The sequence below is a fragment of the Roseivivax marinus genome (assembly GCF_900109705.1).
Taxonomy (GTDB): domain Bacteria; phylum Pseudomonadota; class Alphaproteobacteria; order Rhodobacterales; family Rhodobacteraceae; genus Roseivivax; species Roseivivax marinus.
Map to the genome: position 1 here is coordinate 54,085 of NZ_FOAI01000014.1, position 45,243 is coordinate 99,327.

Sequence of the window (45,243 nt, forward strand, 5' to 3'; positions counted from 1 at the left end):
GCCGCAAGTGGCGCTCGCGCATCGAGGATCACGACGGCACCGACACCAACGAGGGCGGGATCCGCCGCTGGCTGCGACTGGCCGAAGCAGTCGGCCTCGATCCCGACTACGTCGCCTCGACCGAGGGCGTGCTGCCCGCAACGAAGTTCGCCGTGGATGCCTACGTCCGTTTCGTGCGGGAAAAGAGCCTGCTGGAGGCGGTCGCGGCGTCCCTGACCGAGCTGTTCGCTCCGAAGATCCACCAGAACCGTATCGAAGGGCTGCTGAAGAACTACGATTTCGCGGACGATTCCTCGCTCTCCTATTTCAAGAACCGGCTCAAGGAAGCGCCCAAGGACGTGGCGTTCGGCTTGGGCTGGGTGCTCGACCAAGCGGATACGCAGGAAAAGCAGGACGCCGCTGCAAAGGCGCTGATCTTCAAGACCGACGTGCTGTGGTCGCAGCTGGACGCGCTGCATTCGGCCTATGTCGAGCCGGGCCGGATCCCGCCGGGCGGCTGGCAGCCTGGGACCGGCCTTCTGGATGCGCGGGCCGCGTGATGGACGGCGACGAGGTTCCCTACTTGCCGCGAGGCGTGCGCCTGCACCACGACAAGGTGCGCGAATCGTGGGTGTTGCTGGCGCCCGAACGCGCCATCATGCTCGACCAGATCGGGCACGCGGTCCTGACCGAACTCGACGGCACGCGCAGCTTTGCCGAGATCACCGCCGCGCTGGCCGAAAAATACGACGCGCCTCAGGAGGAGATCGCCAAGGACTCGGCCGGGTTCCTCCGCGCGCTGCGCGACCGCAGATTCCTGGAGGTCCGAGAATGAACGCTCAGACGCCGACCGTCCGCCCGCCCATTGCCATGCTGGCGGAGCTGACCCACCGCTGCCCGCTGTCCTGCCCCTACTGCTCGAACCCTGTCGAGCTGGCGCGCATCGATCAGGAGATCGACACCGCCACCTGGAAAGACGTCTTCCGGCAGGCCGCCGACCTCGGCGTCCTGCAACTGCACCTGTCGGGCGGAGAGCCGGCGTCGCGCCGTGACCTCGAAGAGCTGGTGGCGACGGCGCGCGAGGCGGGCCTCTACACGAACCTCATTACCTCCGGCATCGGCCTGTCCGAACGGCGTCTGAAGGCGCTGGACGAGGCCGGCCTCGACCACATTCAGCTGTCGTTGCAAGGCACGACGCCCGAGATGGCCGACGAGATCGGTGGCTACAACGGCGGTTTCAAGCGCAAGATGCAGGTGGCCGAGTGGATCGGCGCCATCGGCTTTCCGCTGACGCTCAACGCGGTTCTGCACCGGCGCAACCTTCACCAACTGCCGCGTGCACTGGAGTTGGCTGTCGAGATGGGCGCGCGCCGGATCGAGGTCGCGACCGTGCAGTTCCACGGATGGGCGCTCAAGAACCGTGACACGCTCATGCCGACGATGGAGCAGGCGCGCGAGGCCGACCGGATCGTCACCGAGGCGCGGGCCCGCCTGAGGGGAACTCTGGTGATCGACTACGTGCCCGCCGACTACCATTCGGACTATCCCAAGCGCTGCATGGGCGGTTGGGGCTCCACCGGGCTGAACGTGACGCCCGACGGAAAGGTGCTGCCGTGCCACGCCGCGGAGTCGATTCCGCACCTGTCCTTCGACCGGGTGACGGAGCGGCCGCTGCGCGACATCTGGTACAAGGGCGCGGCGTTCAACGCCTATCGCGGCACGGACTGGATGCAGGAACCGTGCAAGTCATGCGAGCGAAAGACGGTCGATTTCGGCGGCTGCCGCTGCCAGGCGATGGCGATCGTCGGCGACCCGAACGCCACCGATCCGGTCTGCATCAAGTCGCCGCATCACGGTGCGTTGCAGGCACAGGCGGCGGCGCATTCTTCGTCTGAAGGCGCGGACCTCGTCTATCGGGTGTCGCCGAAGAAGACTGCCGAAACCATCAACTGATCGCGCCTGCGCGCAAGCGGTCGTGACTGGCCGCGCGTCCACCTCCGACCTAGTCTTTGACCCAAGGGAAGGTGGAGGAGGACAGGGATGTATCGGCTCTTGGTAGGCGCCGTGCTCGCGGCGCTGATGTCATGGCCCGCGGCGAGGGTCGCGGCGGACAGCAAGCAGGACGCGTTTCTCGATCTCGCCCGCCGCGGGTGGGTATATGAGCTGCGCACCACGATGGTCGGCCGCGATCTGTCCATCCCTGTGAGCATCAATGGCCGCGACCTTGCCGGGGCGTCGCTCTGCCTCGTGGGAGAGCGGCCGCGGGAGGCCACGCGCGAAGTTCTCACCGCGTTCCGCGCGCTGATGTACGAGGCGCACGGAAAGCCGGTGCCGATGCGCTTTGCCGGACCGACGGCGCGGCTGTGCGGGGCAGGGCGGGTCGTCGTGCTTCGACTCTTCTCGAACCGTCCGCCGAACGCTGCGCTGACCGACGACCTCACCTGGATGAACGCGGTGCATCAACTCGGCCTGCCGCAGGGCCGGGTCTACGCGGCGGCCTCCCCGGCGATGGCGCAGACATTCTTCGGTCGGCGCGGCTCCGGCACGCACATCATGGTCAAGCAGCCGGGATCGGACAGCCTCTCGCCGTTGGAGAGAGACTTTTACCGCTCGATCCTGATCGAGGAGCTTTACCAGTCGTTCACCTTCGGCATGGACATCCTGCATCTCGACCGCTCCGCGCCATACCTGTCGAAGCTCGAGGAGTTTCCCGTCGACCTGACGCGGATGCCGTGGGACAGCCGGGCGTTCATGCGCGGGCTGCTCGGCTCGAACCCTCGCGGCCTGTGCGAGTTCGACGTCTTCATGCTGCATGCCGTGGCCACCTCGGACGTGGCGCAGACCACCGAGGCCGCGTTTCTCGATGACATCCGCAGGCGCTGGCCCGAGCTGATCGAGCGCACCGCCGCCAGCATGGCCGACGCGCGCTTTGCCCCCATCCTCGACGCCGACTGCCGGGGAGAGACCCCGCCGGCGTCCGAAAAGGGATGACCGACGCACCTAGACCTTGTGAGGTGTTCCGGCAGCCCCGCGCCGCGCGCTAGGCTCGGACAGAGGAGCGCGCCGGGGAGGGTGCGTCGGAGGATACAGCATGAACGACGGAGCCCACGCGCCCCAGGGCGGCGTCGCGGACCTGGCCCGGCATCTGTCCCGGGGCCTTGTCGGGCACGAACGCCTGATCGACAGGCTGCTGATCGGGCTTCTGGCCGGGGGACATCTGCTGGTCGAAGGGGCGCCGGGCCTTGCCAAGACACGCGCGGTCAAGTGGCTCGCCGCCGCGGTCGCGGGCAGCTTCGCCCGCGTGCAGGCGACGCCCGACCTGATGCCCGCGGACCTGACCGGCACGCCTGTGTGGCGCCCCGCCGAGGGTCGGTTCGAGTTCGTGCCCGGTCCGGTCTTTCACAACCTCGTCCTCGTGGACGAGATCAACCGCGCCCCGCCCAAGGTGCAATCCGCGCTGCTCGAGGCGATGGCCGAGCGGCAGGTCACGGCCGGCGAAGCCACGCACGCGCTGCCGGATCCGTTTCTCGTGGTCGCGACCCAGAACCCGATCGAGCACGACGGAACCTTCCCGTTGCCCGAGGCGCAGCTCGACCGTTTCCTGATGCACGTCCTGCTCGACCTGCCCGACGCCGAGACTGAACGGCGCATCCTCGATCTCGTAGAGGCCGAAAGCCGCACGGCCGCGGTTCCCGTTCAGCCCCTGTCGCTGGAGGCGCTGGCGTCCGCGCGGGCCGAGGCGATGTCGGTGCACCTGTCGCCGCCGCTGCGGGACTACATCGTCCGTCTGGTGATGGCGACGCGCGTGCCGCCGACCGGCGACGAGGTGCAGCACGCCGTCAGCCCGCGCGGGTCGCTCGCGCTGGCCTCCGCCGCGAAGGCACGCGCCTACCTGCGAGGCCGTGACCACGCCCTGCCCGAGGACGTGGCGGAGGTGGCGCCCGACGCGCTCGCGCACCGGATCGTCCTGACATGGCGCGCGGTGTCCGAGGGACGCACCGCACGGGCGCTCATCGCGGACGTCCTCGACCGAGTCGAACCGTTGTGAGCGCGAGAGCCGCATCCCGGCCCGATGCGTCGGGCGGGCCGGCGGGTGCGCTCGCCGCGGCGGGCGTGGCCCTGCGTGCCGAGGACCTGATCACCCTGCGCCGTCTCGCGCTCAGCGCCGAGGCCGACCCGATCCTGGCGGCGCTGCCGGGCGGGTTCGTCACCCGGCGGCGGGGCCATGGCCAGGAGGTCGCGGACGTGCGCGACTACGTGGCCGGAGACGACATCCGCCATCTCGACCGGGGCGCGACCGCTCGGCGCGGCTCGCTCCATGTCCGCCAGTTCCAGGAGGATCGCGATCGGGTCACGCTGCTGGTCGCCGACATGCGCCCGGCGATGCTGTGGGGCACGCGGCGCGCGTTTCGCTCCGTCGCAGTAGCCGAGGCTCTGGCGCTGATCGGCTGGCGCGCGGTGGAGGAGGGGGGCCGCGTGGGCCTTCTGGCGATCGGCAGCGGTGCGCCCGAGGCGGTACCGCCGCGCGGACGGACGCGCGGGATGCTGGAGGTGATTGGTGGCCTCGTTCGGGCGCACGCGGCGGCCTTGCAGCGGGCCGCGGGCGGTGCCGAGACTGAACCGGAGCTCTCTCGGTCCTTGTCACGGATCGAACGGTTGGCCCCGCGGGGCGCCGAGGTGGTGATCGCATCGGGGTTCGATACGCCCGGGCCGGACCTCGGCGAATGCCTGGGCGACCTTGCACGGACCCGCGTGCCAAGGTTGGTGCGGATCGACGATGGCGGGCTCGCCGCCCTCCCGCGCGGGCGCTACCCGATCCGCCTTCCGGATGGCAGCCGGCGCGTGGTGACGGGCGGCGGCTCCACGACACCGGAGGCCGGGCCGATCGCTGGACGTCCCGTTCTGACCCTCGATGCGGGCGAGACGCCCGAGGCCACCTCCCGCCGAATCGTGGCGGCCTTCCCCCGGGACCGGGAGCCCTGAGCGCATGGAGGAGGGCCGCGCCCTGTCCGAAGCGGCGCTGCAGGCGGGCCTGCGCGCGCTCCACCTTCCGGCCCGCACCGGGTGGGAGGTCGTCGCCGACCTGCTGGCCGCGCTGGCGGTCGGTCTGTTCCTGGCCCTGCTGATCGGGGGCGCGCTGCGTCTGTTCAGCAGGCCAGCCACGCGACAGCCGGACCTTACGGCCAACGTGCTGGCCTTGCGTGCGCTGCCGGAGGACGATCGCCGCGTTGCGCTGCTTCACCTCCTGAAGACGCGCGCGCCCGACCGCTACGCGCGTCTGTCCGGCGCGATTTACCGACCTGGAGGACTGCCCGAAGCGGACGCACTCGAACGCGAGGTGCTGGCCGATGCCTGACTTCGCCGACCCGCTGGTGCTGCTCCTCCTGCCGCTGCCCCTGCTGGCGCGCTGGCTGCTGCCGCCGCGCCGGGACGCCGGCGCGGCGCTGTCCGTGCCGGACGGTATCGGGCGTCGACTGGGGTTCGGAGCTACAGCGGGAAGCGGCACGGCCCGGGCGTGGTGCTGGGCCCCGTGGGCTTTGTGGGTTCTGCTCGTCGTCGCCTTGGCCGGGCCGCGCACGCTGGCAACGATCCCGGCCTTGCAGGTGTCGGGACGGGACCTTGCCATCGCGCTCGATTTGTCGGGCAGCATGGTGCGCGACGATTTCATCCTCGACGGCGCGCCGATCACCCGTCTGGACGCGGTGCGCCGTGTGGGCGCGGACTTTGCCCGGCGGCGCGGCGGGGACCGCGTGGCGCTGATCGTGTTCGGCTCGGACGCCTACTACGCGGCGCCGTTCACGTTCGACACCGAGGCCGTGGCCCGCCGGATCGAGACCGCCGAGATCGGCATCTCGGGCCGGGCGACGAACGTGTCGGATGCGCTGGGCCTCGCGCTCAAGCGGCTGGCCGAGTCCGAGGCGGAGAGCCGCGTGGTGATCCTGCTGTCGGACGGCGTGAACAACGCTGGCGCGACGAACCCGCGTGGCGTGGCCGCGCTGGCCGCCGAGCAGGGGGTGCGCGTCCACACCATCGCCATGGGGCCGCGCGACCTGGAAACTGCGGAAGAGGGCGAACGCGGCGTGGTCGATGCGGCCACCCTGCGCGCGATCTCGGAGATCTCCGGCGGTGAAAGCTTCCGCGTCCGGACGATGGATGACCTCGTGGCGGTGGGCGAGGCGCTCGACCGGTTGGAGGCCACCGACGCCGATGGCCTTGCCGCCGAGGTCTGGACAGCCCTCTGGCTCTGGCCCGCGGCGGCGGCGGCGATGCTGGCGCTGGCGCTGGCGTGGCGGGAGGCCGCGTGATGCCGGATCCGACCCTGCTCCGGCCCCTGTGGCTGCTGACGTTGCCGCTGGTGGTGCTGGCCGCATGGCTTCTATCCCGGCGCGGAGCCGCGCTGGGCGACTGGGGCAGGGCCGTGGACCCGGGCCTTCTGGAGGCGATGCGGGCGCTCGGACGGGTCGAAGGGGCCGGTCGCCGTGGCGCGGGGTTGGTCCCGCTGGCGGTGGCGGCGCTCGTCGTGCTGGCGCTGACGGGTCCGGCGCTGGAACGGCGCGATCGCGCGGCGTGGCGTAACCTCGACGGAGTGATCTACGTGCTCGACGCGTCGCCGTCGGTGGCGCAAAGCCCGCGCTGGCCGCAATTGCAGACCATGGGGCGCTTCGCGATCTCGGCGATGGGCAGTCGTCCGGGCGGAATGGTGGTCTACGCGGGCGATGCCTACGTTGCCACGGACATGACCGCAGACCTGCGCGAACTGGGCCAGACCCTGTCGGTGATCGATGCCGAGACCGTTCCCGATCCCGGCTCGCGCCCCGAGCGCGGCCTGTCGCTGGCCCGGCGGATGCTGGAAGAGGCACGGGTGCTCTCCGCCGACGTGGTCCTGATGACGGACGGGGGCGGACTCGGCGCCGAGGCCCTGCGCGAGGCAGAGGCGTTGGCCTCCGGCGGCGCGCGCCTGTCGGTGGTGGGTCTGGACGGCACGACGCCCGAGATGGAGTCGATGGCCGGGGTCGGGGGCGGCCGTGTCTGGACGACCGACCAGACCGACGCACTTGCCGCCTATATCCGGGATGCCGGTCGCGACGTGCTCGAACGGCAGGACTATCCGCTTCTGTTCCTCGCCGATTACGGGCGCCTGCTGCTGGCGCTGGCGCTACTACCCGCGCTGCTGCTGTTCCGGAGGGCCGCACGATGAGGGCCAGGGCGCTTGCAGCTGTTGGCGTGGTCGCTGGTCTGGCCGCCGTCGCGATGGCCGGGGCCGCCCCGTTCGGACGGCTTCTGATGGCCGCGGGTGTGCCGGGCATGGCGGCGCCGTTCCTGTCCGATCCAGCCTGGCACGGCGCGGCGCGTTACCGGGCCGGGGACTGGGACGCGGCGGCGGAGGCGTTCCGCGCCGCGGGATCCGATTACAATCTGGGCCTCGCCCGGGCCCGCGGGCAGGACTACGCCGCTGCGCTCGAGGCCTTCGACCTCGCGCGGCTGACAGGCGACGGCGACGCGCGGGCGAATTTCGACCTGGTGACGGCCTATTACGCCGGGCTGCGGCTGGATCCCGGCACCATCGTGTCGTGGGCAACCGAGCGCGAGGCGGTGGGACCGACCGAGGAGGCACCCATCGGACGCGGCTCGGGCCGCGCTGCGGGCACCGGGACCGAGTCGACCAATGCCGGTGCGCTACTCGGCCTGCCGGAACTGGAAAGCCGCGGCATCACCGGTGTGCGCGGTGTCTTCGACGACCGCTTCATGATGGCCGATGACCGGTGGCTCGCGCAGCTCGAGGACGTGCCTGGCGCCTATCTCGACGAGCGCATCCGCTTCGAGGCCAAGCGCCGCGCCGATGCCGGTCTGACCCCGCCCGATCCGGAGGACCCGAGATGATCCGTCTCGTGCTGTTTTCGACCCTATTTCTGGCCTTCGCGGGAATTGCGGACGCGCAGACGCGCGAGGTCACGGACGGGCAACTCGACCTTGAGGTGTCGGTCGTGGGTGGCGCGACGGATGTCTACGCGCGCGAGATGGTGCTTATCACCATTCACGGCACCTATCGCCGGCACATCACCCGCGAAAAGCTGGAGCAACCAGAGCTCGAGGGCTTCAACTGGAGCCAGCTGGGCACCGACCGCTGGTACGAGACCATAGAGGCCGGCAAGCGGATCAAGAATTTCGAGCGGCGCATGGCGCTTTATCCGGATGGACCGGGTCGGCTGACGATTCCGCCCTTCGTGCATCACCTGACGCTCACCGACGAGGGCGACGACTGGTTCCCCCATGACATCCGGTCCGAACCGATTACCGTGGACGTGCAGCCGGTTCCGGAAACCGGCGGAGGCTGGTGGTTCCCGGTGCGCGGCCTGCGGGTCTCGGACGAATGGTCGAACGCGCCCGACCAGTTGACCGAGGGCGAGGGCGTGCTTCGCGTCATCCGGATCGAGGCCACCGGCGCCACGCCCGAGATGATCCCGCCGATGCCCGACCTGACCTCGCCCTCGGCGATGATCTTCGCCCACCCCGAGCGCCGCTTCGTGGAGCTGTCGCCGGAGGGACCGGTCACCTACGCGTTCTGGCGCTGGACGGTGCGGCCGACCAACGGCACATCGGCGATCCTGGAACCTCTCGAGATCGAGTATTTCGATACGAAGGCACGGGAACAGCGCCTGGTCGAGATCGGCGCGCAGCGGATCGCGTACGGCACGGTCACGGGCCTCGCGCGATCGGAGCAGCCAGCGGACAGGGCCACACCCACCCGCGGAAGCCTATCTCGGGCGCCGCTTCTCGGAATGACGGGATTGGGCGCGCTTCTGGGTCTGGGCGTGATGCTGGCAGGACGGCGGACCGGCGGGGCCGGCTGGAGGCGGCTTCCGGGCCTCGATCCGCGGCGCCGCGCGGTGGCAAGCGCGGCCCGTCGCGGCGATGCGGCCGGGCTGTGGCGCGCGGCGCGGGCGCTTATGGCGTCTGATCCCGGCGTCGCGGCGCGGCCCGAGGCACGCGGCGCGGTCGACATCCTGGGCCGGTCGATCTTCGGAGCCGGGACGGGACCCGCGCCCGACCTGAAGGCGCTGGCGCGTCCCCTGTTGCGGCGCAAACGGTCGTCGGGCGATACTTAAAGGGGAATTGCGCGGGCCGCGGCGTTTGGTCACGCTTGATCCCACCCATGTCCGGCCGCCGGACGGCGCCGGACAAGCGACAAGCCACAGGGAGGGCGAGATGGGACTTCTATCGAATCTGTTCGGCGGGGGGGACGGCAATGCGTCGTCGACCACCGGCGGCGGGGGAAATCAGCATTCGGACGTCAAGATCCACCCGCAGGTCGACAACGGCGTTAAGCCGGGCTCGTCCAACTTTCCGGGCGGCAAGCTGACCTGCCACTGCACCAGCGACCCGGTCGTGGTCGAGGTGTCGGCGCAGACCGCGCACAACCATGTCTGCGGCTGCACCAAGTGCTGGAAGCCCGACGGCGCCGTCTTCAGCCAGATCGCGGTGGTCGGGCGCGACCACGTGAAGGTGCTCGAGCACGAGGAGAAGCTCGAGGTGGTGGACCCGTCCGCGGCGATCCAGCGCCATGCCTGCAAGGCATGCGGCGTGCACATGTTCGGCCGGATCGAGGACACCAACCACCCGTTCCACGGGCTTGATTTCGTGCACACCGAGCTGAGCGACCAGTCCGGATGGTCGGGCGCCGAGTTCGCGGCGTTCTGCTCGTCGATCATCGAATCGGGTGTCGATCCGTCCCGCATGGACGGGATCCGGGCGCGCCTGAGCGAACTCGGGCTCACGCCCTACGATTGCCTGTCGCCGCCGCTCATGGACGCGATCGCGACCCATGTGGCCAAGCAGAAAGGCGTTTTGGCCTGACTCTGCCGCCGCCCGCGCCCTTTTCCAATTCACGCGAGGGGCGAAGCGGGCGGCGGTATGCTGCACCGCCGCGAGCAGCGGCGTTGCATGAAATTGCAGTCCTACGCTAGGCTTCGCCGCGGGAGGACTTGTCACATGAAACACGAAACGCTGGCGCCGCCATCGGGTCGCATCCGGTCGGTGGTGGTGGTCGACGACCATCCGCTCTACAGCGACGCATTGTCCGCAGCCCTGAACCTCGCCTTTCCGGGGTGCCACGTCGCTACGGCACAGACCCTGTCGGGTGCGCTGGCGCTGCTGGACGAGGGGGCCGACCCCGATCTCGTAATGTTCGACCTCAAGCTGCCCGACGTCACCGGGATCTCCGGATTCGAGGCGTTGCGCGCACGGATTCCGGGCACGCCCATCCTCGTGATCTCGTCCCTCACATCGCAGCCGGTCGTCTCGGCGCTGATGGAGGCGGGCGCCGCCGGCTTCCTGCCCAAGGACGCCTCGGCCGCGACCCTGAAAAGCGTGCTTTTCGATGTCAGCGCGGGCCGCAAGTCCCTGCCCAAGGAATACCGCGGCGCGTCACCCGATTCGTCGGGCGCGAGCGGGCGGACCCGCCTGGCCGACCTGACGCCGCAGCAATCCCGCATCATGAAGCTGATCTGCGCCGGCAAGCCCAACAAGCAGATCGCCTACGAGCTCGACCTCGCCGAGGCGACAGTGAAGGCGCACATCACCGCGCTCTTGCGGCGGCTCGGGGTCCAGAACCGGACCCAGGCCGCGGTGATGGTGGAGGCCGCACAGAGCGAGGCCGCCGCCGGCGACCCGGACGCGCGCGCCTTCCTCAGCAGCTGAGGGGCATCCGCCCATGAACGACGCCAGTCCACGTCCGTCAGTGGTCGGCGTGGCCGTGTCCTACGCCACCGATCCGGACCGGGCGGTGGCCGAAGCGGTGACGCAGATCGACCTGGCGGCGACATGCTTTCTGCTGGTCCTCGTGCCCGAGGGTCTGGCCCTCGGGCCGCTGTCTGCGGCGCTGTCCTCGCGCGCTCAGGGTGTCCCGGCCTTCGGCTGCACCACGGCCGGCCAGATCACGCCTTCGGGCTACGATTCGGGCGCGCTTCTGATCCTCGCCTTCCCGCGCCGCCATTTCCGCTGCGCCTCGCTGCCGTTCGAATCACTGTCGGGCATGTCGATCAAGTCGGTCGCCGACGAGGCCCGCCGACACGAGGCGCGCTTTCCTCACACGGCCGGGTGGAACCGTCTCGCTCTGGTGTTCGTGGACGGGCTGTCCAAGCGCGAGGACGTTCTGGTCTCGACCTTGCAGACGGCCCTCGATTCCGTGCCGGTCTTCGGCGGCTCCGCGGGCAACGGCCTGAGCTTCCGCGAGACCCACGTTCTCAGCGATGGCGTATTCCGCAGTGACGCGGCGCTGATGCTGTTGATCGAGACCGACCTCGACGTGGCGGGGATCGGTTTCGACCACTTCCTGCCTACAGACACCCAGATGGTCGTCACCGCCGCGATTCCCGAAGACCGGCTGGTGCTGGAGCTGAATGGAGCGCCTGCGGCGCAGGAGTACGCGCGTCTCGTGGGCTGTCCGGTGGACCGGCTCGGCCCGCGGGTCTTTGCCGAGAACCCCATGCTGGTGCGCCAGAACCACGCCTACCACGTGCGGGCGGTTCACGGTGCGCCGGGCGGCGCGGCGCTGTCGTTCCTGTCGGCCATCGACGACGGCCTGATCCTGACGCTGGGCCGTGGCCGCGACATCGTGGAGACGCTCGATGCCGGGCTCGACGTGCGCGGCGCGCAGGGCCGGGCGCCGGATGTCGTGCTGGGCTTCGACTGCGTGCTGCGCCGGCTCGAGATCGAGCACAAGCACCTGTCCGCCCCCGTTTCGGACGTGTTCCGCCGCCGGCGCGTGATCGGCTTCAACACCTATGGCGAGCAGCACCGCGGCGTGCACGTGAACCAGACCTTCGTGGGCGTCGCCTTCTTCGAGGCAGAGGGTCGGGGGCGCGAGCTGCAATGATCGACCCGTCCGAGCCGCCGCACGTCCAGATCGCCCGCCAGCAACGCATCATCGACGCGCTGATCCGCCGCGCGAACCGGCAGCACGAGGTCGGAGAGACCGCCTACAGCGCCTTCCAGTCGGCCATCGCCCTGCAGGGAGAGGTCTGGGCCAAGACCCGAGACCTTGAGAGGGCGGCGAGCGAGCTGGAAGAAGTTCGTCACGAACGCGAGCGCACGCGCCGGAACCTGAGCGATGCACTTTCGGCGATGGAGGGCGGCTTCGCGCTGTTCACCGCAGGCACGCTCGAGGTCTGCAACGACCTGTTCCGCTCGCTTCTGCCGGACCTGCGCGAACGGCTCGTGCCGGGGCTGCGGATCGAGGACTATTTCGACGCGCTCTCGAAGAGCGGGCACTTGGTGTCCTCGGACGGACGGATGCAGACCTCGCTTACCCGCGCGCGCCACGGGCCGGTGGGCGCCTCGGTCCTGTCGGTGGTGATCGAGCTGACCGGCGACCGCTGGTTCCAGATCAACCTGCAACGCACCTCGGACGAGAACGTGGTGATCCTGCAGACCGAGATCACCGCCATTGTCCGGCAGAACCGGTCGGAGCGCGAAAGCCTGATCGACCGACAGGCGCACTACCTCCAGGCCGCGCTCGAGAACATGTCCTCGGGCATCTGCACCTTTTCCAGCGCGGGCGAGGTGATCCTGCACAACACGCGGTTCCGCGACCTGCTGGGGTTGCCGTTCACGCTGTTGCAGAAGGGCACGCGGCTTGGGGCGATCCTCGAGTTCATCCGCGCCAACGCGCTGATCCGCGACGCCGACGGCATGGACTTCGCCCAATGGGAGGACCGGATCGCGCGGCAGGGCCGGATCCGGCGTCGGATGCGTCATGCCGGCGGGCGGGTGCTGGACCTCTTCGCGCACCGTCTGCCCGATGGCGGTTTCCTCGTGGATGTTAAGGACGTGACGCTGGAAAGCCGCGCGACAGAGATGCTCGAAAAGCGGGTGGACGAGCGCACGGCCGAGCTGACTCGGGCGAACCGCCGCCTGACTGCCCAGTCCGAGGCGCAGGCCCAGGTCGAGGAAGAACTGCGGCTTGCCAAGGAACGGGCCGAGGCCGCGGTGTCGTCCAAGACCCGCTTCCTCGCTGCGGCCAGCCACGATCTGCTGCAACCGGTGAACGCCGCGAAGCTTCTGATCTCGACGCTGGTGCAGCGGGCGGAGGACACCTCGCTCGCCACCTTGGTCGAGCGTCTCGACGGCTCCTTCGCGTCGATCGAGGAGATCCTGCACGCGCTTCTGGACATCTCGCGGCTCGATTCCACCGACGGGGCGCTGACGCCCGCTGACGTGAGCCTCGGCGCGATCATGCGCGGGGTGATCGAGGATCAGGCGCCACTGGCCGCCAAACGCGGCGTGCAGCTGGATATCGTGCCAAGCTCGGTCTGGGTGCGCTCGGATCAGCGCTACCTGATGCGGTCGGTGCAAAACCTCGTGGTGAACGCGCTCCAGTATACCGAACCGGGCGGACGGGTTCTGGTCGGGTGCCGCAATCGCGGGACGGACCGCGTCGTGCTCGAGGTCTGGGACACCGGCATGGGCATCTCCGCCCGCGACCAGAAGCGCATCTTCGACGAGTTCGCCCGCGCCGAGAACGTGCCGTTCGCCTCGGGGATGGGGCTTGGCCTCTCTATCGTCGAGCGCACGTGCCGCCATATGGGCCACAAGGTCCGGGTGCGTTCCAAGCCCGGGGTGGGTTCCGTGTTCTCGATCGAGATGCGGACGGTGCCAGGACGCCGAACCGAGCCGGACGATTCGGATGCGCCGGCATTGCGGCCCGAAGCCCTTGGCGAGGACATGGACGTGATCGCCCTTTTGGTCGAGAACGACCCCGACGTTCTTTTCGCCACGACCGAGCTTCTGGAGGGCTGGGGCGCGAGCGTGCTGCCCGCCGCCTCGACGGAGGCCGCGCTGACGCACGTCGCGGACATGGGCATGGCGCCGGACATCATCGTGGCGGACTTCCAGCTCGATGGTGACGACACCGGCGTCGCCGCGATCGAGGCCGTGCGCGCGGCGACCGGCGTGCGGGTGCCCGCGATCATGGTCACTGCCGACCGAAGCGAATCGCTGTTGCGGCAAGGGGTCGAGACCGGCTTCGCGATCCTGACGAAACCCGTTCAACCCGCCCGCCTGCGGCCCCTGATCGACTGGAAGGTGCGCTGGCAGGCTCCGGATGCCGCCGCCGCGCCGGACCCCGCGGATGCCGACAAAAGTCGGCCCTGACAGCACGTGCAGACCGGATACGGTCGCCTTGGGAGGATTTTCGACATGAGACGGACACTGGCCCTGATCGGCGCGGTGGCCTGCCTTGCGGCAGCCCCGGCGCTTGCCCAGAACGCGGCAACGGACACCACCGAGACCTACGACCTGCTGTTCAAGGACGGCACGCTCGACGAGGTCCCCGACGAGTCCACGCTGATCTACGACCGCACGGTCGCCAACCGCGCCAAGGCCGAGGCCGCCGAGCGCGACACCGGCCGGATCGCGCTGAGCTTCGAGCAGCGCGAGGACACCGAGATCGCCAACCTGATGTTCCTTCAGGACGGCAAGCATCGCAATCTCGGCAGCTTCCCGGCAAGCGTCGGCAACCCGATGATCATGTACTTCTACGAAGCCGTGGTCCGCGACATGGCCGAGACCGCCGGCGGCTCGCCTTTCTACATCCGCAACCGGATGAAGGACGCGCTGACCGTACCCGGTGAGGTGATCGACGGCACCGCGACCTGGCAGGGCGAGGATATCGAGACGCAGACCGTGACCCTGCGCCCGTTCGAGGGTGATCCGAACCGCGCGCAGATGTCTGGATTCGGTGATCTCGCCCTGACCGTCACCATGTCCGAGGAGGTGCCGGGCTGGTACCTGTCGCTCAGCGCCGAGGCCCCGCATCCCGATGGCGGCGATCCGATCTACCGCTCGGAGATGCGCCTCGACGGGATCGAGGACACCGCGGCGGAGGCTGCCCAATGATCTCCCGCGCACCGCTTGTCGCCGCCCTGCTCTCGGCCTTCTTGGCCGGGGGCGTACAGGCGCAGTCGGTCGCGGACCGGCTTAACGACTATCCCACCGCTGCACGCGCCGACTACGTCTTTGCCTGCATGCAGACCAACGGGCAGACCCAACAGGTCCTTCAGCAATGCGCCTGCTCGATAGACGAGATCGCGGCGATCCTGCCCTACGAGGACTACGTCTCGGCCGAGACGGTGCTGGCGCTCCGCCAGACCGGCGGCGAGCGCACCGCGATCTTCAAGAGTGCGGCAGTCTCGACCGAGCAGGTTGCCAAGCTGCGGCGCGCACAGGCCGAGGCCGAGATCGTCTGCTTCTGACCATCGGCTGATCCTCCAGCGCCTGGGACGGGCCGGCACGTCGCGCCCGTTCTCCTGATCCGGAAAACTTGATCTGCATCGGAGCGATTGTTCGCCCACGCGCCACAATCGCGCCTCCGCCCTTTCCCACCGCACCGGCATTCGTCTCGCCGTGGGAAAACTTGGGGTGAGTGCGGGCCATGCCGATCGAGGTGGGGTATGCCGGCACGGTGACCGGGGGCAGCTTCGCGCTGCCCGCCGGCCCGGTGTCGCTGACTGCGGTGCTGACGGGTGGTGTCCGTCGGATAGCCGTTTCCGATGAGGTATTTGCGGGCACCGAGATGCTGGGTGCGTCCGGCGCGGGTTTGTCCCGCACCGGTGATCCGGCCTGGCATGAGCCCGCGGCTCGGGTGGCGCTGACGGTCAACGGGGAGGCGCGCAGCCTGCCCGACGCGGTGATCGCCACCGCGCTGGGCCACCTCGCGCTGGGCGGCGGCAACGGCCAGTCGGTCTGGCTGTCCGAAGGCGGTCGGTCGGCCGACCGCGGCACCGTGGTGGCCGCTGACGTTGGTGGCGCCACGCAGCTCTTCGTGGCGGCGGCGACGGGGGCCGGCCTCACGGGCTACGTTCTCAACGGCACCGGAGCGCCAGGCACCGCGCGGCCGGTGCAGGACACCGACGGGCGCTACCTCGACCAGGTCGCCGACCTGGCCTTGATCGAGACCTCGGGTGGCACGTATCTCTATGCAGGGTCGTCCAGCGAGGCCGGGCTCACCGGCTTTCGCGTCGGCGCCGACGCCCGCCTGTCCGAGGTCGAGTCCCTCGGTCGCGAGGAAAGCCTGCCGGTGCAGACGGTCTCGGGCCTTGCCGCCGCGCACGTGGCGGGCCGCGACTTCCTCGTGGTGGCGGCTTCCGGCTCATCCAGTCTGACGGTCCTGCGGGTGCGGGCGGATGGGTCGCTAGGACACACGGATCACGTGTTCGACGGGCGCGACACGCGGTTTCAAGGCGTCGCGCAGATCGAGACGGTGCAGGTGGGCGGGCAGGCCTTCGTTATCGCCGCCGGTGCGGACGAGGGCATGACCGTCTTCCGCCTGAGCCCGGACGGCCGGCTGATACACGAGGATACGCTGGCCGAGACCGGCTCCGGCGCGCTGAACGACCCGGTGGACATCGCCGCGCTGGTCACCGGCGCCGAGGCCCGGATCGTCACGCGCGGAGAGGGTCAGACCGGCGCGGGGGTTTACACGCTGAACCTCGGGGCGGCGGGTGACGTGGCGCGCGTGACGTCCGGCACGCGCACCGGGACATCCGGATCGGATCTGCTGCAATTGACGACCGGTGCGGGCACCCTCGATGGGGGCGCCGGGGCAGACGTGCTGATCGACGGGCCCGGCTCGGACCGCCTGCGCGGGGGCGCGGGCCGCGACACCTTCGTGCTGATCGCGGACGGAGAGGCCGACACGATCCTCGACGCGACGCCGGGGCAGGACGTGATCGACCTGTCGGACTGGCCGTTCCTGTACAGCCTCGACGCCGTTGCCGTCACGCCGACCGACAGCGGCGCCACGCTGCGCTTCGGTGACGAGGTCCTCCATATCCGCAGCGCCGCGGGCGGTTCGCTGAGCGTCGCGCAGGTGGAGCGGCTGGTGCCGGCCTTTCTCAACCGCGCCGAGATCGTCCTCGGCCCGCTGCAACAGGCCGCGCCGGAGCCCGCGCCAGAGCCGTTTCCTGACACGGTGCCACCCCCGATCATCCCCGCAAACGGAGGTGGCACCGCGACCGATCCCGGCGATTTCGAAGACCTGCCCGGCACCATCGACGAGGCCGGGCCTGTAGGCAGCGCGTCTGGCGTGGTGGTCGATGGCACGGACGGGGCTGATACCCTGTCCGGTGGCGATGGCGACGACACCGTGCTCGGCCGTGGCGGAAACGACGTGCTGTCGGGCGGGGCAGGCGACGACACCATCGCGTCCGCGGACGGCGCGGACCGTGCCGATGGCGGTAGCGGCAACGACATGATCGGCGGCGGCACCGGAAACGACACGCTGTTCGGCGGAGCCGGCCGCGACACGCTGGGCGGCGGCCGGGGCGACGACTCGCTCGACGGCGGCGATGGAGCCGACGTGTTGGCCGGTGGGCCGGGCAACGATATCATCGAGGGTGGCGTCGGCAACGACACCATCGGTGCGAGCTACGGTAACGACCAAGTGCGCGGCGCCGGCGGGGACGACGACATCGGCGGCGGCACCGGGCGCGACATCCTCTCGGGCGGCAATGGTGACGACCGGCTGGGCGGGGGCGAAGGCGACGACACCGTGAAGGGTGGGGCCGGAGCCGATTTCGTCGCCGGGGGCGGTCGCAACGACCGGCTCGAAGGCGGTGCGGGCGCCGACACGCTGAACGGCGGCGTCGGGAACGACGTGTTCGAAGGCGGCGGCGGCGCGGACGTCTTCGTCTTCACCCGGTTCACCGACGGAGAACGTGACGTGATCGAGGATTTCACCCCCGGGGTCGACCTCATGCGGCTGTCCGGCATCCCGGGACGTGGCGCGGCGGGCAAGTACGCCGCGCTCACAATCGAGGCGGTCGAGGACGGGACCGGAATCTTCTTCGGCGGTCATACGATTATCGTGGAGGATATGACGCCGGATGCGTTCAACCCTGAGGACTTTTTGTTTCTGTAAAAATCCTCGGAAACGGCCGGGAGCGGCCCCGCGGCCAACACGAAATGGTCAGAAAATGCCGCGAAGGTTGCCCACAATGAACGAGCATACACGCGGCGCCGGGGAACGGTCGGCCCGCCTGACCCGATGTCGAGCGGAGTAGACAAGACCCATCATGTGCGTGATCTGTACGTCCCTTTCGTCCGTGCTGCGAAGCGCCGCGGACGGCCAAATGTCCTTCGCTGATCTTGCCGGTTCGACCACACTGGGCGCAGTCTCCCGCGCCATGGCCGCCGCGGACAATACCGAGGGTGTCGATGCCCCGGCGGGCGCAAGTTCGCCCTATAGCACCCCGCTCGGGGCGGTGTTCCAGGGGCAGCTCGGCTCGGGCGACACCGACTGGGTGGAGGTCACGCTCGAGGCGGGTGAGAGCTACGTGTTCCTGTCCTGGGGCACGGGCGGGCAGGCGGCGGGCATCGATGACACGGTGCTGACCCTTTACGCCGGCGACGGCCGCGAAATCGCGTCGAACGACGACATCCTTCCGACCTACGGCAACCTGTTCTCGGCCATCACCTACGAGGCCGAGGCGGAAGGAACCCACTGGCTGGGCGTGTCCGGCTTCGACGGCGAGGCGGGCGACTACCGCGTACTGGCCGCATCGGACACCTTCGACGCCGAACTGGCCGCCATCTACATGACCGAGGTGGACTGGGGCGCGCCCACCACGCTGCGCTTCGATCTGGATGCCACGCGCACGTTGACGGTGAACCTCACCGCGCTCACTGGCGAGGGGCAGCAACTGGCGCGCTGGGCGCTCGAGGCGTGGGAGGTGGCCGCGGGCATCACCTTCACCGAGGTTCGCGGCTCGGCCGATATTACGTTCGACGACGACCGCAGCGGCGCGTTCGCGGGTCCGTCCTCCTACCTCGTGAACTCGGGCCTGAACGCCTATTCCGACGTGAACGTCGGGACCGAATGGATCGAAAGATACGGCTCGGACTACGGCAGCTACGGCTACCAGACCTACCTGCACGAAATCGGTCACGCCCTGGGCCTCGGCCATGCCGGACCCTACGAGGGCGTCGCGACCTACGGCGTCGACAACCTCTTCGCCAACGACAGCACGCAGCTCACGGTCATGAGCTACTTCGACCCCGACGACAATCCGGAGGTCGCGGGCGAGGATGTGAACATTCTGACCCCGATGCCGGCGGACGTGCTGGCGATCCAGTCGCTCTACGGCACGGCGACCGCCTATTCCGGTGATACGACCTGGGGCGCGAATTCGAATGTCGGGGGGATGCTCGGGCAGGCCTTTGCCATTCTCTATGACGGCGCGAGCCCCGGTCAGATCGCCTGGGCGGATGAAGACGTGGCCTACACCGTCTTCGACAGCGGCGGAACCGACACGCTCGACTTCTCGACCGCGACCGAGCACCAGCGCATCGACATGCGTGCGGGCGCCGCGTCGGACGTGGGCGGTGTCGACGGCGGTCTCGTGATAGCGGTCGGCACCGTGATCGAAAATGCGCGCGGCGGATCAGGCGACGATACGATCGCCGGCAACGACGCCGACAACCGGCTCGAGGGTGGGCGCGGCAACGACCGGGTGCGCGGCGGGGCGGGGATCGACACCGCCGTTCTGGGCGTGGCTCTGTCCTCGGTCACCGCCACGTCGACGGAGGATGGCATCCGCATCGTGTCCTCCGAGGGCACCGACCTGTTCTCGAGCATCGAGCGGTTCGCCTTCTCCGACGGCGTGGTGACCGCAGCGGAACTTCTGTCAGGCTTCGGTGCAGGCGTCGAACCCGACGAGACACCGGTGACAACAGGCGATCCCGTGGTCGAGAACGACACGCCCGCCCCCACCGAAAGCTCCGACCCCGATACGACCGAGGATGAGCCGGTGCAGTTGGCAGATGACAGCGGTGCCGGGGCCTCTGGAAGCTCTGGGGGCGGAACACCTTCAGAACCGGGCGACGATGTCGATGAGGGCACAGACCCTTCGGGAACCGACGTTGTCGACAGCCCCTCCGAAACCGCCCCGGAACCGGATGCCACCGCGGGGGTCCTGCGGGCCGGCGGGGCCGGGGACGACACGCTGACCGGGACCGACTTTGATGACACCATCGCCGGGCAGCAGGGGGCCGACATGCTCTACGGCCTCGGCGGTGCGGATCGGATCTCGGCCTCCGACGGAGACGACACGGTCCTCGGCGGGAACGGTGACGACATGATCGGCGGGGGCCTCGGCAACGACAGCATAGATGCCGGGGACGGCGACGACACGGTCGGCGGCGGCTTCGGGAACGACACCGTGCTCGGTGGCCTCGGCGACGACGTGGTGAACGGCGGCGCGGGGGACGATCTGATCGAGGGCGGTTTCGGCAACGACACCTCCGGCGCCGGCTTCCACGACGACCGCGTCTTCGGCGGCGAGGGAGACGACAGCCTCGGCGGAGGGTCCGGTCGCGACAGCATCGTCGGCGGCAACGGCAACGACGCAATCGGCGCAGGGGCGGGCGACGATACCGTGGACGGCGGCGCCGGCCACGACTTCCTCGCCGGGGGCGACCGCCACGACCTGATCGATGGCGGTTCGGGCAACGACACGATCAACGGCGGCTCGGGCAACGACACGATGACCGGACGCGGCGGCGCGGACGTTTTCGTCTTCAACGAGATGGTCGCCGGAGACCGGGACGTCATCACGGATTTCGAGGTCGGCACCGACATGATCCGCCTGTCCGGGGTCGAGAACGCACCGGGCTCGGGGCTCGCGGGATACCTCGAGGCACTGGACCCGACGGACGTGGCGGGCGGCACGGTCCTGAGCTGGGCGGGCCACGAGATCCGGCTTGCCGGCGTCTCGGCGGCGGACCTGACGGCGGACGATTTCGTCTTCGTCTGATCGCGCGTCGTACGTTGTCCGCGCCCCGGCATGTGGCCCGGGCGCGGCGGTCGGGCCCGAATATGGCACCGGGCGGCGATGGCGTTTGACTTGCGCGTCCGCCGCTTCCTAGCCTTTCGGCAAAAGAGGGGCGCCACCGGCTGACGTTGGGACAGGACGGGCGCGAGGCAGAGCAGAGACCGACCATGACCGAGCAGACCGGCGCCCTCGTGCGCAACGCCACCATCGACGGCAATTCCGGGGCGGACACGATCGACGGGCCCGATCTGTCGGGCAACGTGCTCTCGGGGTTCGCGGGCGACGACCTTCTGCGCGGCAAAACCGGCGCGGACTTCCTGTTCGGCGGTCTTGGCGACGACACCCTGATCGGCAACGTGAACGAGCCCGACACCTTCGGCGACGACGGTGACTTCCTCCAGGGCGGAGCCGGCAGCGACTACTTCCCGCTGGGATCGGGCGACGACGTTATCCACGGCTTCGCGCCGGCCGGTTCGGGCGCGCAGGGCACGGACGCCGGCGCGACCGACACCATCGACGCCTCCGGCCTGCTCACTGTCGCGGCGGGGTCGGGCGGCATAACGGCGACCTTCACCGGCAGCGGCGCGGGCACGATTTCGTATGGCGGGTCCGGCACGCTTCCGGGCTTCGTCACCAGTTTCACCGGGATCGAAGAGATCATCGGCACCCTGCTCGACGACGTGCTGACCGGCTCGGGCGGGGACGAGACGCTGTCGGGCGGCGCGGGCAACGACCGCATCACGGCGGGCGACGGCGCGGGGCTTTTCGACGGCGGATCGGGCGACGACACGCTGTCCATCGGCGCGGGTGAGGCCGATGTGTTCGGCGGCACGGGCGACGATCTCCTGACCGGCGAGGCGCTGTCCGCAGGCGCGCGCTTCACCTTGTCGGCGTTCGGTCGCGGCACCTACGAGGTGTCGGGCCTCACCGGCAATTTCTCTGGCATCGAAATCGTCGCCGGATCGGACTTCGACGACACGGTGATCGGCAGCGCGTCCGACGACACGGTCGAGGGCGCGGGTGGCGACGACAGCCTCGTCGGCGGCGCGGGAACCGACACCGCTCTCTTCGAGGGGCGCGCGGTCGAGGCGCAGTTCTTCCTGTCCGAGGACGGGGACGTGCGCGTGGTCAGTTCCACCACCGGCGAGGACACCCTGAGCGGCTTCGAGCGCTACGTCTTCGCGGACACGACGCTGACCCCGGAAGACATCGCGCTGATCGCCGAGCCCGAGGTCGACGAGGACGATCCCGATGCCGGCACCGGCGGCGACGACGGCACCGAGCGTCCCGACACCGAGGATCCCGACGATGTCGGGAACTCGATCAACGGTCAGGCGCCGGTTGGCGACAACATCGACTCCACCGGCGATCCCAGCATTGCCAACGTGTTCTTTGGCAACACGCTCGATCCGCAGAGCATTTTCTTCACGGGTTCGGGCAACGCCATCGGCCTGCTGCCCACGGGATACCAGATCAGCGACGGCGAGACCGCGGTCTTCATCGAGAGCGGTCTCTTCCTGTCCACCGGCGGTGGACCGGGTACCGAGAACACCGAGAGCTCGTTCACCGTGACTCTCGGCGTGCCGGGCGACCAGCGCTTGACCGACGCCGCGCAGCTTGCCTTCCCGGACGCCGGCAACACCAACGACGCCTCGATCGTGACCTTTACCTTCGACAGCTCGCAGGTCGATGGCGACACGATCGAGATCGACCTGTTCTTCGGCTCGGACGAGTATCCCGAGTTTGCCGACAGCTCCTTCGTGGACATCGCCGCGGTGTTCATGAACGGCGTGAACTACGCGCTGTTCGACAATGACCCGCTGCAGCCTCTCAGCATCGTCGGCGACAGCATCAACACGCCCGGCAACTTCTACGACAACACCGACAACACGTTCGATACGGAGTACGACGGTTTCTCGGCGCTGCTGACGGTCCTGGTGCCCGTGCAGGAGGGTCTGAACGAACTGGTCATCGGCATCGCCGACACCGGCGACGCGGCCTACGATTCCGGCCTGTTCGTGGGCGACGCGGAGGTCTCGTCGCTACCCGGCACCGGCGCCTTCGCCAATGTCGCGGGGACCGGCCTCGATGACCTTCTCGAGCTGAACACCTCGCCGCAGATCGTCACGCTGAACGGCGGGGCCGATACCGTCTCCGGCACCGCCGCCGAGTTCGAGGACGACATCATCCGGGGATGGAGCGACAACGACCTGATCATCTTCGACGAGGAGCTGTCCGCCGAAACCTTCATCCTGACGCCCTTCGACGGCGGCGCCACCATCGGTATCGACGCCAACCTCAACGGCCTGCCCGAGCGCGTCTTCACGGTGTCGGGTGGCTTCGAGAATGCGTCGCTGGTGATTGCCGAAGGCGACGGACAGACCCTGGTTCGCACGGTCGGCGTGGCCATCGACCCGCCGGTGGTTCTGGTCGGCGAGAACCGCGGAGAGCGGCTCTTCGGCGGTACCGGGGCGGACCTGATCGACGGCGCGGGTGGCGCTGACACCATCGCCGGGGACGAGGGCAACGACACCATCCTCGGCGGCGACGGCAACGACAGCGTGATCGGCAGTTCGGGCGGCGATCGGCTCGAGGGCGGCGCGGGTGACGACTCGTTGCGCGGCAACGACGACGGCGACATCGTGCTGGGTGGCGACGGATCGGACGAGATCGACGGCGACGACGGCGAGGACAGCCTGTTCGGTGGCGCGGGCGAGGACCTGATCGATGGCGGCGCCGGTTCCGACACCATCGGCGGCGGCGCCGGCTCCGACACCATCTTCGGACGCCACGGCGACGATTTCATTGGCGGCGGCACGGGCGGCGACCGCGTCTTCGGCGGTATCGGGGCCGACACGATCGGTGCGGGCGACGGCAACGACTTCGTGGTCGGCGGCGCCGGGCGCGACGTGATTGCCGGCGGCGCCGGGAACGACGAGCTCGACGGCGAATTCGGCGACGACGTCGTCGCGGGCAGCTACGGCGACGACAAGGTCTGGGGCGGCCGAGGGCAGGACATGCTGGGCGGCGGCACCGGGCAGGACACCATCCTCGGCGGTCTGGGCGACGACACCATCGGCGCGGGCGAGGGCGACGACAGCGTTTCAGGCGGCGAGGGCAACGACTTCGTCGCCGGTGGCGGCCGGAACGACACCGTGTCCGGCGGCAATGGCGACGATACCCTGAACGGCGGCGCCGGATCGGACGTGCTGATTGGTGGCGAGGGCCGGGACCTGTTCATATGGAACGGCACCGAGGCCGGTGCCCGCGACATCATCCGGGACTTCGATGCGGCCGAGGACGAGCTGATTTTCGTCGGCGCTGGCACCGCCGCCGATGTCGTTCTGACCGACGTGCTGCTGCGCGGCCAGTCCTTCGCGGTGATGGAGATCGGTGGGCAGGAGATCCTCTTCGAAGGCTATTCCAGCGACGCGATCACGCCGGGCGACTTCCTCTTCCTCTGACGCGACACGTCGCGGGTTTCCCCAACGTAATAATGACGTTGACGCAATCGTGAGCCGGGCGATAGCGTCGGGATGCGCCGGCGCGGCGGGGCCCGACGCATTCGGTCCGCGCGACGACGGCGAGTCCTCCGCCCGGTTCAAGGGAGGAGCGGGCGGGCGATCGCAGAGGACACTGCGCTCAGGACACATGACCAAGCGGCTCGGCTTCGCGGGCCGCGACTGACGCGATGCGGCCGTCGAGGAGGGGAATTTCCGGACGTCCGCAGCATTTGAACGACGTAATTTTGAAAGGCACGACATGCTGTTCGACCTCGAAAACCTCGAGTCCGTGGACGACTTTCTGGCCTGGGCCAGCCTTGCCGGTATTGCCGCCGGCCTGACCGGCGACCCGGATGTGATCGCCCCGTTCCAGACCGACGTCACCTCGATCACCGTGGGTGAGTACCTCGCGCTTCTCGACACAGCCGAGGCGTCGATCGAGGCGACCGACTTCAGCTACCTCAATCAGGTCATCCCGCAGGTGGAGTCCACGCTGCGCGCCCAGCTGACCGACGACACACTGCCAGACGGCACCGACGTTGACACGGTGATCGACCTCGCGCTGCAATTCCTCAACGAGCTGGCGGCGAACGATACGTCGACGCTGACCGAGGCGTTCGACGCGATCCGCGCCGAGCTGTCCGGGCTCGATCCCGACACGCTCCTGTTCGAGGGCTTCGCAGCAGGTGGCGGCGGCGGGGGCACGGTCGATCCGGGAGATCCGACGCTGCCCGACGACCCGTTCGGCATCCTTGACCTGATATTGCCGCGCCTGCCCGACAGCGTGCTCGTGGCCTGGGCCTCCGGCGATCCGCACCTGCAGACGCTCGACGGGTTCGGCTACGACTTCCAGGCGGTGGGTGAATACGTCCTCTTGCGCGGCACCGACAACGACTTCGAGTTGCAGGCCAGGCTGGAGCAGGCTGGCGCCAACGCCTCGCTGATTTCGGCGGTGGCCACGCAGGTCGGCGACAGCTCGGTGCAGGTCGACGGCACCGACAGCTCGCCCCTGTCCGTGGACGGCGAAGTCGTCGCGCTGGCCGACGGGGAGGGCGTCGCGGTCGACGGCGGCGCGATCTACCGGCAGGGCGACGCGTACCGCATCGTCTATCCCGGCGCGAACGGCGTAGCCGACGACGGCGACAGCCAGGTCATCGTGCGGGTCTCCGACGGCCGGGTCGATGTCGACGTCCGGCTGAACGAAAGCCTGCTTGGCGATCTGGAGGGTCTGTTGGGCGACGGTGACGGCAATGCCGCGAACGACGTGGCGCTGGCGGATGGATCCGTTCTGGCCCGCCCGCTCGCTTTCGATGATGTCTATGGCGCCTATCGCGACGCGTGGCGGATCGACTCGACGGAGTCGCTGTTCACCTACGATGCGGGTGAAAGCAGCGTCGGTTTTTACGATCCCGACTTCCCCGCCGAGGCGGTGTCGCTCGAGTCGCTCGATCCGGCCGTCCGGGATGCCGCCGAGACCGCCGCAACCGATGCCGGTCTCGTCCCGGGGACCGAGGCGTTCGAGAACGCGGTCCTCGACTTCGCCCTGACCGGGGACGCTGGCTTCATCGAGTCCGCGACCGAGGTTCCGGTCATCCAGACCGGGACCGCTGCCGATGACGTCCTGACCGGTGGCGCGGGCAATGACGTCCTGGGCGGAGCCGGCGGAAACGATCGCCTCGACGGCGGCGCGGGCGACGACCAGCTCGACGGCGGTGACGGCGACGATGGCCTGATCGGCGGCCTTGGAGGAGATGTTCTGATCGGCGGCGCCGGCGACGACAACCTCGCTGCGGGAAGTGGCAACGATGTCGTCGAGGGCGGGGACGGCAACGACTTCATGGGCGGCGGCGAAGGCTCCGACGTGATGATCGGCGGTCTCGGAAACGACACGCTCGGCGGCGGCTTCGGCGACGACCGGATCTCTGGCGGCGTAGGTGACGACGTTGCTGCCGGCGGGGCCGGAGCGGACACGGTCGGCGGCGGTGCCGGGAATGACGTCATGGGCGCGTCCTTCGGTGACGACTCGGTCGACGGCGGTGACGGCAACGACGACCTCGGCGGCGGCACCGGGCGGGACACCATCGTGGCGGGTCTTGGCAACGACTCGGTCGGTGGCGGCGAAGGCGACGACAACGTCAGCGGCAATGGCGGTGCCGACTTCCTCGCCGGTGGTGGGCGCAACGACACGGTCTTTGGCGGCAACGGAAACGACACGATCAATGGCGGTGACGGCAGCGACGTTCTGAACGGCGGGGCCGGCGCGGACGTGTTCGTCTGGCTGGCTGGCGAAGCCGGGGCGGTGGACACGATCCTCGACTTCGAGGACGGCGTCGACGTTCTGCGCCTGTCCGGCGTCGAAGGCGCTGCGGGCGCGGGCCTGCAAGGCCGCGTTGACGCGCTGTCGATCACCGATATCACGCTGAACGGGGCGGCCGCGGCGGAGCTGAGCTACCAGGGTCAGACGATCCGCGTGGCCGGCGTCGAAGCCGCCGACCTCGGGGTGGACGACTTTCTCTTCATCTGAGGATCGACCTACCGCGGCAAGATTGGCGGGGCCTCTTGGGGCCCCGTCTTCTTGCGGATGCTCGAGCAGCGGGCGCTCGCTTGCGGGCTTATCTGCCGAGCAGGGCCTTCAGCCGGTCGCCCAATCCGGCCGGTTTCGGCGCCAGCGGTCCGCCGGGCCTGCGCGGGTCGGGATCGTAGCCGAACGCCTCGAAGTCGATGGCGTAGATCCGGGCGATCTGCTCGAGGTTCCGCGCGGACAGGAAATCCGCGTAGCCGAACGGGTATTCCGCCACCTCGCGGGCCGGCACCGCCCCGAGATAGCTGCCATGGCCGGACACCTCTGTGGGATTCTCGCGCTTCGGCTTCACCTTGAGACCAAGCGCGCGGCCCACCCCGCGCATGTCGCGGGCGAAGTGCTCGACCCGAACGATGTGGTCGTAGCCGAAGTCCGGATCCCGGATCAGCGCCTCGGGTGCCTGCGTGTCCCAGTGGCCGTTCACCGGATGACCGGGACGCGGCCGGTTGGCCATGAGCGCTTCGACCGTGTCGAGATAATCCTCGAACGTCATCGTGTTGGCCTGAGGGTCCGCGCCGGTCCGAGTGACATAGCGGTCGTGCAAATCCTGCGAGAAACTCTCGAGGTCGGCGCGGCGCTTCAGGGGCTTGCCGCGATAGATGACGAACTTGTTGAAGTAGGCACTGATCGCGCGCAGCGTCGGGTGCCGGACGAGGATCACCGCGCGGTAGCCTTCGTCGTCGATCTTCGGCCGGCAGCGCCAGTAAGGCACGCTCTCGGTGTGGAAGTGCTTCTTCTTCTCGGGCGGTTCGGCCATGTTGTCCGCCAGCACCCGGAACAGCGTGGTGCAGGCGGCCTTCTGCGACCAGAAGAACACCGCCTTGCGGTCGTCGTCGATATAGCCGCGCCAGCCCATGCGTTCGTCCGTCGATCAGATGTTCGTCATCTCGCGGTGATACCGGCGCAGGAGGATCAGTCCCACGGCAGTCGACACCAGCGCAACTGTCAGTACGTAAAGGTCCGATACGTAGGAGGCGTCATACGTCGAGAAGACCCCGTCGCGGGAACGCCCAACGACATGAACAATCGGGTTCCACCAAAGCCAGTCACGGTAGGGCATGGGTACGGCGTCATAGATAAAGATGACGCAAGAGATCAGCATGAGTGGCCGCGTCAGGATCGCCCAGATCCGTTCCCACACGGGATAGAGCGTGACGAAATAAGAGTTGAGAGTGCCGATCCCGATAGCCAAGAAGATCGCGAGCACGAAAGCCGTCGCGATCTTCGGTACGTCCAAAATCATGTCGAGATCATACAGTTGAATGATTCCGGTCAGAACCACGAACAGGATCAGGGCTTGTGTGAGTGTATTTAGTAAAACCCGCGCAATGATCGTGTCGAGGAACGTCACCCCTGGGTATTCGAGCAATTGCCTTGAAAAGCGCTGTGACTGGGTAACTTTGGCGTCGATATCTTTGAACGCCATGAAGGGAAGGATGCCCGAAGCGAAAAAGATCGCGAAGTTCGTACCAATCGGCGGACTTCTGAACCCCAGCGAGAAGATCGCGGTAAGCAGGAGAATGCCCGCGACCGGCTCGAGGATCGCCCAGATGTATCCCATGGCCGAGCGCCCGTAGGTCGTCGACATCTCGCGCAGCATCAGGGCCGCTACGACGCGTGCCGTGGCGAAGCGGCGGCGCGGCGGTCGCGCGGGGGTCTGCGGCAGGGGGGGAAGCGATGCGTCCGTCATGGCTGGTCTCTGGCATAGCTCGCCGGGCGGTGCTAGGGAAGAGACCAATCCGCGACCGGGGCTCCGGTCGCATCCCATACGGTATGGTGGGGGCACCCTTGGAACAGCCCAAACAGGCGCGCCGCGACTCGGAGCGCGAAGACCTGCCCACGTTTCTCAAGGCCAGGAGATCGCAGATGAACCGCGCTGCCGGGGCAACTTCGGCCGACGGTACGCCGACGGCGAATACCGGGCCGGCGGCCCAGCCCGACCAGACGGCACCCGGTGGCGGCGCCCAGGCTGCGGCAGTCCAGGCGCCGCGCCCGTCGGCGGCGCGCGCCAAGCCGCGTCACTACCTTCTTCTTCTGTCTTTCGTGCTGTGGGTCATCGTGCCTGCGGCGCTGGCGGGGGGCTACCTCTACACCATCGCCAAGGACCAGTATGCCAGCCGCGTGGGCTTTTCCGTCCGGACCGAGGAAATCGGCTCGGCGGTGGAGCTTCTCGGCGGGATCACCGAGCTTTCGGGCTCGTCCTCGTCGGACACCGACATTCTTTTCGAATACATCCAGAGCCAGCAGATGGTCCGGGCGATCAACGAGGAGATTCCGCTGCGCGACGTCTACGCGCGCCCCGGCGATCCCATCTTCACCCTGGGTGAGGACGCGCGGATCGAGGCGCTGTGGAACTACTGGCAGAACATGGTCAGCGTCTTCTACGACCGAGGCAGCGGCCTGATCGAGGTTCGTGTCCTCGCCTTCGAAGCCGAGGATGCGCAGCGCATCGCGAGCGAGATCTTCGACCAGTCCAGCCAGATGATCAACCAGCTCTCGACCATCGCGCGGGCCGACGCCATGCGCTATGCCGAGGAAGAGCTGACGAGATCGGAGGACCGCCTGCGCGAGGCCCGGCAGCAGACCACGGCCTTCCGCAACCGGACCGGCATCATCGACCCGCAGGCCGATATCCAGAACCAGATGGGTGTGGTCAACGCGCTGCAACAGCGTCTTGCAGAGGCGCTGGTCGAACGGCGCCAGATCCTCGACAGCAATTCCTCGGACCCGCGTCTCGCGGATATCGACCGCCGGGTCGAGGCGATCCGCAGCCAGATCAGTTCGGAGAAGTCTCAGCTGGCGCAATCGGACAGCGAAGCAGCGACCGCCGAGGGCGGGGAGCAATCGTATTCGCGTCTTCTCGAGGAGTTCGAGGCGCTGGCCGCCGACCAGGAATTCGCCGAGCGCGCCTATCTCTCGGCGCGGGCGGCCCGCGACGCGGCTCTGGCAGAGGCGCAGCGGCAGTCCCGTTACCTCGCGAGCTACGTGGACCCGACGCTGGCCGAGACCGCGGAATTCCCGCGCCGCGGGGTCCTCCTCGGAATGATCTTCGCGTTCCTTCTGGTGACATGGACCATCGGCACGATGATCTTCTACTCGCTGCGCGACCGGCGCTGATCCCGGCGCCGGGCGAGAGGAGGCCGCGATGATCGAGCTGCGCAACGTCTCGAAGACTTATGTCCTGAACGGCCGCCGCAAGACCGTGGCCGACAACATCTCGGCGGTGTTCCCCTCCGGGCGCACCGTTGCCATCCTGGGGCGCAACGGGGCCGGCAAGTCCACCCTCCTGCGAATGATATCGGGCGCGATGGAGCCCGACGAGGGCCAGATCAACGCGACCGGCACGATCTCGTGGCCGGTGGGGTTCGCGGGCAGCTTCCACCCGGAGCTGACCGCGCTGCAGAACATCCGGTTCATCGCGCGGGTCTACGGCGTCGATACCGACGAGCTGACGGAGTTCGTCAAGGAATTCGCCGAGCTCGGTCAGCACTTCTACCTGCCGATCCGCACCTACTCGTCGGGGATGCGGTCGCGTCTCGCCTTCGGGGTATCGATGGGCATCCATTTCGACACCTACCTCGTGGACGAGGTGACAGCGGTGGGCGACGCCGCCTTCGTTGCCAAGTCGGACGCTTTGTTCTCCGAGCGCATGAAGACCTCGGGCGCGATCATGGTCACGCACGCCATGGGCAAGGTGAAGCAGATGGCCGACATGGCCTGCATTCTGGATGGCGGAAAACTGACGCTCTACGACGACGTCGACCACGCGATCAAGCTGCACCAGCGGATGATGCGCGGCGCAGTCTGAACGCCCTTTGCGCCGCGCTCAGAGCTTTTCGGGCGGGAGCCGGTTGTCGTAGCCGAAGCGTGCCTCGATGGCCGCGTTCTGATCCTCGAACAGGCCTTCGATCACCCTGCGCCGCGCGGCGTTGCGCCCGGAATCGGGGCGGCCCGTGCGGTGGAACGCCGCTATAAACATCTGCTTGATGGTCTCATCCGAAACGTCGGGGCGGCGCATGGCCTCGGCGATGCGGTCGCAATCCTCCATCCGCAGGGACGGGTTGGTCGTATGCCGCTCGACCGTCCAGTCGAGGTCCATGTCCGCGCCGAGCAGGCCCTCCATCACCGGGCGGATGTCGCGATGCCCCGCGACGTGCACCGGCGGGGCCTTTACACGCGCCTGCCAGTTGCTGAGGAACCGGGCCGGGTCGAGCTTGTCCACGCGACGGTCGATCAGATCGCGGAAGGTCATCCCGTCATAGGGCCGGCGCGCCTGCAGGTAGCGGTCGAAGTTCTGCTTCATCAGTTGCGAGTAGTCGCCGAACAGGAAGTCCGAGAACGGCCGCAGGAACGCCACCACCTGGATCTCGGTCCCCTCGGGCTGCGCCAGTCCGACCAGCGCGTCGGCGGTGCGCGCCTTGGAATAAAGGTCTTCATGGCTCAGCACCACGGTGTGCACGTCGTCAGCGAACATCGCCTCGTAGCGGTCGCGGTCGATAGTCTTGAGGTCGCCGGCATTGCCGGGATGCGCCTCGGGCGGTGCGGGATACCGGATGCCGTGGGCCAACAGCGTATCGGCGTTCTTGTGCATGACGCGCTGCAGGAAGGTGGAGCCGCACTTGGGCGACCCCACGTGAAGGATGATGCGGCGGTTCATGCGGCGTCGCGTCTCAGCAGCGGGGCGATGTTCACGGCGAGCCGGTCGATGGTCTCGTCCATCGAGGCACCGAGCGAGGCGAGGTCGATCCGCCGCTCGTCATCCGTGACCGGCGGCATGTCCCATGCCCGCGACAGCGCGTCGGCGATCGCCCGCGCCTCGGGCTCGGCGGAGAGGATCGCCTTGCTGAGGCGGCTCAGGTCCTTGGGACCGAAGCCATTCGTGACCACGCGCATCCCCGACGCGGCCATCTCGATCGGCGGGTGCGACGGGTGCGGCGAGTACATCAGCGACAATCCGAGATCACTGCCCGCGAGATAGCCGGGGTAATCCTCCCACGGCAGCTTGCCGAGGCTCTCGAGCGTCAGGCCGTTCGGCAGGCTGAGCGGCGGATGGGGCAGGCCGATGGACACGATTTTCACGTCTGCGGGGCCAAGATTGCGCTCGGTCACGAAGCGGGCAAGCGCCTCGACCGCCGTGCCGTACATGTTGCGCGCCACTTCGGGCCGGCCGTAGAGCGCCAGCCGCCGGGGTCCCTCTCCGCCAGCGGTGCGCGGCGCCTCGGCATAGCGCGTCACGTCGATGGACGGGCGGAAGGCGAGGCTGTCGGGTGTCGCGAAGTCGAAGCCCTGGTCGGCGAAGAAGTCCCGCAGGAGCGCGGTGTTGAAGATCGGCTCGAAGTCGAACGTGTAGCTGGCACAGGCGTCCGCGAACTCGGGTCCCCACGGGTAGAAGTTCGGCTCGAAGTCCTGGATCAGGTAGTAGAAGCGCGGCTGCGTCATGCCGTGGCGTCGGATCAGCTTCTCGGCGCCGTGGGCCGTCCACCACGCGGTGGCGAGGTAGAGGTCGTCGGCATGGGCCGGGATCGTTTCTTGCGTCTGCCCGCAATGCACCGAGATGTGCGCGCCGGCGGAGCTGCCCGCGCCCGTCTTCATCCGCCGCAGCAGGAACCCGCGCGAAGCGGCTGCCGACGACACCGGAAGGTCGGTGGCGACGAAGCGTACGGGGATGCCGCGCTGTGCGAGACCGAGGCCGATATCGACGGCGGTGGCGATACCCGCGAAGATCTCGGACGGGTTTAGCGTCGGCACCAGCACGGTCAGCGACGGGCCGTCCGCGGTGAATTCGGGCGTCCACTTCGGTTCCTTGCGCGCGTCGACCTGCCCCTCGTAATTGTGCGCGGTCAGCTTCTTGGGCTCGGCGCTTTTCGCGGGCTCGGGACTGACTCCGGGCGACATCGAGTAAAGCCGGCGGTCGAAATCGTCGATGGCGCGGTCGCGCGCAGGGCCAAGCGCCTGCTGCAGGGTCCAGCCCACGCGCCCGGCGCTGACCACGGCAAAGCCCGCGGCGATCCGGGCCAGCGCGAGATGCCCGCGCAGCGCCAGCGTCAGCGCGTCCCAGACATGCGTCTCCGATCCGAGCGTGCCGCGCAGGTAGGGCTTCAGCCCACGCGTTTTCGCGGTGCCGGACGGCAGGCGCCCGTCGAACTCGGCATCCTGCAGGCGATTGCGAACGGACTGCGCGAGGAAACGGGCCAGCGCATAGGACGCGGCTTCGCGCCGAAGCCATGCCACGTCGGGAAGCTTGCGCCCGCCGCGGGACTTGAGCCAGCCGGATTGCCGGTCGATCGCGCCCATGACGTTGCCGCCGTGCTGGCGGTAATCGACCAGTGGCCGGTCGACATATCGCACCCCGCCGGTCGCTTCGGCGATCAGGCCGAGCCAGAGGTCGTGATAGTAGTGAACTCCGGCCTGACGCGGGAACGGCAGGGCCACGCGGGCGACCCGGGGCCGCATGAGCAGCGTCATCCCGGTGATGTTGTTGCGGTAGAGAAGACCGCGCAGGCGCGGCTGCTTGATGCGCCGCTCGAAGCGGAACATCGACTGGTGCAGGACCGTGCTGCCGTCGCCGTCCACCAGCCGGGCATCGCCGTGGGCCATCTGCGCCGTGCCGTCCGACAGGGCCTCTATCCCGCGCAGCAGGCGGTCGTCGTGCCAGATATCGTCCTGGTCCGAGAGCGCGATCAGGGGCTCCGGCTCGCCCGCCGCGACGGCGGCGTCGGCACGGTCCACCGCCTCGATCAGCCCTGCCTCGAAAGCGCGGACGGAATCGAGTTCGGTATCGCAGTGCACGAGCGTCACGGGCAGGCCGGTGGCCTCGGCCGCGCGCTCGACCTCGGGGGCCGAGCGGGTATCCGCGATCACGGCGATCAGGTGCGGCGACGCGCCGGTCTGCCGGGCGATCGAGGCCATCTGCTGTTCGAGGTGATCTTCGGACGGCCGGAAGACGGCCATCACGACGAGAATTGGCTGTGTCATAGACGCCCGGTGCCGCCTGTCGCTGATGAACTGTCCCTAAAGCGCGCCGCCACGGGACACAAGCGAGCGGCGCGTTGCGGTCGGGTCAGCCGCCGGTTCCGACCCGTCCGATGCTGTCGTATTCCGTGAACCCGGCCGCCTTGGCATCCTCGAGGGTGTAGACGTTGCGCAAATCGGCCATCCGCTTTCCTCGCATGCTCCCGGCGATCCGCGACAGGTCGAGCGCGCGGAACTCGTTCCACTCGGTCAGCAGGACCAGCAGGTCGGCCTCGGACGTGGCGGCGTAGGGGTCGTCGTGCCACTCGACGCCCGGCAGCAGGGCCTCGCCCTCGCGCTTGCCCTGCGGGTCCGTGACGCGGACCTTCGCGCCGCCGCCGACGAGGGCCGGCACGATGGTCAGCGACGGGGCGTCGCGCATGTCGTCGGTGTTGGGCTTGAAGGTCACGCCCAGCACGGCGACGGTCTTGCCGTTGAAGCTACCGCCGCAGAGGTCGAGCAGCTTGTCCACCATGCGGCGCTTGACCTCTTCGTTCACCTTGATGACCGACTCCACGATCTGCATCGGGCTGGCGTGATCCTGGCCGATCCGGGCCAGCGCCTTGGTGTCCTTGGGGAAGCACGATCCGCCGTAGCCCGGCCCCGCGTGCAGGAACGTCTTTCCGATCCGGCCGTCGAGGCCCATGCCCTTGGACACTTCCTTGACGTCGGCGCCGACCTTTTCGCACAGCGACGCGATCTCGTTGATGAAGGTGATCTTCGTCGCGAGGAAGGCGTTGGCCGCGTACTTGATCATCTCGGCCGACTCGAGGTCGGTGGTCACGATCGGGAAGTCGCGCAGGTAGAGCGGGCGGTAGATCTCTTCCATCACCTTGGCGGCGCGGTCGGTCTCGACGCCGACGACAACGCGGTCCGGCTTCATGAAGTCGTCGATCGCCGCGCCCTCGCGCAGGAACTCGGGGTTCGAGGCGACGTCGAAATCCAGGTCCGGGTTCGCCGCCGACACGGTCTCGCGCACCTGCCGGTTGGTGCCCACGGGAACGGTCGATTTCGTGACGATGACGACGTGATGCTTGGCGGCCTTGGCGATCTGCTCGGCCGCGGCCATGACGTAGGTCAGGTCCGCGTGGCCGTCGCCGCGGCGTGTCGGTGTGCCGACCGCGATGAAGACCGCGTCCGCGCCGTCGATGGCCGCCGCGAGGTCTCCGGTGAAGGTCAGGCGACCGGCCTCGACGTTCTTGGCCATGAGCGTGTCGAGCCCCGGCTCGTAGATCGGCAGCTCGCCGCGCTCGAGCATCTCGACCTTGGCCGGGTTGTTGTCCACGCAGACAACCTCGTGGCCGAAGTCCGAGAAACATACGCCAGACACGAGGCCGACATAGCCGGTACCGATCATCGCGATCTTCATGGGGGGCTCTCCGTCATCGCAAGTTGCGCTGGGGTGTGGCCGACGCTGCGCGGAAGGTCAATCCGCGTGGCGTCGAACGTGCCGGGTTGTGCCGATCGGGCTCACTGCGCCGCACGCGACACCGTGTAGAGCGCGCCGGCCTGGAGAGGCCCCGCGACGACCGTCTCCTCGCCGGTGGCCCACCGCACCCGCAGCTCGGTCGCGGCGCGCTCAGAGCCTGTGGAGCAGCGCCGCCACCCACAAAGCGACGGTCGACATGGTGCTCTGGCGGTAAAGGTGCAGCCGCCCCAGCTTCCACAGCCGCAGGGGCAGGGGTGCCCGACGCATCTCGGCGAACCGCTCCAACCGCTCGCGATTTTCGGGGAGGAGGCGTGCCGAAGACCGTCGGAGTGCGGAGATGTTGGTCTCGTTCCACGTGCGGTAGCGGCCGTTCAGGATCATCCCGATCCGCCGCGCCCGCTCGCGCGCACTGTCGTTGGCACCGATCTCGTTCGCGCCGTGCTGCCGGTAGTGCAGGGTCGGCGTGTCGTCATGGATCAGGACGGCCCCGGCGCCCGACATCACCTGGTAGACCCACCAGTCGTGGATCACCACCGGCCCGGCCTCTGCCGCGGCGGCGCAGAGCATCCGCGCGGCCGCCGGCGTGACCACGATGGTATTGCCCGCGACCACGTTCTGCACCAGCGCGTTGCGGAACCCCAGCGGCCGGGGCCGCGTCGGAGAGGGTCGCAGGGGCTTGGCGTCGGCATCGGCGATCCAGCTCCGGCTGCAGAAAAGAGCCGGCGTATCCGGATCGATCCCGGCCAGCGCCGCGACGCTCCGGGCAAGCTTGTCCTCAAGCCAGATGTCGTCCTGGTCGGCAAAGGCGAGCCATCCCGGGTCCCCGTCCGACGCGGCGCCCACCCGGCGTAGAAGGCTCATGAAGTTCTCGGACGCGCCGGCACGCGGGCCGTCGACGGTCTCGACGTCGTGGTCCGCGGCGAAGGCATCGAGCACCGACCGGCTGTTGTCGGCCGAGCCGTCGTCGCTCGCCACCAGCCGCCAGTTGCCATGGGTTTGCGCGGCGAGGCTGTCGAGTTGCTCGGCCAGGTGCGCGCCGCCATTGTAGACCGCCATGAGTATGGTAATTCGATGGCATCCCTCTGGGTCGCGATCCTCGGGATGTGGTTGGAGTGTCTGCTCGACCATCTCGCCGTCTCTGCCTTCAGCTGAGGGGAGAATATTCTGACTAAGCGGGATTGCCACCCTGGACAAGTCGGCGCGGCTGGCAGGTCTCGACTGCGGCGTGACAAGCTTCTCGAAGTCATTTGCGTTCATCAAGAGGTACGCGGACCCATACGGAGCACCACATGACGGCGCACGGCCCTGTCTTCGAGCGCGTGGGAGACCATCCTCCCCTTTTCTTTCTTCACATTCCCAAGACTTCTGGTTCGGCGCAAAATGCGGTGATTCAATCGATTTGGGGGGAGGCTGCGTTGGTGCATGCCGAAAGTTGGTTCAACGAAATACGGTTCGGTCGGCGGGCACTCATACATGCGGACGCCGTATCGGGGCACATCGCGTTCAGCGACTGGCTCGCATCGGGGCTAAACAAAACCTATCCTGCGGCTACTGTTTTGCGCGATCCTTGGGAAAGGCTTGTGTCGCATTTGAACTGGATGGATCGCTTCAACCACGGCATCGACCCGGGCACGCGCGATCGCCTACCTGCTCGCCATATCCGGGTCGTGGATGCGCTGGCGGAGGTTGAGATCGACGATGCCAAAAGCGTGGCGCGAATGCGCGACCGGTTGACCGAAGCCGGGGACATCCAGCTGTTCGACAATCTGCAGGTCAGGATGACCGTGCCGGTGCGGCTGGAGCGCCGGCACGCCGTGTCGGAGGCTCACGTGTCCGAGGCGTTGGAGTCCCTGCGCGGCTTCGCGTTCGTCGCAAGCGCGCGCGAGCAGGCCGCGGTCGCAGCGTGGCTGGCGAATCATGCGGGGGCAAATCAGGTGCCGGTTCCACGCGATACACCGGTCAATCCTGCCCGAAGCAGCAGAGTGCGCGTTGGTAATGCGCAGGCACGTGAGGCGCTGAGGACGTGGTGGATGCACGACCACGACCTAGTGCAAGCTGCATTGCCGCGCCGCGCCGGCGTGGTCGCTTTGTTTTCCAAAATTGTGGGTCGCCCAGCCAGACATGGCTGATCTGTCGTAGCTCGGTCCGGAAGCCGAGCTCTGCACGCGGCTTTACGAGGCTGCCAGACGCCGCAGGTAACGACCGTAATCGTTCTTCTTGAACTTGTCCGCCTGGTCGAGCAGCGCCGCGCGGTCGATCCAGCCCTGGTGGTAGGCGATTTCCTCGAGGCTGCCGGTCTGCTGGCCCTGCCGCTTTTCCAGCGTGCGGACGAAGTTGCCCGCGTCCAGAAGGCTCTCGTGCGTGCCGGTGTCGAGCCATGCGAAGCCACGACCCATCCGCTGCACGTCGAGCGCGCCTTCGTGGAGATACATCTCGAGCAGGGTGGTGATCTCCAGCTCGCCGCGCGCCGAGGGGGTCACCTTCTTGGCGCGTTCGGGCGCGGTGCCGTCGAGGAAGTAGAGGCCGGTGACCGCGAAGTTCGACTGCGGCACCTCGGGCTTCTCGACGATCGAGGTCGCCCGGCCTGCCTCGTCGAATGTGACCACGCCATAGCGTTCGGGGTCTGCCACGTGGTAGCCGAAAACGGTGCCGCCGGTCTCGCGCGTGTTTGCGGCGGACAGAAGCTCGGGCAACGAGTGGCCGTAGAAGATGTTGTCGCCGAGAACGAGCGCGGACGGCGCGCCGGCGAGGAAGCTTTCGGCCAGAAGATAGGCCTGCGCCAGACCGTCGGGCGAAGGCTGGACCACATATTCTAGCGAGACGCCCCACTGGCTGCCGTCCCCGAGGACACGGCGGAACTGTTCCTGGTCCTCGGGGGTGGTGATGAGGCAGATCTCGCGGATCCCGGCCAGCATCAGCACCGACAGCGGATAGTAGATCATCGGTTTGTCGTAGATCGGCAGCAGCTGCTTCGACACGCCCATGGTGATGGGATAGAGCCGCGTGCCGGAACCGCCCGCGAGAATGATGCCTTTGCGTTGGGTCATGCCTTGGCTCCGAGTTCGGTGAGGATGTCCGACAGGCCGGTGCGCCAGTCGGGCCGCGCGATGCCGAAGGCGGCCTCGGTCGCGGAATTGTCCATGCGCGAATTCGCCGGCCGCGCGGCGGGGGTCGGGAAGTCCGAGCTGGGGATGTCCACGACTTCGGGCGAGAGTCCCGCCTGGGCAAAGATCTCGCGGGCGAAGTCGGCCCAGCTGACGTCCGGCCCGGCCGAGAAATGGTAGGTGCCGGAGGTGTCCGGGTTCGACGCCAGCGCGTCGGCGATGGTCAGGCAGGCCCGCGCGATGTCGGCGGCGGGCGTGGGCCCGCCCACCTGATCCGACACGATGGTCAGCCGGTCGCGTTCGGCGCCGAGACGCAGCATCGTCTTCACGAAGTTCTTGCCGTGGGCCGAGACCACCCAGGAGGTGCGCAGGATCGCGTGGGGTCCGTCCGCCGCGCGCACGCCTTCTTCGCCGGCAAGCTTGGAGCGGCCGTAGGCGCCCAGCGGTGCCACCGGCGCGTCGACCGGGAAGGGGTCGCTGCCGCTGCCGTCAAAGACGTAGTCCGTCGAGATGTGCACGAAGGGCACGCCCTGCTGCGCGCAGGCATGGGCCATCGCGGCAGGCGCGTCGGCGTTGACCACGCGGGCCTCGTCCTCGTGCTCTTCGGCGGCGTCCACGGCCGTCCACGCGGCGGCGTTGATGACCGCCTCCCAGTCGCACGACGCGATCAGCGCGGCGCAGGCGGCGGGGTCGGTCAGGTCGGCGCGGTCGCGGCCCGCACAGTCCACGCGGTCGCCGCCGTGGCGCGCAAGCTCGGTGGCCACCTGTCCGCTTTGTCCGAAGACCAGAATGGTCATGTCACCCTCCGAATGGTGCCTGTTGCGGGACGACCGGGCTTCAGCCCGCCTTGCCGAGACGCTGGCCCACGCCCTCGCGATCCTGAAGCGCGCGCCACCAGTCCTCGTTGTCGAGATACCATTGCACGGTCTTCTCCAGCCCCTGCTCGAGCGTCACGGACGGGCGCCATCCCAGCTCTTCGCTGATACGGGTCGGGTCGATGGCGTAGCGCAGGTCGTGGCCGGGGCGGTCGTCGACAAAGGTGATCTGTTCGGCATAGGCGGCGTTGCCGGGCCGCTTCTCGTCGAGGATGGCGCAGATGGTGCGCACCAGCTCGATGTTCTGGGCTTCGTTCTCACCGCCGATGTTGTAGCTGCGGCCGATCTCGCCCTTCTGCACCACGGTCAGCAGCGCGTCGGCGTGATCCTCCACATAGAGCCAGTCGCGGACGTTCTCGCCCTTGCCGTAGACCGGGATCGGCGCGCCGGCGAGGGCGCGCAGGATCACCACCGGCACCAGCTTCTCGGGGAAGTGGAACGGGCCGTAATTGTTCGAGCAGTTGGTCAGCACCACCGGCAGGCCGTAGGTCTCGTGCCACGCGCGGACGAGGTGATCGGACGACGCCTTGGACGCCGAGTAGGGCGAGCGCGGATCGTAGGGCGTGTCCTCTGTGAATTGGCCGTCGGTCTCGGGATTCGGGCCGAGCGAGCCGTAGACCTCGTCGGTCGAGATGTGATGAAAGCGGAAGCTTTCGGGGCGGCCCTTGTCCTGCCAGTAGGCGCGGGCGGCCTCGAGCAGGTGGAAGGTGCCCATGACGTTGGTCTCGATGAAGGTGCCCGGCCCGTCGATGGAGCGGTCCACGTGGCTTTCGGCGGCAAGGTGCATCACCGCGTCGGGCGCGTGCGCGGCGAAGATGCGGTCGAGCGCGGCACGGTCGCGGATGTCGGCCTGCTCGAAGGCGTAGCCGGGCGCCTCGGCGACCTCGGCCACGTTGTCGAGGCAGGCGGCATAGGTCAGAGCGTCGACGTTGACGACCTCGTGGCCGTCGCGAATGGCCTGGCGCACGACCGCCGAGCCGATGAATCCGGCGCCGCCGGTCACGAGCAGTTTCATGGAAACCTCCTGGCAGGCCGCGCGGCGCTCAGGCCCGGCGCGGCGGCAAGATCGGGAAAGGTAAGGGTCGCGTCGCGCATGGCCGGCCCGTCACTGCGCCCCGTCGTAGACGAAGGGGCTGTCGAAGTCGGCGAGGGACTGCGCGACCGCGTCCTTGTCGGACAGGATCGCGTCGCTTTCGGAAATGCCCCAGTCGATGCCGATATTGGCATCGTTCCAGCGCACGGCGCCATCGCATTCAGGGCTGTAGTAGTCCGAACACTTGTAGACGATCTCGGTGTCGGGCTCGCGGGTGACGAAGCCATGCAGGAAGCCCTTGGGCACCAGCAGCTGACGGCCGTTCTCGAAGCTCAGCTCCACCCCGACCCACCGGCCGTAGGTGGGCGAGCCGCGCCGGACGTCCACCGCCACGTCGTAGAGCCGTCCGCGTCCGCAGCGCACCAGCTTGTCCTGCGCCATCGGCGGCGCCTGGAAGTGCAGGCCGCGGACCGTGCCGACCTTGGCCGAGAGCGAGTGGTTGTCCTGCACGAAGTCGATATCGATCCCGGCCTCTGCCATGCGCTTGCGGTTCCAGCTTTCGCTGAAGAAGCCGCGGTCGTCGCCAAAGCGGCGCGGCGTCAGGATCAGAACGTCGGGCAGGGCGGTCTTTTCGATCTCGAGCATTGCGTCTCGCGGTTTGGCACGGGTTCCGAGCGGGTCGGCCTCCCCTTACACGCCTTGCCGTGCGACGGAAAGCCCAAGCGCCGAGGTGTCCGGGGCCGCGGCGCGGGACCGCGCAACGCGCGCCCGGTTCGGCATCCCTTCATGCCGTGGGGGTCAGCCTCGGCGCGACGTCAGCCAGAGGGATGAGCCCCATGTCCGATACCTCCCCGATCCTCGATCTGCCCTATCTCGCGCCCGCGCAGGCGCAGAAGCATGTGACCGTCAACGAGGCGCTCACCCGGCTCGACATCCTCGCGCGGCTGAGCGTGCGCGGCTTCGCGGCAACGACGCCGCCCGAGACGCCGCAGGAGGGAGAGACCCACGCGCTGGGAGCGGGCCCGACCGGCGACTGGGCGGGGCAGGACGACCGCATCGCCTGCTTCACCGATGGCGCGTGGCTGTTCATCGCCCCCCGCGACGGCTGGCTCGCCGTGACCGAGGGCGGGGAGGCGCGGGTCTGGACAGAGGGCGCGTGGCGCGGGATCGGCCTCGGGGCCGCGACCGCAGGCCGGCTCGGCGTGAACGCGAGCGCCGATGCGGACAACCCGCTGGCGGTGGGGGGCGAGGCGACGCTTCTGACCCATGACGGCGGCGACCATAGGCTCAAGATCAACAAGGCCGGGGGCGCGTCCACGGCGTCGGTGTTGTTCCAGACCGACTGGACCGGACGCGCCGAGATGGGTCTGGCGGGCAGCAATCACTGGTCGATCAAGGTCTCGGCGGGTGGCAGCGCGTGGACCACCGCGCTTCTTATCGACGCGGGCACGGGCCGGGCCAGCGGCGCCGCGGTGCAGGCCGCGCCCGACGATGCCACCCGGGCAAGCTCATGCGAGCGGACTACGGCTACGGCCCCGCAACGCTCGTCGGCGCGGTGTCGGAAGACGGCGGCACCCCCACCGGCGCCGCGATCGAGAGCGGCGAGACCGGCTCGGGCACCTACACCCGCTTCGCGGATGGCACGCAGATCTGTCACGTGACAGGGTTCGCGACCGTCGGCGGCGCCGGAGCCGCTTGGACTTTCCCTAAGGCCTTCGCCGCGACGCCCTCGGTCACGGCGACGCCGATATCGGGCAGCGCGCCGAGGGTCCTGACCGTCGCCGCGCGCAGCACGTCGGGCGTGGAGGTTCATTCCCACGATCTTACCGGATCGGACGCGGTGACGCCGTCCTGCGACCTGATCGCGGTCGGGCGCTGGTTCTGAGCCGCGCCCGGCCGGTCAGCTCAGCTCTCGGCGCTCTTTGACAGCTCCTGCTCGTAGACGTTGCCCTCGGTGTCGTGGGCGCGCACGCGCAGGGTTTCCGATCCGTTGTCGGCGTAGCTGAAGCGGAACACCGGGTTCTCGCTGATCGAGATGCCCCCGGTCATCGAGAACAGAAGATCGTCGCCCTGCATCACCTCGAGCTCGTCGATGAAGTGCGCCGGGATGAACAGCTGGGTGATCTGGTCGCGCTGAAGCCCCGAGTAGTTCGGATGGCGGATCATGATCTGCGCCTCGCGGCGGGGCGTCGACATGGCAGCGCCGCCGGTCTCGCCGAACTGGCGCAGCTTCATCTGGCCGGCAGAGGCGAGCGCAAGCTCCGGATCGCGCGATGCGGGCGCCGAACAGCCGCCCGAAGCCTTCACGAACCGGCCCGCCATGCGCAGGCCATCCGGCGTCTCGGCCAGCACCCGCACGTTGGAATACTGGTTCACCCGCACGCGCATCTCGAAGTCGAGCGGCGCCATCGCAGTTGAAAACTCGAACTCGGCCGCCACCGGGGCGGGGTTCTCGTCGATGACCACGGTGGCGCCGGTGATCGGCGTGTCGGGGTTCGTCTGGGTGATGGTCACCGGGACGGTGGCGGCGTCGTGGGCGCGGTAGGGCGCGTCGACCGTGAACAGGTCGCCCGCCTCCCCGATCTCGGCGTCACCGACCACGTCGTATTGCAGTTCGCTCCAGGTCTCGCTTGGCTCGAGGGGGTTCTCGGGCTCCTCGGCCCAGAGCGGAGATGCGCCGAGCGCCAGAAGCGCCGCGGCGGTCAGAAGATATCGGGCCATGCTTCTCCTCCTCGCATGGAATGCCCCGCTATCATGCCAGACGAGGCGCGAATCCCCTAGGCCGCTTATGGTCGGTGTGGATCACGACCCCGCGCGCGGATGAACTGACCCCGGGAGGATCCGCCATGTTCGAAGCCGTATTGACCCTGTGCCTGACGCTCGACGCCGGAACCTGCCGCGACACCCTTCTGCCGGGTTACGAGGCCGAGAGCCGGGCCTCCTGCGCCGAGGCTCTGGCCGCCGCGCCCCCCGATCCGGCCCGGTTCGCGCCGCTGGCCGCACCGGGCGAGGCGACGTGCCGCGAGGCGGCCGCGGCGCTGGAGGTCGAGGAAATCGCCCCGGGCGTGTTCGTCCACTCGGGCGCGATAGAGGAGCCCGCTCCGGGCAATCTCGGCGACGTGTCGAACATGGGCTTCGTGATCGGCGGAGCCTCGGTGGCGGTGATCGACGCGGGCGGCTCCCGCGCGGTGGGCGAAGGACTATGGCGCGCGATCCGGGCGCGCACCGATCTGCCTGTGTCGCACCTCGTCCTGACCCACATGCACCCCGATCACGTGCTGGGGGCCGGTCCTTTCGTGTTCGCGGGCGCCGAGGTAGTAGGTCATGCGGGCCTCGGTCGCGCCATGTCGGAGCGGCGGGAGAGCTACCTCGACAGTTTCGCGCGGTTGATCGGGCCTGCCGCGTTCCTCGGGTCGGACGTGCCGGCTGTGGACGACGAGGTGGAAGACAGCACCCGGATCGACCTTGGGGGCCGTGTACTCACGGTGACCGCGTGGCCGGCGGCGCATACCGGAACCGACGTGACTGTGCGTGACGAGGAGACCGGCATCCTTTTCGCGGGCGATCTGGTGTTCGACCGGCACACGCCCGCCCTCGATGGCTCTCTCCGGGGCTGGCAATCGGTTCTGGAGGACCTGCAGGCCACCGAAGCGGCGGGCGTCGTGCCCGGCCACGGCGCGGCGCGCCTGCCGTGGCCCGAAGGTGCGGAGCCGCTGGTGCGCTATCTGGACACGCTGGCGGCCGACACCCGAGCGGCGCTGGATGCCGGGATGCGCCTTGGTGACGCGGTGGAGGTCATCGCCGAGGACGAGCGCGAGGCGTGGGCGCTGTTCGATGCCTACAACGCCCGCAACGCCACCGTCGCCTTCACCGAGCTGGAGTGGGAGTGACGCGCGCGCTTCAGCCGCCGGCCGCGCCTTGCAGCATCTGCGCCAGCGCGAACAGCCGCTTCTCGATCAGAACGGGCGTCTCGCAGACGTATTGCAGCGTCCGCTGGCGGTCGGTGTAGATGCGTTCATCCCAGGCGATCTGCTCTTCCAGCTCGTCAACCCGGTCGAAGTCCGGGTCCTCGGCCTCCATCGCCGTGTCCATCTCGGAGCGCGCGCCGTCGATGCGTTCGGACAGCTCGATCTGGCCCAGCGAGTAATCCTCGATCCCGCCCATGACCGCCTGCCTCCGGGTGCTGAGCGTATCGAACACGTCGAGGAACACCGAGGCCAGCACCATGCTGTCGGTGCCGTGCGCCTGCGTGAACTCGGCCACGCGTGCCTCGGCGGTTTCAAGATCAACGCGGCGCAGGGCCAGCGTCGCCGCCAGCTCGCGCGCGGCGCGCGCGGTATCCTCGGACATTTCGGGGTCAACGGTCGCCGGGTCGATCGGCCACATCAGGCCGGGCGAGAGCTGCTTCACCTTGCGCTGGATGCATGGCCAGGTGGGGTCGGTGTAATCGTTCGCCAGCGCCGGAGACGCCGCGACTGCCGCCAGCAGGGCGGCGCGAATGAACGTGCCGGTCATGGGGTCCTCCCTCTCCTGCGCGACTATGTGACAGGCGAAAACACGAGTCCATTCCGGGCGATACCCACCAAGGTCGGCGTTGTTCGGAGCGCGGAGCGCCGCCCATAGTCGACACCGAAGGCACCGCCAGACGTGCGTCGACGATTGGGAGGACATCCATGAAAACCCGTGCAGCGGTCGCGATGGAGGCGGGCAAGCCGCTCGAGATCATGGAAGTGAACCTCGAGGGCCCGAAGGCGGGCGAGGTTTTGGTGGAGATCAAGGCCACCGGCATCTGCCACACCGACGAATTCACCCGCTCGGGCGCGGACCCCGAGGGCCTGTTCCCGTCGATCCTGGGCCACGAGGGCGCGGGCGTCGTGGTGGAATGCGGCGAGGGCGTCAC

Annotated in this window: 40 protein-coding genes (1 of these 40 only partly in view); 28 read left to right on the forward strand and 12 right to left on the reverse strand. The window is 68.6% G+C overall.

Features of this window, described 5'->3' with window-relative positions; translation table 11 throughout:
• The 21 genes from pqqC to BMX29_RS15695 form a co-directional block, all read left to right on the forward strand.
• A protein-coding gene (gene pqqC, locus BMX29_RS15595; RefSeq protein ID WP_043844081.1) for a pyrroloquinoline-quinone synthase PqqC crosses the window boundary here: on the forward strand, positions 1–539 show its 3' portion. Its footprint begins 211 nt before the window's first position; the window shows 539 of its 750 coding nt (coding positions 212–750); its start codon lies beyond the left edge, outside the window; the stop codon is at positions 537–539.
• A complete protein-coding gene (pqqD, locus tag BMX29_RS15600) occupies positions 539–814 on the forward strand; it encodes a pyrroloquinoline quinone biosynthesis peptide chaperone PqqD (RefSeq protein WP_043844079.1) in 276 nt (91 codons plus the stop codon). Before pqqC ends, pqqD begins: the two co-directional genes overlap by 1 nt.
• A complete protein-coding gene (gene pqqE, locus BMX29_RS15605; RefSeq protein ID WP_092814609.1) occupies positions 811–1,932 on the forward strand; it encodes a pyrroloquinoline quinone biosynthesis protein PqqE in 1,122 nt (373 codons plus the stop codon). Before pqqD ends, pqqE begins: the two co-directional genes overlap by 4 nt.
• Before the next feature lie 87 nt (positions 1,933–2,019).
• A complete protein-coding gene (locus BMX29_RS15610; protein WP_092814612.1) occupies positions 2,020–2,970 on the forward strand; it encodes a hypothetical protein in 951 nt (316 codons plus the stop codon).
• Between the two features lie 100 nt (positions 2,971–3,070).
• A complete protein-coding gene (locus BMX29_RS15615) occupies positions 3,071–4,027 on the forward strand; it encodes an AAA family ATPase (RefSeq protein ID WP_092814615.1) in 957 nt (318 codons plus the stop codon).
• Positions 4,024–4,962, forward strand: a complete 939-nt coding sequence (locus tag BMX29_RS15620) for a DUF58 domain-containing protein (protein ID WP_244889260.1) — start codon at positions 4,024–4,026, stop codon at positions 4,960–4,962. The genes BMX29_RS15615 and BMX29_RS15620 overlap by 4 nt, the downstream gene beginning before the upstream one ends.
• Positions 4,963–4,966: 4 nt before the next feature.
• Positions 4,967–5,335, forward strand: coding sequence for a hypothetical protein (locus tag BMX29_RS15625; protein WP_092814621.1), 369 nt, complete (start codon positions 4,967–4,969; stop codon positions 5,333–5,335).
• Positions 5,328–6,284, forward strand: a complete 957-nt coding sequence (locus BMX29_RS15630; protein ID WP_092814624.1) for a VWA domain-containing protein — start codon at positions 5,328–5,330, stop codon at positions 6,282–6,284. Before BMX29_RS15625 ends, BMX29_RS15630 begins: the two co-directional genes overlap by 8 nt.
• Positions 6,284–7,177 (forward strand): vWA domain-containing protein, encoded by an 894-nt coding sequence (locus BMX29_RS15635; RefSeq protein WP_092814627.1) that lies wholly within the window; start codon positions 6,284–6,286, stop codon positions 7,175–7,177. Before BMX29_RS15630 ends, BMX29_RS15635 begins: the two co-directional genes overlap by 1 nt.
• Positions 7,174–7,860 (forward strand): hypothetical protein, encoded by a 687-nt coding sequence (locus BMX29_RS15640; protein ID WP_244889261.1) that lies wholly within the window; start codon positions 7,174–7,176, stop codon positions 7,858–7,860. The genes BMX29_RS15635 and BMX29_RS15640 overlap by 4 nt, the downstream gene beginning before the upstream one ends.
• On the forward strand, positions 7,857–9,086 hold the full coding sequence (locus BMX29_RS15645) for a BatD family protein (protein WP_092814630.1): 1,230 nt from the start codon (positions 7,857–7,859) through the stop codon (positions 9,084–9,086). The genes BMX29_RS15640 and BMX29_RS15645 overlap by 4 nt, the downstream gene beginning before the upstream one ends.
• A 100-nt stretch (positions 9,087–9,186) precedes the next feature.
• Positions 9,187–9,834, forward strand: coding sequence for an S-(hydroxymethyl)glutathione synthase (gfa, locus tag BMX29_RS15650; RefSeq protein WP_092814633.1), 648 nt, complete (start codon positions 9,187–9,189; stop codon positions 9,832–9,834).
• Between the two features lie 135 nt (positions 9,835–9,969).
• Positions 9,970–10,677 carry a response regulator gene (locus BMX29_RS15655; protein ID WP_043844065.1) on the forward strand — a complete coding sequence of 236 codons (708 nt, stop codon included), beginning with the start codon at positions 9,970–9,972 and terminating at the stop codon, positions 10,675–10,677.
• Positions 10,678–10,690: 13 nt separating this feature from the next.
• Positions 10,691–11,854, forward strand: coding sequence for an FIST N-terminal domain-containing protein (locus BMX29_RS15660; protein ID WP_092814635.1), 1,164 nt, complete (start codon positions 10,691–10,693; stop codon positions 11,852–11,854).
• On the forward strand, positions 11,851–14,130 hold the full coding sequence (locus BMX29_RS15665) for a hybrid sensor histidine kinase/response regulator (RefSeq protein WP_051487654.1): 2,280 nt from the start codon (positions 11,851–11,853) through the stop codon (positions 14,128–14,130). Before BMX29_RS15660 ends, BMX29_RS15665 begins: the two co-directional genes overlap by 4 nt.
• Before the next feature lie 45 nt (positions 14,131–14,175).
• Positions 14,176–14,874, forward strand: a complete 699-nt coding sequence (locus BMX29_RS15670) for a hypothetical protein (protein ID WP_043844061.1) — start codon at positions 14,176–14,178, stop codon at positions 14,872–14,874.
• Positions 14,871–15,230 carry a hypothetical protein gene (locus tag BMX29_RS15675; RefSeq protein WP_043844060.1) on the forward strand — a complete coding sequence of 120 codons (360 nt, stop codon included), beginning with the start codon at positions 14,871–14,873 and terminating at the stop codon, positions 15,228–15,230. The genes BMX29_RS15670 and BMX29_RS15675 overlap by 4 nt, the downstream gene beginning before the upstream one ends.
• Before the next feature lie 179 nt (positions 15,231–15,409).
• On the forward strand, positions 15,410–17,896 hold the full coding sequence (locus tag BMX29_RS19670; protein WP_139197059.1) for a hypothetical protein: 2,487 nt from the start codon (positions 15,410–15,412) through the stop codon (positions 17,894–17,896).
• A 211-nt stretch (positions 17,897–18,107) separates the two neighbouring features.
• Entirely contained in the window at positions 18,108–20,789 is a 2,682-nt protein-coding gene (locus BMX29_RS15685; RefSeq protein ID WP_139197061.1) for a M10 family metallopeptidase, read from the forward strand.
• Between the two features lie 185 nt (positions 20,790–20,974).
• On the forward strand, positions 20,975–24,271 hold the full coding sequence (locus tag BMX29_RS19320) for a choice-of-anchor L domain-containing protein (RefSeq protein WP_092814641.1): 3,297 nt from the start codon (positions 20,975–20,977) through the stop codon (positions 24,269–24,271).
• A 298-nt stretch (positions 24,272–24,569) separates the two neighbouring features.
• A complete protein-coding gene (locus BMX29_RS15695) occupies positions 24,570–26,834 on the forward strand; it encodes a VWD domain-containing protein (RefSeq protein WP_092814644.1) in 2,265 nt (754 codons plus the stop codon).
• An 88-nt stretch (positions 26,835–26,922) separates the two neighbouring features.
• On the opposite strand, the gene BMX29_RS15700 is transcribed toward BMX29_RS15695, so the two are convergent.
• Positions 26,923–27,747, reverse strand: a complete 825-nt coding sequence (locus tag BMX29_RS15700) for a sulfotransferase family 2 domain-containing protein (RefSeq protein ID WP_092814646.1) — start codon at positions 27,745–27,747, stop codon at positions 26,923–26,925.
• 15 nt (positions 27,748–27,762) lie between these two features.
• Positions 27,763–28,581, reverse strand: coding sequence for an ABC transporter permease (locus tag BMX29_RS15705; RefSeq protein ID WP_092814648.1), 819 nt, complete (start codon positions 28,579–28,581; stop codon positions 27,763–27,765).
• A 176-nt stretch (positions 28,582–28,757) separates the two neighbouring features.
• On the opposite strand from BMX29_RS15705, the gene BMX29_RS15710 reads away from it, so the two are divergent.
• Together BMX29_RS15710 and BMX29_RS15715 are read left to right on the forward strand one after the other, a co-directional pair.
• On the forward strand, positions 28,758–30,008 hold the full coding sequence (locus BMX29_RS15710) for a KpsE/RkpR family capsule polysaccharide export protein (protein WP_240092839.1): 1,251 nt from the start codon (positions 28,758–28,760) through the stop codon (positions 30,006–30,008).
• A gap of 28 nt (positions 30,009–30,036) precedes the next feature.
• On the forward strand, positions 30,037–30,699 hold the full coding sequence (locus tag BMX29_RS15715; RefSeq protein WP_043844057.1) for an ABC transporter ATP-binding protein: 663 nt from the start codon (positions 30,037–30,039) through the stop codon (positions 30,697–30,699).
• 18 nt (positions 30,700–30,717) lie between these two features.
• Here the strand turns inward: BMX29_RS15715 and BMX29_RS15720 are convergent, their stop codons facing one another.
• The 4 genes from BMX29_RS15720 to BMX29_RS15735 form a co-directional block, all read right to left on the reverse strand.
• Entirely contained in the window at positions 30,718–31,548 is an 831-nt protein-coding gene (locus tag BMX29_RS15720) for a hypothetical protein (protein WP_092814651.1), read from the reverse strand.
• On the reverse strand, positions 31,545–33,866 hold the full coding sequence (locus BMX29_RS15725) for a rhamnosyltransferase WsaF family glycosyltransferase (RefSeq protein WP_244889262.1): 2,322 nt from the start codon (positions 33,864–33,866) through the stop codon (positions 31,545–31,547). The genes BMX29_RS15720 and BMX29_RS15725 overlap by 4 nt, the downstream gene beginning before the upstream one ends.
• Positions 33,867–33,951: 85 nt before the next feature.
• The gene (locus tag BMX29_RS15730) at positions 33,952–35,271 is read right to left on the reverse strand and encodes a UDP-glucose dehydrogenase family protein (RefSeq protein ID WP_092814653.1); all 1,320 of its coding nucleotides are present in this window, start codon (positions 35,269–35,271) and stop codon (positions 33,952–33,954) included.
• A gap of 210 nt (positions 35,272–35,481) precedes the next feature.
• Positions 35,482–36,459, reverse strand: a complete 978-nt coding sequence (locus BMX29_RS15735) for a glycosyltransferase (RefSeq protein WP_092814656.1) — start codon at positions 36,457–36,459, stop codon at positions 35,482–35,484.
• A 161-nt stretch (positions 36,460–36,620) separates the two neighbouring features.
• Here BMX29_RS15735 and BMX29_RS15740 point away from each other — a divergent pair, with 161 nt between their 5' ends.
• Positions 36,621–37,460 carry a hypothetical protein gene (locus BMX29_RS15740; RefSeq protein ID WP_092814659.1) on the forward strand — a complete coding sequence of 280 codons (840 nt, stop codon included), beginning with the start codon at positions 36,621–36,623 and terminating at the stop codon, positions 37,458–37,460.
• Between the two features lie 42 nt (positions 37,461–37,502).
• On the opposite strand, the gene rfbA is transcribed toward BMX29_RS15740, so the two are convergent.
• The 4 genes from rfbA to rfbC all read right to left on the reverse strand — a co-directional run bounded on the left by rfbA (position 37,503) and on the right by rfbC (position 40,988).
• Positions 37,503–38,378, reverse strand: a complete 876-nt coding sequence (gene rfbA / locus BMX29_RS15745; RefSeq protein ID WP_092814662.1) for a glucose-1-phosphate thymidylyltransferase RfbA — start codon at positions 38,376–38,378, stop codon at positions 37,503–37,505.
• Positions 38,375–39,232 (reverse strand): dTDP-4-dehydrorhamnose reductase, encoded by an 858-nt coding sequence (rfbD, locus tag BMX29_RS15750; RefSeq protein ID WP_092814665.1) that lies wholly within the window; start codon positions 39,230–39,232, stop codon positions 38,375–38,377. The genes rfbA and rfbD overlap by 4 nt, the downstream gene beginning before the upstream one ends.
• 40 nt (positions 39,233–39,272) lie before the next feature.
• Complete coding sequence (rfbB, locus tag BMX29_RS15755) at positions 39,273–40,325, reverse strand: dTDP-glucose 4,6-dehydratase (protein WP_092814668.1); 1,053 nt, start codon at positions 40,323–40,325, stop codon at positions 39,273–39,275.
• Between the two features lie 90 nt (positions 40,326–40,415).
• On the reverse strand, positions 40,416–40,988 hold the full coding sequence (rfbC, locus tag BMX29_RS15760) for a dTDP-4-dehydrorhamnose 3,5-epimerase (RefSeq protein ID WP_092814671.1): 573 nt from the start codon (positions 40,986–40,988) through the stop codon (positions 40,416–40,418).
• A gap of 191 nt (positions 40,989–41,179) precedes the next feature.
• On the opposite strand from rfbC, the gene BMX29_RS15765 reads away from it, so the two are divergent.
• Together BMX29_RS15765 and BMX29_RS15770 are read left to right on the forward strand one after the other, a co-directional pair.
• Positions 41,180–42,004, forward strand: coding sequence for a DUF2793 domain-containing protein (locus BMX29_RS15765; protein WP_175471212.1), 825 nt, complete (start codon positions 41,180–41,182; stop codon positions 42,002–42,004).
• The gene (locus tag BMX29_RS15770) at positions 42,001–42,228 is read left to right on the forward strand and encodes a hypothetical protein (RefSeq protein WP_092814677.1); all 228 of its coding nucleotides are present in this window, start codon (positions 42,001–42,003) and stop codon (positions 42,226–42,228) included. Before BMX29_RS15765 ends, BMX29_RS15770 begins: the two co-directional genes overlap by 4 nt.
• Positions 42,229–42,248: 20 nt before the next feature.
• On the opposite strand, the gene BMX29_RS15775 is transcribed toward BMX29_RS15770, so the two are convergent.
• The gene (locus tag BMX29_RS15775) at positions 42,249–43,064 is read right to left on the reverse strand and encodes a quinoprotein dehydrogenase-associated SoxYZ-like carrier (RefSeq protein WP_092814679.1); all 816 of its coding nucleotides are present in this window, start codon (positions 43,062–43,064) and stop codon (positions 42,249–42,251) included.
• Between the two features lie 125 nt (positions 43,065–43,189).
• On the opposite strand from BMX29_RS15775, the gene BMX29_RS15780 reads away from it, so the two are divergent.
• Entirely contained in the window at positions 43,190–44,233 is a 1,044-nt protein-coding gene (locus tag BMX29_RS15780) for a quinoprotein relay system zinc metallohydrolase 2 (protein ID WP_092814682.1), read from the forward strand.
• Between the two features lie 10 nt (positions 44,234–44,243).
• Here BMX29_RS15780 and BMX29_RS15785 read toward each other — a convergent pair whose 3' ends face one another.
• A complete protein-coding gene (locus BMX29_RS15785) occupies positions 44,244–44,858 on the reverse strand; it encodes a hypothetical protein (protein ID WP_092814685.1) in 615 nt (204 codons plus the stop codon).
• A gap of 158 nt (positions 44,859–45,016) precedes the next feature.
• On the opposite strand from BMX29_RS15785, the gene BMX29_RS15790 reads away from it, so the two are divergent.
• The coding region (locus BMX29_RS15790; RefSeq protein ID WP_175471091.1) for an alcohol dehydrogenase catalytic domain-containing protein at positions 45,017–45,243 on the forward strand (227 nt) is incomplete at its 3' end.

Bases quoted from the DNA above. Each gene is read 5' to 3' on its own strand.
- pqqD (WP_043844079.1), top strand. From the start codon at position 539: ATGGACGGCGACGAGGTTCCCTACTTGCCGCGAGGCGTGCGCCTGCAC.
- pqqE (WP_092814609.1), top strand. From the start codon at position 811: ATGAACGCTCAGACGCCGACCGTCCGCCCGCCCATTGCCATGCTGGCG.
- BMX29_RS15610 (WP_092814612.1), top strand. From the start codon at position 2,020: ATGTATCGGCTCTTGGTAGGCGCCGTGCTCGCGGCGCTGATGTCATGG.
- BMX29_RS15615 (WP_092814615.1), top strand. From the start codon at position 3,071: ATGAACGACGGAGCCCACGCGCCCCAGGGCGGCGTCGCGGACCTGGCC.
- BMX29_RS15625 (WP_092814621.1), top strand. From the start codon at position 4,967: ATGGAGGAGGGCCGCGCCCTGTCCGAAGCGGCGCTGCAGGCGGGCCTG.
- BMX29_RS15630 (WP_092814624.1), top strand. From the start codon at position 5,328: ATGCCTGACTTCGCCGACCCGCTGGTGCTGCTCCTCCTGCCGCTGCCC.
- BMX29_RS15635 (WP_092814627.1), top strand. From the start codon at position 6,284: ATGCCGGATCCGACCCTGCTCCGGCCCCTGTGGCTGCTGACGTTGCCG.
- BMX29_RS15640 (WP_244889261.1), top strand. From the start codon at position 7,174: ATGAGGGCCAGGGCGCTTGCAGCTGTTGGCGTGGTCGCTGGTCTGGCC.
- BMX29_RS15645 (WP_092814630.1), top strand. From the start codon at position 7,857: ATGATCCGTCTCGTGCTGTTTTCGACCCTATTTCTGGCCTTCGCGGGA.
- gfa (WP_092814633.1), top strand. From the start codon at position 9,187: ATGGGACTTCTATCGAATCTGTTCGGCGGGGGGGACGGCAATGCGTCG.
- BMX29_RS15655 (WP_043844065.1), top strand. From the start codon at position 9,970: ATGAAACACGAAACGCTGGCGCCGCCATCGGGTCGCATCCGGTCGGTG.
- BMX29_RS15660 (WP_092814635.1), top strand. From the start codon at position 10,691: ATGAACGACGCCAGTCCACGTCCGTCAGTGGTCGGCGTGGCCGTGTCC.
- BMX29_RS15665 (WP_051487654.1), top strand. From the start codon at position 11,851: ATGATCGACCCGTCCGAGCCGCCGCACGTCCAGATCGCCCGCCAGCAA.
- BMX29_RS15670 (WP_043844061.1), top strand. From the start codon at position 14,176: ATGAGACGGACACTGGCCCTGATCGGCGCGGTGGCCTGCCTTGCGGCA.
- BMX29_RS15675 (WP_043844060.1), top strand. From the start codon at position 14,871: ATGATCTCCCGCGCACCGCTTGTCGCCGCCCTGCTCTCGGCCTTCTTG.
- BMX29_RS19670 (WP_139197059.1), top strand. From the start codon at position 15,410: ATGCCGATCGAGGTGGGGTATGCCGGCACGGTGACCGGGGGCAGCTTC.
- BMX29_RS15685 (WP_139197061.1), top strand. From the start codon at position 18,108: ATGTCCTTCGCTGATCTTGCCGGTTCGACCACACTGGGCGCAGTCTCC.
- BMX29_RS19320 (WP_092814641.1), top strand. From the start codon at position 20,975: ATGACCGAGCAGACCGGCGCCCTCGTGCGCAACGCCACCATCGACGGC.
- BMX29_RS15695 (WP_092814644.1), top strand. From the start codon at position 24,570: ATGCTGTTCGACCTCGAAAACCTCGAGTCCGTGGACGACTTTCTGGCC.
- BMX29_RS15700 (WP_092814646.1), bottom strand. From the start codon at position 27,747: ATGGGCTGGCGCGGCTATATCGACGACGACCGCAAGGCGGTGTTCTTC.
- BMX29_RS15705 (WP_092814648.1), bottom strand. From the start codon at position 28,581: ATGACGGACGCATCGCTTCCCCCCCTGCCGCAGACCCCCGCGCGACCG.
- BMX29_RS15710 (WP_240092839.1), top strand. From the start codon at position 28,758: ATGAACCGCGCTGCCGGGGCAACTTCGGCCGACGGTACGCCGACGGCG.
- BMX29_RS15715 (WP_043844057.1), top strand. From the start codon at position 30,037: ATGATCGAGCTGCGCAACGTCTCGAAGACTTATGTCCTGAACGGCCGC.
- BMX29_RS15720 (WP_092814651.1), bottom strand. From the start codon at position 31,548: ATGAACCGCCGCATCATCCTTCACGTGGGGTCGCCCAAGTGCGGCTCC.
- BMX29_RS15725 (WP_244889262.1), bottom strand. From the start codon at position 33,866: ATGACACAGCCAATTCTCGTCGTGATGGCCGTCTTCCGGCCGTCCGAA.
- BMX29_RS15730 (WP_092814653.1), bottom strand. From the start codon at position 35,271: ATGAAGATCGCGATGATCGGTACCGGCTATGTCGGCCTCGTGTCTGGC.
- BMX29_RS15735 (WP_092814656.1), bottom strand. From the start codon at position 36,459: ATGGTCGAGCAGACACTCCAACCACATCCCGAGGATCGCGACCCAGAG.
- BMX29_RS15740 (WP_092814659.1), top strand. From the start codon at position 36,621: ATGACGGCGCACGGCCCTGTCTTCGAGCGCGTGGGAGACCATCCTCCC.
- rfbA (WP_092814662.1), bottom strand. From the start codon at position 38,378: ATGACCCAACGCAAAGGCATCATTCTCGCGGGCGGTTCCGGCACGCGG.
- rfbD (WP_092814665.1), bottom strand. From the start codon at position 39,232: ATGACCATTCTGGTCTTCGGACAAAGCGGACAGGTGGCCACCGAGCTT.
- rfbB (WP_092814668.1), bottom strand. From the start codon at position 40,325: ATGAAACTGCTCGTGACCGGCGGCGCCGGATTCATCGGCTCGGCGGTC.
- rfbC (WP_092814671.1), bottom strand. From the start codon at position 40,988: ATGCTCGAGATCGAAAAGACCGCCCTGCCCGACGTTCTGATCCTGACG.
- BMX29_RS15765 (WP_175471212.1), top strand. From the start codon at position 41,180: ATGTCCGATACCTCCCCGATCCTCGATCTGCCCTATCTCGCGCCCGCG.
- BMX29_RS15775 (WP_092814679.1), bottom strand. From the start codon at position 43,064: ATGGCCCGATATCTTCTGACCGCCGCGGCGCTTCTGGCGCTCGGCGCA.
- BMX29_RS15780 (WP_092814682.1), top strand. From the start codon at position 43,190: ATGTTCGAAGCCGTATTGACCCTGTGCCTGACGCTCGACGCCGGAACC.
- BMX29_RS15785 (WP_092814685.1), bottom strand. From the start codon at position 44,858: ATGACCGGCACGTTCATTCGCGCCGCCCTGCTGGCGGCAGTCGCGGCG.